This window comes from Pseudomonas sp. 102515, assembly GCF_031085165.1.
Lineage (GTDB): Bacteria > Pseudomonadota > Gammaproteobacteria > Pseudomonadales > Pseudomonadaceae > Chryseomonas.
This window is the reverse complement of record NZ_JAVHTY010000004.1, coordinates 223,218-278,517: the sequence shown is the minus strand read 5'-3', so window position 1 is coordinate 278,517 and position 55,300 is coordinate 223,218. Positions and strand designations below refer to the sequence as shown.

Annotated in this window: 52 protein-coding genes and 1 pseudogene (2 of these 53 only partly in view); 22 read left to right on the top strand and 31 right to left on the bottom strand. The window is 67.0% G+C overall.

Annotated features, from left to right (window positions below):
- The 9 genes from RCF34_RS16915 to rutA all read right to left on the bottom strand — a co-directional run.
- Nucleotides 1-1,233 carry the 5' portion of an ABC transporter ATP-binding protein gene (locus RCF34_RS16915; RefSeq protein WP_308709209.1) on the bottom strand. 282 nt of this gene lie to the left of the window's left edge, so 1,233 of the gene's 1,515 nt are visible here — the first part of the coding sequence; it begins with the start codon at nt 1,231-1,233; its stop codon lies off the left edge, out of view.
- A gap of 50 nt (nt 1,234-1,283) precedes the next feature.
- A complete protein-coding gene (locus RCF34_RS16910; RefSeq protein WP_374941201.1) occupies nt 1,284-2,375 on the bottom strand; it encodes a BMP family ABC transporter substrate-binding protein in 1,092 nt (363 codons plus the stop codon).
- 20 nt (nt 2,376-2,395) lie between these two features.
- Complete coding sequence (locus tag RCF34_RS16905; RefSeq protein ID WP_308709208.1) at nt 2,396-2,782, bottom strand: VOC family protein; 387 nt, start codon at nt 2,780-2,782, stop codon at nt 2,396-2,398.
- Nucleotides 2,782-3,801 (bottom strand): 2-oxoglutarate and iron-dependent oxygenase domain-containing protein, encoded by a 1,020-nt coding sequence (locus RCF34_RS16900; RefSeq protein ID WP_308709207.1) that lies wholly within the window; start codon nt 3,799-3,801, stop codon nt 2,782-2,784. The genes RCF34_RS16905 and RCF34_RS16900 overlap by 1 nt, the downstream gene beginning before the upstream one ends.
- 352 nt (nt 3,802-4,153) lie before the next feature.
- Nucleotides 4,154-4,678 carry a flavin reductase gene (locus tag RCF34_RS16895; RefSeq protein WP_308709206.1) on the bottom strand — a complete coding sequence of 175 codons (525 nt, stop codon included), beginning with the start codon at nt 4,676-4,678 and terminating at the stop codon, nt 4,154-4,156.
- A 4-nt stretch (nt 4,679-4,682) separates the two neighbouring features.
- Nucleotides 4,683-5,468 (bottom strand): pyrimidine utilization protein D, encoded by a 786-nt coding sequence (rutD, locus tag RCF34_RS16890; RefSeq protein WP_308709205.1) that lies wholly within the window; start codon nt 5,466-5,468, stop codon nt 4,683-4,685.
- 102 nt (nt 5,469-5,570) lie between these two features.
- Nucleotides 5,571-5,954: a pyrimidine utilization protein C gene (gene rutC / locus RCF34_RS16885; RefSeq protein WP_027600052.1), complete on the bottom strand. Its 384-nt coding sequence runs from the start codon at nt 5,952-5,954 to the stop codon at nt 5,571-5,573.
- 6 nt (nt 5,955-5,960) lie between these two features.
- A complete protein-coding gene (gene rutB, locus RCF34_RS16880; protein ID WP_308709204.1) occupies nt 5,961-6,689 on the bottom strand; it encodes a pyrimidine utilization protein B in 729 nt (242 codons plus the stop codon).
- Entirely contained in the window at nt 6,689-7,777 is a 1,089-nt protein-coding gene (gene rutA, locus RCF34_RS16875) for a pyrimidine utilization protein A (RefSeq protein ID WP_308709203.1), read from the bottom strand. The genes rutB and rutA overlap by 1 nt, the downstream gene beginning before the upstream one ends.
- A 367-nt stretch (nt 7,778-8,144) precedes the next feature.
- Between rutA and rutR the strand changes: the two genes are divergently transcribed.
- A complete protein-coding gene (gene rutR / locus RCF34_RS16870) occupies nt 8,145-8,831 on the top strand; it encodes an HTH-type transcriptional regulator RutR (RefSeq protein ID WP_308709202.1) in 687 nt (228 codons plus the stop codon).
- Here rutR and RCF34_RS16865 read toward each other — a convergent pair.
- A complete protein-coding gene (locus tag RCF34_RS16865) occupies nt 8,828-9,733 on the bottom strand; it encodes an alpha/beta fold hydrolase (protein WP_308709201.1) in 906 nt (301 codons plus the stop codon). The two genes, rutR and RCF34_RS16865, sit on opposite strands and share 4 nt — an antisense overlap.
- A gap of 110 nt (nt 9,734-9,843) precedes the next feature.
- On the opposite strand from RCF34_RS16865, the gene RCF34_RS16860 reads away from it, so the two are divergent.
- Nucleotides 9,844-10,302, top strand: coding sequence for a GNAT family N-acetyltransferase (locus RCF34_RS16860; protein ID WP_308709200.1), 459 nt, complete (start codon nt 9,844-9,846; stop codon nt 10,300-10,302).
- On the opposite strand, the gene RCF34_RS23155 is transcribed toward RCF34_RS16860, so the two are convergent.
- From RCF34_RS23155 to eat, 5 genes and pseudogenes are all read right to left on the bottom strand, one after another.
- The gene (locus RCF34_RS23155; protein WP_374941209.1) at nt 10,283-10,888 is read right to left on the bottom strand and encodes a methyl-accepting chemotaxis protein; all 606 of its coding nucleotides are present in this window, start codon (nt 10,886-10,888) and stop codon (nt 10,283-10,285) included. The two genes, RCF34_RS16860 and RCF34_RS23155, sit on opposite strands and share 20 nt — an antisense overlap.
- Nucleotides 10,889-11,401: 513 nt before the next feature.
- Nucleotides 11,402-12,187: pseudogene (locus tag RCF34_RS23150) on the bottom strand (cache domain-containing protein); the annotation flags it as partial.
- A gap of 201 nt (nt 12,188-12,388) precedes the next feature.
- On the bottom strand, nt 12,389-13,204 hold the full coding sequence (eutC, locus tag RCF34_RS16850; protein ID WP_308709198.1) for an ethanolamine ammonia-lyase subunit EutC: 816 nt from the start codon (nt 13,202-13,204) through the stop codon (nt 12,389-12,391).
- A gap of 183 nt (nt 13,205-13,387) precedes the next feature.
- A complete protein-coding gene (locus RCF34_RS16845) occupies nt 13,388-14,779 on the bottom strand; it encodes an ethanolamine ammonia-lyase subunit EutB (protein WP_308709197.1) in 1,392 nt (463 codons plus the stop codon).
- 23 nt (nt 14,780-14,802) lie between these two features.
- Nucleotides 14,803-16,167 carry an ethanolamine permease gene (gene eat / locus RCF34_RS16840; RefSeq protein WP_308709196.1) on the bottom strand — a complete coding sequence of 455 codons (1,365 nt, stop codon included), beginning with the start codon at nt 16,165-16,167 and terminating at the stop codon, nt 14,803-14,805.
- A gap of 339 nt (nt 16,168-16,506) precedes the next feature.
- Between eat and RCF34_RS16835 the strand changes: the two genes are divergently transcribed.
- The 6 genes from RCF34_RS16835 (at nt 16,507) to ureC (ending at nt 21,851) form a co-directional block, all read left to right on the top strand.
- Nucleotides 16,507-17,550 (top strand): AraC family transcriptional regulator, encoded by a 1,044-nt coding sequence (locus RCF34_RS16835; protein WP_308709195.1) that lies wholly within the window; start codon nt 16,507-16,509, stop codon nt 17,548-17,550.
- Between the two features lie 390 nt (nt 17,551-17,940).
- Complete coding sequence (locus tag RCF34_RS16830) at nt 17,941-18,780, top strand: urease accessory protein UreD (protein WP_308709194.1); 840 nt, start codon at nt 17,941-17,943, stop codon at nt 18,778-18,780.
- An 81-nt stretch (nt 18,781-18,861) separates the two neighbouring features.
- A complete protein-coding gene (gene ureA, locus RCF34_RS16825; protein WP_007162996.1) occupies nt 18,862-19,164 on the top strand; it encodes an urease subunit gamma in 303 nt (100 codons plus the stop codon).
- Nucleotides 19,165-19,174: 10 nt separating this feature from the next.
- Nucleotides 19,175-19,684 carry an N-acetyltransferase family protein gene (locus tag RCF34_RS16820; protein WP_308709193.1) on the top strand — a complete coding sequence of 170 codons (510 nt, stop codon included), beginning with the start codon at nt 19,175-19,177 and terminating at the stop codon, nt 19,682-19,684.
- Nucleotides 19,681-19,986 (top strand): urease subunit beta, encoded by a 306-nt coding sequence (locus RCF34_RS16815; protein ID WP_308709191.1) that lies wholly within the window; start codon nt 19,681-19,683, stop codon nt 19,984-19,986. The genes RCF34_RS16820 and RCF34_RS16815 overlap by 4 nt, the downstream gene beginning before the upstream one ends.
- Before the next feature lie 164 nt (nt 19,987-20,150).
- Entirely contained in the window at nt 20,151-21,851 is a 1,701-nt protein-coding gene (gene ureC / locus RCF34_RS16810; RefSeq protein ID WP_308709190.1) for an urease subunit alpha, read from the top strand.
- 147 nt (nt 21,852-21,998) lie between these two features.
- Here the strand turns inward: ureC and RCF34_RS16805 are convergent, their stop codons facing one another.
- Nucleotides 21,999-22,529 (bottom strand): transposase, encoded by a 531-nt coding sequence (locus RCF34_RS16805; protein WP_308709500.1) that lies wholly within the window; start codon nt 22,527-22,529, stop codon nt 21,999-22,001.
- A 117-nt stretch (nt 22,530-22,646) separates the two neighbouring features.
- The gene (locus tag RCF34_RS16800; RefSeq protein WP_308709189.1) at nt 22,647-24,053 is read right to left on the bottom strand and encodes an L-cystine transporter; all 1,407 of its coding nucleotides are present in this window, start codon (nt 24,051-24,053) and stop codon (nt 22,647-22,649) included.
- 232 nt (nt 24,054-24,285) lie between these two features.
- Between RCF34_RS16800 and RCF34_RS16795 the strand changes: the two genes are divergently transcribed.
- Together RCF34_RS16795 and RCF34_RS16790 are read left to right on the top strand one after the other, a co-directional pair.
- Entirely contained in the window at nt 24,286-24,615 is a 330-nt protein-coding gene (locus RCF34_RS16795) for a hypothetical protein (RefSeq protein WP_007163001.1), read from the top strand.
- Nucleotides 24,616-24,696: 81 nt separating this feature from the next.
- Nucleotides 24,697-25,245 carry a glutathione peroxidase gene (locus tag RCF34_RS16790; RefSeq protein WP_308709188.1) on the top strand — a complete coding sequence of 183 codons (549 nt, stop codon included), beginning with the start codon at nt 24,697-24,699 and terminating at the stop codon, nt 25,243-25,245.
- Nucleotides 25,246-26,122: 877 nt separating this feature from the next.
- Here RCF34_RS16790 and azu read toward each other — a convergent pair.
- Nucleotides 26,123-26,572 (bottom strand): azurin, encoded by a 450-nt coding sequence (gene azu / locus RCF34_RS16785; RefSeq protein ID WP_308709187.1) that lies wholly within the window; start codon nt 26,570-26,572, stop codon nt 26,123-26,125.
- 330 nt (nt 26,573-26,902) lie between these two features.
- Between azu and RCF34_RS16780 the strand changes: the two genes are divergently transcribed.
- The 3 genes from RCF34_RS16780 (at nt 26,903) to RCF34_RS16770 (ending at nt 29,365) form a co-directional block, all read left to right on the top strand.
- A complete protein-coding gene (locus tag RCF34_RS16780; RefSeq protein WP_308709186.1) occupies nt 26,903-27,490 on the top strand; it encodes a TIGR00730 family Rossman fold protein in 588 nt (195 codons plus the stop codon).
- 97 nt (nt 27,491-27,587) lie between these two features.
- A complete protein-coding gene (locus RCF34_RS16775) occupies nt 27,588-28,445 on the top strand; it encodes an SDR family oxidoreductase (RefSeq protein WP_308709185.1) in 858 nt (285 codons plus the stop codon).
- Nucleotides 28,446-28,507: 62 nt separating this feature from the next.
- The gene (locus RCF34_RS16770) at nt 28,508-29,365 is read left to right on the top strand and encodes a glucose 1-dehydrogenase (protein ID WP_308709184.1); all 858 of its coding nucleotides are present in this window, start codon (nt 28,508-28,510) and stop codon (nt 29,363-29,365) included.
- 261 nt (nt 29,366-29,626) lie between these two features.
- Here the strand turns inward: RCF34_RS16770 and RCF34_RS16765 are convergent, their stop codons facing one another.
- Both RCF34_RS16765 and quiC read right to left on the bottom strand, forming a co-directional pair.
- Entirely contained in the window at nt 29,627-30,283 is a 657-nt protein-coding gene (locus tag RCF34_RS16765; protein ID WP_308709183.1) for a TetR/AcrR family transcriptional regulator, read from the bottom strand.
- 54 nt (nt 30,284-30,337) lie between these two features.
- Entirely contained in the window at nt 30,338-32,239 is a 1,902-nt protein-coding gene (gene quiC, locus RCF34_RS16760; protein ID WP_308709182.1) for a 3-dehydroshikimate dehydratase QuiC, read from the bottom strand.
- Between the two features lie 447 nt (nt 32,240-32,686).
- Between quiC and RCF34_RS16755 the strand changes: the two genes are divergently transcribed.
- The 4 genes from RCF34_RS16755 (at nt 32,687) to RCF34_RS16740 (ending at nt 38,780) form a co-directional block, all read left to right on the top strand.
- Nucleotides 32,687-34,084, top strand: a complete 1,398-nt coding sequence (locus RCF34_RS16755) for an MFS transporter (RefSeq protein ID WP_308709181.1) — start codon at nt 32,687-32,689, stop codon at nt 34,082-34,084.
- Between the two features lie 254 nt (nt 34,085-34,338).
- Nucleotides 34,339-35,604 (top strand): OprD family porin, encoded by a 1,266-nt coding sequence (locus RCF34_RS16750; protein ID WP_308709180.1) that lies wholly within the window; start codon nt 34,339-34,341, stop codon nt 35,602-35,604.
- Between the two features lie 116 nt (nt 35,605-35,720).
- Complete coding sequence (locus RCF34_RS16745; RefSeq protein WP_308709179.1) at nt 35,721-36,785, top strand: PA0069 family radical SAM protein; 1,065 nt, start codon at nt 35,721-35,723, stop codon at nt 36,783-36,785.
- Nucleotides 36,786-36,962: 177 nt separating this feature from the next.
- Nucleotides 36,963-38,780 (top strand): S9 family peptidase, encoded by a 1,818-nt coding sequence (locus tag RCF34_RS16740; RefSeq protein WP_308709177.1) that lies wholly within the window; start codon nt 36,963-36,965, stop codon nt 38,778-38,780.
- Here the strand turns inward: RCF34_RS16740 and aroD are convergent.
- Complete coding sequence (gene aroD / locus RCF34_RS16735; protein ID WP_308709176.1) at nt 38,775-39,638, bottom strand: type I 3-dehydroquinate dehydratase; 864 nt, start codon at nt 39,636-39,638, stop codon at nt 38,775-38,777. The genes RCF34_RS16740 and aroD overlap by 6 nt on opposite strands.
- 133 nt (nt 39,639-39,771) lie before the next feature.
- Between aroD and RCF34_RS16730 the strand changes: the two genes are divergently transcribed.
- A complete protein-coding gene (locus RCF34_RS16730) occupies nt 39,772-40,506 on the top strand; it encodes a DUF502 domain-containing protein (RefSeq protein ID WP_308709175.1) in 735 nt (244 codons plus the stop codon).
- 199 nt (nt 40,507-40,705) lie between these two features.
- Here the strand turns inward: RCF34_RS16730 and RCF34_RS16725 are convergent, their stop codons facing one another.
- Nucleotides 40,706-41,503 carry an SDR family oxidoreductase gene (locus tag RCF34_RS16725; RefSeq protein ID WP_308709174.1) on the bottom strand — a complete coding sequence of 266 codons (798 nt, stop codon included), beginning with the start codon at nt 41,501-41,503 and terminating at the stop codon, nt 40,706-40,708.
- A 153-nt stretch (nt 41,504-41,656) separates the two neighbouring features.
- Between RCF34_RS16725 and RCF34_RS16720 the strand changes: the two genes are divergently transcribed.
- A complete protein-coding gene (locus tag RCF34_RS16720; protein WP_308709173.1) occupies nt 41,657-42,100 on the top strand; it encodes a DUF393 domain-containing protein in 444 nt (147 codons plus the stop codon).
- Between the two features lie 129 nt (nt 42,101-42,229).
- Nucleotides 42,230-43,495, top strand: a complete 1,266-nt coding sequence (locus RCF34_RS16715) for an Hsp70 family protein (RefSeq protein WP_308709172.1) — start codon at nt 42,230-42,232, stop codon at nt 43,493-43,495.
- Between the two features lie 48 nt (nt 43,496-43,543).
- Here RCF34_RS16715 and RCF34_RS16710 read toward each other — a convergent pair whose 3' ends face one another.
- The 4 genes from RCF34_RS16710 to RCF34_RS16695 form a co-directional block, all read right to left on the bottom strand.
- On the bottom strand, nt 43,544-44,119 hold the full coding sequence (locus RCF34_RS16710; protein ID WP_308709171.1) for a DUF308 domain-containing protein: 576 nt from the start codon (nt 44,117-44,119) through the stop codon (nt 43,544-43,546).
- Between the two features lie 197 nt (nt 44,120-44,316).
- A complete protein-coding gene (locus tag RCF34_RS16705) occupies nt 44,317-45,147 on the bottom strand; it encodes an oxidoreductase (RefSeq protein ID WP_308709170.1) in 831 nt (276 codons plus the stop codon).
- A 31-nt stretch (nt 45,148-45,178) separates the two neighbouring features.
- A complete protein-coding gene (locus RCF34_RS16700) occupies nt 45,179-46,603 on the bottom strand; it encodes an MFS transporter (RefSeq protein ID WP_308709169.1) in 1,425 nt (474 codons plus the stop codon).
- Between the two features lie 188 nt (nt 46,604-46,791).
- A complete protein-coding gene (locus RCF34_RS16695; protein ID WP_308709168.1) occupies nt 46,792-47,538 on the bottom strand; it encodes a glucose 1-dehydrogenase in 747 nt (248 codons plus the stop codon).
- Nucleotides 47,539-47,661: 123 nt separating this feature from the next.
- Here RCF34_RS16695 and RCF34_RS16690 point away from each other — a divergent pair, with 123 nt between their 5' ends.
- Nucleotides 47,662-48,546: a LysR family transcriptional regulator gene (locus tag RCF34_RS16690; protein WP_308709167.1), complete on the top strand. Its 885-nt coding sequence runs from the start codon at nt 47,662-47,664 to the stop codon at nt 48,544-48,546.
- A 70-nt stretch (nt 48,547-48,616) separates the two neighbouring features.
- Here RCF34_RS16690 and bdcA read toward each other — a convergent pair whose 3' ends face one another.
- The gene (bdcA, locus tag RCF34_RS16685; RefSeq protein ID WP_308709166.1) at nt 48,617-49,330 is read right to left on the bottom strand and encodes an SDR family oxidoreductase; all 714 of its coding nucleotides are present in this window, start codon (nt 49,328-49,330) and stop codon (nt 48,617-48,619) included.
- 72 nt (nt 49,331-49,402) lie between these two features.
- Here bdcA and RCF34_RS16680 point away from each other — a divergent pair, with 72 nt between their 5' ends.
- Nucleotides 49,403-50,002, top strand: a complete 600-nt coding sequence (locus tag RCF34_RS16680) for a TetR/AcrR family transcriptional regulator (RefSeq protein ID WP_308709165.1) — start codon at nt 49,403-49,405, stop codon at nt 50,000-50,002.
- Between the two features lie 15 nt (nt 50,003-50,017).
- On the opposite strand, the gene fdhE is transcribed toward RCF34_RS16680, so the two are convergent.
- The 4 genes in view from fdhE to fdnG are tightly spaced (at most 10 nt apart) and all read right to left on the bottom strand, a layout consistent with a single transcriptional unit that may run on beyond the window.
- On the bottom strand, nt 50,018-50,941 hold the full coding sequence (gene fdhE / locus RCF34_RS16675; protein WP_308709164.1) for a formate dehydrogenase accessory protein FdhE: 924 nt from the start codon (nt 50,939-50,941) through the stop codon (nt 50,018-50,020).
- The gene (locus RCF34_RS16670; protein ID WP_308709163.1) at nt 50,941-51,648 is read right to left on the bottom strand and encodes a formate dehydrogenase subunit gamma; all 708 of its coding nucleotides are present in this window, start codon (nt 51,646-51,648) and stop codon (nt 50,941-50,943) included. Before RCF34_RS16670 ends, fdhE begins: the two co-directional genes overlap by 1 nt.
- A complete protein-coding gene (gene fdxH / locus RCF34_RS16665; RefSeq protein WP_308709162.1) occupies nt 51,645-52,565 on the bottom strand; it encodes a formate dehydrogenase subunit beta in 921 nt (306 codons plus the stop codon). The genes RCF34_RS16670 and fdxH overlap by 4 nt, the downstream gene beginning before the upstream one ends.
- Before the next feature lie 10 nt (nt 52,566-52,575).
- Nucleotides 52,576-55,300, bottom strand: the 3' portion of a protein-coding gene (gene fdnG / locus RCF34_RS16660; protein ID WP_308709499.1) for a formate dehydrogenase-N subunit alpha. The gene runs 341 nt beyond the window's last position; only the last 2,725 of its 3,066 coding nucleotides appear in the window; its start codon lies beyond the right edge, outside the window; it ends in the stop codon at nt 52,576-52,578.

Sequence of the window (55,300 nt, the reverse complement as noted above, 5' to 3'; positions counted from 1 at the left end):
GGCATTGCCGCCGGAGAGCAGCGCCGCCTTCTGCCGTACCGAGCGCACGCCCTGGACATCGAATTGCGCCACCGCCGCCTGGGTGGCCTCTGCTTGAGCGCGGCGATCCAGGCGGGCGAAGCCACCGAAGCGACCGGCATGCACCGCGCCGATGGCGAAGTTGTCGGCCACCGACAGGGACCCGGCCAGGGCGCTGCCATAGCGGTCGGCGGGAATGGCGGCGATGCGCAGGTCGCGGCGTCGGGCGCTGGCGGCCGCGGCCAGATTGCCGAAGCCTTCCAGCCGCACCTCGCCCTCGTAGGGCTGTGGCAGGCCCATCAGCACATCGGCCAGTTCGCCCTGGCCGTTGCCGCCGACCCCGGCGATGCCATAGATCTCGCCGGCACGCAGCTCCAGGTCGATGCCATCCAGCGCGCGGCGCCCGCCGCGTTCCGGGGTGCGCAGGCCGCGCACCGTCAACAGCGGTGCCCCGGCGGCACGTCGCGGGGTGTCGGCGAGCGGCTGGGCGTCACCCACGGTGAGGCGCACCAGTTCGTCCACCGCCACCTCGACGGGGTCCAGGCTGCGCAGGGTGCGGCCGCCGCGCATCACCGTGAGGCGGTCGGCGTAGGTCAGGGCATCCTGCATGCGGTGGGTCACCAGCACCACGGCCGCGCCCTCCGCTGCCAGGGCGCGCAGGGTCTGCAACAGGCGCTCGCCCTCCCCATCGGTGAGCACCGCGGTGGGCTCGTCGAGGATGAGGATGCGTGCGCCGGCCAGCAGCACCTTGAGAATCTCCACCCGCTGCTGCTCGGCGATGGACAACTCCGCCACCCGCTGCTCCGGGCGGATGGCAAAACCCAGGGCGGCCGCCTGCTGGCGGATACGCTCGCTGACCTCGGCCAGGCGTCTTCGATGACTGCCCGCGCCCGCCGGCAGGCCGAGCAACACGTTCTCGGCGACGCTGAAGGGCCGCACCAGCTTGAAGTGCTGGTGGACCATGCCGATGCGCAGTCGGGCGGCGTCCGCCGGACCGCGCAGCCGCACCGGGTTGTCGTCCACCAGCAACTCGCCGGTCTCCGGCGCATAGAGGCCGGCGGCGATGTTCATCAGCGTCGACTTGCCCGCGCCGTTCTCGCCGAGCAGCGCGTGCACCTCGCCCCAGCGCACCAGGAAATCCGCTCCCTGCAAGGCCTGGAAGCCATCGAAGGTCTTGCCGACGCCGCGCAGTTGCAGGGCGTTGTGTCTTTTCATGGGCAAAGGCTCCCCTCGCCCCCGCCGCAAGGTCGGGGGACGACCCGGACTCATTTCTGGGTGGTCACGCCCTGGACGAACCAGTCCATCTGCCACAGCGCCGGATCGGACAGCACCTGGCCGGCGGCGACCCGTTCCTTGCCGTCGCGATCGCTCAAGGGACCGGCGTAGATCTGCTTGCCCTTGAGCAGGGCCTCGCGCTCGGCGAGGATCTTGTCCTGGGCCGCCTTGGGCACGGCATCGCCGATCCCGGCGATATCGGTGCCGCCGTCGGCCATGGAGACCAGGGCACCGTTGGGCGCGGGTTTCCAATGGCCGGCGATGACCTTCTTGAGCTCCGGCACCAGGAAGCGATCCCAGACCCACACCGAGGAACAGAGGGTGGCCTTGGGCGCGAACTGGCGCATGTCGCGATGGTGGCCGGTGCCATGGACGCCGCGCTCCTGGGCGACGATCTGCGGCGTCGGCGTATCCACGTGCTGGCCGATGACGTCGGCGCCCTGGTCGATCAGGGCCGCGGCGGCGGCGCGCTCCTTGACCGGATCGTTCCAGCTGCCGGTGTAGATCACCGTGAGGGTGGCATTGGGATTCATCTGCCGGGCGCCCAGCTCGTAGGCGTTGATGGTCCAGTTCACCACGCCGAAGGGATTGGCGGCGACGAAACCCAGCTTGCCGGTCTTGGACGCCGCGCCCGCGGCCATACCGCAGAGGTACTGGCTTTCGTAGGTGCGGCCGTAGAAGGATTCCAGGTTACGGCCATTGGTGGTGCCCGAGGCGTTGAGGAAGGCCACGTCGGGGTACTGCTCGGCCAGTTGCTTGAAGGTGTCGGAGTAGCCGAAGGCGGTGCCGATGACGATGTTGGCGCCGCGCTTGATGAAGCGCTCGGCCGCCGGGCGGATGGCCGAGGCGGTTTCCGGTACGTTCTCCACGAACTGGATCTTCAGGCCCAGTTCCTTCTCGATCTTCACCCGCGCCTCGTCCATGGCCTGCGTCCAGCCGCCGTCGTTCTTGGCGGTGAAATACAGCATGGCGATCTTCGGCTCGCCCTTGAGGGTGAAGCCCTCGTCGTCCGCCCGCGCCATGGCGCCCAGCCCCAGCAGTACCAGCGCGCACGCCACTCTTCCCAGCCATCTGCTCAGCATCGTCTCGTCCTTAGCCTTGTCTACAGCATGTGATTGATACGGAACACGTTGCCTTCCGGGTCCAGCAGCACCGCCTGGTACCAGTGGTAGTAGGTTTCGTAGGGCGCCTTCAGCAGGCGGGCACCGGCGGCCTCGGCCACCGGCACCAGTCGGTCCACCTCGGCGCGGCTGTCCACCTCCAGGTTGAGCAGGAAGCGGCAACCCTGGCTGCCGGCGAATTCGCCCAGCCCCAAGAGCTCATAGGCCTCCGGCGCGTTGAAGCCGATGGCGGTCTTGCCGGTGTCCAGGCCACGGAAGATCGGCGAGCGGATCGCCGCGATCTCGGGAAAGCCGAACACCCGCTGATAGAAGCCGCTCAGGGCCACCACGTCATGGGCGAAGACGTTGACGTAGGAAAGACTCGGCATCAGGCCACCCGCACGCCGGACTGGGTACCGCCGAAGGTGGTCTGCTTGACGAACTTGGATCTCAGGTGGTCGCCCGAGGTGATGGGTGCATGGCGCGGCGACGTGCCGGGCGTGGCGCAACCGGGCAGGCATTGGATGAGGGTGTCGTAGTTGGGCTGGTGGAAGAACACCAGGGACTGGCGGCGGGTGTCGCCACCGGCATCCGCCGGTGGATTCACCACCCGGTGCAGGGTCGAGACCCAGCGGTCGTTGGTCCACTGCATCATCAGGTCGCCGATGTTGACCACGAAGCTGCCCGGCACCTTGGGCACGTCCACCCACTCGCCGTCGGCATTGCGCACCTGCAGGCCGCCAGGGGCGTCGTCGGGACGGACGATGGTCAGACTGCCGTAGTCGGTATGGGCGCCGGCGCGCAACTGGCCGGGCAGCGCCGCTTCCCGCTGATGGGGATAGCAGAGGGTGCGGAACATGCTGATGTGGCGGTCGATGCGGCTGTCGAAGTAGGTCTCCGGCAATTCCAGCCCCAGGGCGAAGAGGCGCATCAGGGTGCGCGCCAGGTCGCTCATGGCGGCGAAGTACTCGGCATAGGCCTGGCGAAAGCCGGGAATGGCCGAGGGCCAGACATTGGGCGCGAAGTGCGGCCCGGCTTCGGGACCGCGGTAGTAGGCCGTCTCCGGGACATCCAGCGGCCCGATGGAAAAGGACTCCTTGAGATCCCCCGGCGCCGCCTCCTCCAGGCTGTAGGAAAGGCTTTCCTCGGCCACCGCACTGTAGCCGCGCACCTGATCCGGGCGCGGTCGATCAGCCTTGCGTTTCTCGCCCAGCGGCAGGTCGAAGAAGGCCCGCGACAGGCGCGAGACACGCTCGACCAGTTCTTCGGGCACCTGATGGTGGGTGACGACCAGAAAGCCGATGTCGCGGCAGGCCTGGTCGACGGCCTTGGCCACCGCCTGCTTGCCGGCGGTCGAGCCGTCGAAATAGGGGGCCAGATCGATGATGGGAACACTGGACAGCGGCATGACGGACCTCACGAGTGGGACGAAAGGAGACAGCGCGACGCACGTTCACCGGGCAGGACGGCAGCAAGGAAAGTGCAACCGTTGTGCCATCTTTGGACCATTTGGTAAAAACCATAAAAACCAATCAAAACAACAGCTTGATGGGAGATACCCAGGATCTTTCGGCGGCGCGCTGCACCTCGAACGGTCAGCGTGCACCGGGGTGGCGCCCAGGGTACGCTCGGCGCCGGCAGGCAAGGGGTTGGTGTGCTGGATCAACTTGGCGAGGTTGGGCTTCGCGGAGCTCAGCCCAAGCTACAATCGGCATAGGTCGGGTTGAGACGGCCTTGTCGTCGAAGCCCGACAGCGCCAATTAACCCAGCTCGTGATAACGCCGGTCGAAGTACAGCAATCCGCCTTCGCCACCCGGCTCGGCCACCCCCAGCACCTCGCAGAGCAGCAGGTCGTGGCTGCCCACCGACTGCACCCCGGCGATGCGGCAATCGCAGGCCACCAGGGCGCCGTCCAGCACCGGCGCACCGGTGGCGAGGCGGGTCCAGCTCGCCGCAGCGAAGCGTTCGGCCATGGCGGTCTTGCCCCCGAAGAGGTTGGCCAGCGCCTGCTGGCCGGCGGCCAGGACGTTGACGCAGAGAACACCATTGGCGCTGAAGGCCGGATGCACTGAGGCGCCCCGGTTGAGGCAGACCAGCAGGGTCGCCGGGGTGTCGCTGACGCTGCACACGGCGGTGGCGGTGAAGCCGGCCAGGCCGGCCGGACCATCGGTGGTGACCAGATTGACCGCGGCGCCTAGGCGCGCCATGGCCCCACGGAAGAGATCGCGTTCGACCGGGGCGGCGGGGCTAGCGGCGGACAGGGGCAAGGCATGGGCAACGGACATGGCGTTACGCCTCCAAGGCTTGGCTGAGATAGTCGAGTACCACCTGGTCGAAGGTGGCGGGGTCGGTGACGCTGGAGGCATGGCCGCCCCACTCCAGCAACTGGAAGCTGGCCTGGGGCAGGCCCGCGGCCAGGCGCTGGGACGAGGTCCAGGGCACCAGCACATCGTCGCGGTTGGCCAACACCAGGGTCGGCACCTCGATCCGCGCCAGTTCGGCGTCCACGTCGAAGGCCAGCAGGGCGCCGATGCGCCGCAGGACATTGGCCTCACAGGGGAAGTGCGCCAGGGCGTGGGCTTCGTCGGCGGCCAGGCGCTCGCCGTGCTCGGCGATCCAGGTGGCCGGATAGAGAAAGATCGCCTGGGCCTGGACATAGGCCGCGGCGCCGCTGTCGCGCAGCAGCCGTTGACGCAGGGCGAAGCAGCGCGCGGTGTGCGGATTGGGTCGGCTCCAGGCATTGACCAGCACCTGGCGGCGGATCAATCCCGGACGCAGCAGGTTGGCCTGCAGTCCGACCAGGCCACCCAGGGCATGGCCCATGAACAGGCAGCTGTCGAGTTCCAGGCGATCGGCCAGGGCCAGCAGGTCCTCGGCCATATGCTGGATGCGGTAGTCCGCCGGCAGCTCGGCCGGACGCTTGCCGGTGCCGGCTTGGTCGTAGACCACCACCCGGAAGCGTTCGCCGAGGGCCGCCAGCTGCGGCGCCCAGAAGGCCCCGGCGCCGCCCAGCCCGGAGCTGAGCAGCAGGGTCTCGGCCGCCGGATCCTGGCGGCCATGGAGTTCGAAGTGCATGGGCGGTCCTTGAAGGTTTGGTGGGTCGAGGCGGCCCTCATTCCAACCCTCTCCGAGGGGATAGGGGGTGATACGGAGTGGGGGCGGAGTCAGGAGCGCGGCCTAGCCGACATGGGCGATGCTGGCGATCTCGATCAGGGCGTCGGGCTTCACCAGGCCGCACTGGATGCAATAGCGCGCCGGCTTCTCGCCGGGAAAGAATTCGGCGTACACCGCGTTGATGGCGGCGTAGTTCGCCCAGTCGGTGAGCATGATCATGTTGAAGGTGACGTCGGCCATGGTGCCGCCAGCCGCCTCCACCACGCCCTGGATGGTGGTGAGCACATGGCGTGCCTGGGCCGCGGCGTCGCCGACATGGACCACGTTGTTCTGGGCATCGAACGGCAAGGTGCCGGAGACATAGAGCACGCCATCGGCCAGGCTGCCGGGCACGAAGGGGGCGATGGGGGTACCGGTACCGGCGGGGATCACGGCTTGCTTGGGCATGGTGGCTCAGTCCTTGGCGAAGGTGGTGTGGAAATCGGCGCAGCTGGCGACCCAGCCGAAGAAGGTCTCGATGTTGAACAGCGCGGCCTCGTGGGCCGAACGGGGCCCGGCCTGGTGGCAGGCGTCGTGCAGGCAGACGCCGAAGTATTCGAGGAAGAAGCCGTCCCTCAGGGTCGATTCCACGCAGACGTTGGTGGCGACGCCGACGAACACCAGGTTGCGGATGCCGCGGGCACGCAGCAGGCTGTCCAGGTGGGTGTTGTAGAAGCCGCTGTAGCGGGTCTTGGGCACCACCAGGTCCTCGGCCGCCGGCTGCAGCCGGTCCACCAGGGCATAGTCCCAGCCACCCTTGGCCAGCAGCTGGCCCTGCAATTCGGGTCGCTTGCGCATGGTCTTGAGGGCGTTGGACTTGTGCCAGTTCGGCGAACCCGGCCCGCCCGCCTCGCGATACTGCGGGTCCCAGCCATTCTGGAACCAGACCACCTGGATGCCCGCGCCGCGGGCGGTCTCCACCACCGCGGCGACGTTCTCGATCACCGGGCCGGTGGCCGAGACATCGAAGCCGGCCAGATCCAGATAGCCGCCCTTGCTGGCATAGGCGTTCTGCATGTCCACCACGATCAGGGCGGTCTCGCTGGCCTTGAGCCGCAGCGGTTCGGGACGCGCCGGCAGGGTCAGGGCCTCGGCATCGCCGGCAGGCAGGGCATAGCCCGCCAGGGTTTCCACAGCGTTCATCAGGCACTCTCCTTGAGCAGGTCGATATGACGGCGGCTCTGCATCAGCGGCTGGATGCGCTCGCCGAAGTCGGTCACGCCCTGGACGAAGTCGTCGAAGGTCAGCAGCACCCCGCTGGCCCCGGGCACCTCGGCGATCTCGTCGAGCATCCGCGCCACGCTGGCGAAGGAACCCACCAGGGTGCCCATGTTGATGTTCACCGCCGAGGTCGGATCGGCCATCTGCCGCACGTTGGTGTCGCTGCCGGACTTGGTGTCGACGGCGGCCTGGGCGCCCAGCCAGGCGATGGCTTCCTCGTCGGCACCGGCCTTGTAGTGCTCCCACCTGGCCCGGGCGGCCTCGTCGGTCTCGGCAGCGATGATCATGAACAGGGCGATGGAGGAGACCTCGCGCCCGGTCTTGCCGGTGGCCACCTGCAGTCGCTCCACCGCCGGGGCGAAGGCCTTGGGCGTGTTGACGCCCTTGCCGAAGACGAAGCTGTAGTCGGCGTGTTCGGCGGCGAACGCCAGGCCCGCATCGCTCGCCCCGGCACAGACGATCTCCATGGGCGCCTGGGGCTGCGGACTCACCCGGCAGTCCTCCATCCGGAAGTGCGCGCCCTGGAAGTCCGACTGGCCGGTGCCCCAGAGGTCGCGTAGCACCTGGGCGTATTCACCGAGGTATTGATAGCGGCTGGCGAAGAACTCATCACCCGGCCAGAGCCCCATCTGGCTGTATTCGGGTTTCTGCCAGCCGGTGACCAGATTGACGCCGAAGCGTCCGCCGGAAATGCAGTCGATGGTGGCGGCCATGCGCGCGACGATGGCCGGCGGCAGGGTCAGGGTCGCGGCGGTGGCGAACAGCTTGATGCGCGAGGTCACCGCCGCCAGCCCGGCCATGAGGGTGAAGGACTCCAGGTTGTGGTCCCAGAATTCGGTCTTACCGCCGAAGCCGCGCAGCTTGATCATCGACAGGGCGAAGTCGAAGCCATAGTGCTCGGCGCGCTGCACGATCTCGCGATTCAGCTCGAAGGTGGGCCGGTACTGGGGCGCGTTTTCCGACAGCAGCCAGCCGTTGTTGCCGATAGGAATGAAGACACCGATATTCATCGCTCGCACTCTCCCGCAGTCAGGAATCGAAGCGCATCGAGATGCGCCGTGGCGGCAGGATCGGAGCAGAAAGCTTGCCAAGTCTTGAAATTTCAAGCCAATCAGGCACTTGGATAAAATTCCGGAATATCTCCGGACCATTTGGTCCAGATCAGAGCACCCAGTTTGTGCAAGGTGCCCGAATCCGGGGCATGCACGATGTCCGGCCATGCTAGAGTTTGGAGACCGGCGCGCGACCCTCTGGCGTCCGCCGACGATTCGTCACCAGGAAGGTGGGAATCTCAACGACCGCACCTGAAGCCGGCCCTTCCCGCTCGTCCAGCGGTCGGTCCGCGTCAGATGTCCATGAAGGCCCAAGGAGCAGTTCGTGAGTCAGGCCAGTGATTCTCCGCCACGCAAGCCGCGTCAACCCAGCCCTGCCGCCCAGCAACGCCGGCAGCGCCAGATAGAGGCCAAGCGCGCTCAGATCCTCAGCGCTGCGCTCGATATCTTTTCGCGCTTCAGCTTGCACGGCGCCAGCCTGGATCAGGTGGCCCTGCAGGCAGACGTCTCCAAGACCAACCTGCTCTACTACTTCAGCAGCAAGGAAGACCTTTATGTCGCCGTGCTGCGCCAGCTGCTGGCGACCTGGCTGAATCCCCTGCGCACCTTCAGCGAAGACCAGGAACCCCTCGACGCCCTACGCGGCTATCTGCGCCAGAAGCTGGAGATGTCGCGTGACTATCCCGCCGAATCCCGGTTGTTCTGCCTGGAGATGGTCCAGGGCGCGCCGCTGCTGTTGCCGGAATTGCAGGGCAGCCTGCATGACCTGATGGACGAGAAGGCCCGGGTGATCCGCGCCTGGATCGCCGCCGGCAAGCTGGCCCCGGTGGATCCGCACCACCTGATCTTCAGCATCTGGGCCATCACCCAGCACTACGCGGACTTCCGCGTGCAGGTGCAGACCCTGTGCGGCCGTACGCTGAAGGATCCGCTGTTCTTCGACGAGGTCCTGCAGGGCCTGGAGACGCTGATCATCGATGGGCTCAGGCCCCGCACCGGTTGCCTGGCCTAGGCCGCCAGGAAAAACTCGGCGAACAACGCGCTCAGCCTCGGCCAGAGCGGCGCCGGCAGGTCATGGGCCATGTCCGGTATCAGCTCGAAGCGGGCGCCGGGAATGGCCCGCGCCACGGCGCGACCACAGGCCGGACGCAGCAGCGGATCCCGCGCGCCATGCACCACCAGGGTCGGCGCCTGGATACGGCGGGCGAAGGGGCGCAGGTCACCGCTGCCGAGCAGGGCGAACAGCTGCCGCTGCACCCCCTCCACATCCACGCCGCGCGCCAGGATGCGCTGCACCAGCCGTTCGAGATCGGCCTCGCTCTGCCGATAACGCGGGCTCTCGATGCCACGGAGCAGGGCCTTCTGCCGGGCGAGCGCCGCCTCCGCCGGCAGATCGGCCGGCGGACGCAACAGCAGGCTGCCAAGCAGCTTGAACGAGGGCGGCGGCAACAGCGGTTGATTGGTGGAAGAGAACAGGATGCCCAGCCGCTTTACCCGCTGCGGCCAGTCGGCGGCGAGGATCTGGGCGATCATGCCGCCCATGGAGCCGCCCAGCACGAAGGCGCGGTCGATGCCCAGGTGATCGAGCAGGCCGACGGCGTCGGCGGCCATGGCCTCCAGGCGATAGGGCACTGGACTGGTCTTGCCCAACTGGGCCCGCCCGAGCACCGGCCACAACGAAGGCGGCCGACCACCCGGCCAGCCCAGCCGCGAGGACTGGCCGATGTCGCGGTTATCGAAGCGGATCACCCGCAGGCCGCGCTGCACCAGAGCCTCGCAGAAGCCCTCCGGCCACAGCAGCAACTGGGCACCGAAGCCCATGATCAACAGCAGCGCCGGATCGGCGGGATCGCCCCAATCCTCGTAGGCCAGCTCCAGCGTGCCGACCCGGGCACGACCTTCACGTATGTCCATGGCTCACCGCGAATGCAGAAAAGGCTAGGCTACTCCAAAGCCGCGCCGGGGACAGAAGCAGAACCCTCGGGTCACGCGCCCCTTCTTCCCGCCTCTTGGAGTTCATCGCCATGACCGCGTCGCCCCTGGAATTCCAGCTCACCGACGAAGCACGGGAAGACCTGCGCCAGGCCATCGCCGTGCCGCTACGGCGATACAACGAAGCCCAGGCCGGACCGAGCGGTTATCGTCCCCTGGTCATCAGCCTGACCCGTGGCGGCGAATCCCTGGGCGGACTCTGGGGCTATACCGGCTATGGCTGGCTGACCGTGCAGTTGCTGGCGGTGGGCGAAGCCGTCCGCGGCCAGGGCGCCGGTCGCGAGCTGCTGCGGCGCGCCGAGGCCGAAGCCCTGGCCCGTGGTTGCCACGGCGCCTGGCTGGATACCCACGAATTCCAGGCCCGCGGCTTCTACGAGCGCCTTGGCTACGAGCGCTTCGGCGAGCTGGCGGACTATCCGCTGGGCTTCGCGCGGTATTTTTTGCGCAAGACGCTCACCGCCACGCCGGCGGCTAGCGCCCACCCTGGCTGAGGGCGCTCAGGCTGGTCGACAACCCTTGCATTTCCTGCCCCAGCTGACGCAGGGTGCCGGCATCGCGGGCACTCTCCTCGCTCGCGGCGTGGATGCGTACCGCCAGTTCGCTGATTTCCTGGGTCACATGACTCTGCTCCTGGGCAGCCACGGCGATCTGCTGGGCGCGCTGGACGATGCCGTCGAAGCTGTCCACGGTGCCTTTCAGGGTCTCGGCCACGGCCGTGGCTTCGTGCACCACGCCCCCGGTGCGCTGCACGCCGGCCTGCATGGTCGTCACCGCCGTGCTGGAGGCCTGGCGCAAGCCGGCGATCATTTCCTGGATCTCGTTGGCGGATGCCTGAGTGCGTCCGGCCAGAGTGCGGACCTCATCGGCGACCACGGCGAAGCCACGCCCCTGCTCACCGGCCCGGGCGGCCTCGATGGCGGCATTGAGCGCCAGCAAGTTGGTCTGTTCGGAAATCGACTTGATCACGTCCAGCACGCCGCCCACTCGCTCGATGTCCTCGCCCAGCCGGGTGATGGCCTGGGCGGCACCGCCGATGTCGTCCGCCAGGCCCCGCATGGACTGAGTATTGCGCGCCATCTGGCTCTGCCCGGTTTGCACCGTGACCAGGGAATCCCGCGCCACATCGGAGCAATCCGTGGTGTTGCGCGCCACCTCGCCGGCACTGGCCGACATTTCGGTGATGGCCGTGGCCAGCAGGGTATTGTCTTCGCGCTGCTGTTCCGCCCGGTCGGCCAGGCCGTTGGAGAGTTGGGCCAGCTCGGTCGCCTGCCCTTGCAGCTGCGAAGCATCGGCGGCGATCCGGCGCAGCATCTCGCGCAGCGAGCCCGCGTAACGATTGACCGCTCCGCGCAGGCGGCCGATTTCATCGGCGCGGCTGATCTCCAACTCGGCAGCGTTGGCGCCCTCCTGGCCAAGCCGCTCGATCTGCAGCGTGGTCTCTTCCAACTGCGCCAGCAGCCGGCGGCCGGCGAACCAGGCCAGACCGAGCAGCACCGCCAGGAGCGGCAACAGCAACAGCAGCATCTGGCTGGTCAGGCGCGTGGCGAGTCCGGTGACCTGAGCTTCGGGCGTGACCAACCCAACCTGCCAACCGGTGGCGCCCATCGGCACCAGAGCGACGTAGGCGGCGCTGTTCAACCGGGGGTCGTGGGCGAGGCGCAAGGTCCGCTTACCGGACGGGTTGAGGGCGTCCGCCACTGCCTTGAACGGCGCGTCGCTGGCGACCACGTCAGCCAGTGTCGGTAGCCCTTCGGCCGCTTTGGCGCCGGGGAAATATAACAGGTTGCCGACGCGGTCGATGGCGAAGGCATAGCCCCCGGTGACACCGCCCTGCTTCTGCAGGAAGGCGGCGAGGCCGTCGAGCTTGAGGTCGATGGTCGCCACCCCGGCGAAGCGCCCCAACTGCTGGTAGGGCACACTGCAGGTGGTCATGGCGACCTTGCTCACCGGGTCCTGGTAGGCATCGGACCAGACACAACGGCCCGCCGGCGCCGCCCGGGCGCTGCTGTACCAAGCTTCCTGCTGGTAAGGCGCCGCCTGGGTGGCGTTGTAGTCGTCGGAGTAGTCCAGGCCGCCCGCGGCATTGCGTGCCCAGAAGAAGCTGCGCCGTGCCACGCCAGGAGTGAAGGCGTTGGGTTCGGGCCAGAGACCGCCGCCGGCGATGGCCGGATTGCCGCTGTCATCGATCACCCGGGGCAGGCTGGCCTGCACCAAGACCGCGTCGTGCGGCAGGGTCTCTGCGAGGCCGGCCATGGCGTCGACGGTGCCTTCGATGCGCGCGAGCTGCAGGGCCAGTTGGCGGGCGATGGCCGTGGCGGACTGCTCGGCCGCGGCGGTCCCGGCGGCGACCAGCTGCGGCTTGCCACCCAGTGCCATGACGGCATAGACGGCCAGCGCGGTGAGCCCCAGCAGAAAGAGCGCACCTACCGTCATACGAGCAGCGATGCGAGTCGGTAACAGGGTCATAGAGCGGCTCCTGAAGCGCAATGAACCAGTTTAGCGGCCGCAACGGGTAATCATTGAGAGCGAAGATCGCTTGAAACCACTGTACTAGACGAGTTTTCTAAAAAAGCGATGCTAAGGCGCGGTGAGGAAATTGCCGATTCGCGCGTTCTCCTGCCCACCCTCCAACAGCGGCACCTCGGCTTCGTCCTTGAGTTGCACGCCAGAGAGCCTGCGGCGATCCGCCTCGCGCATCAGATAGAGCAGCTTGTGCGCCGCCAGGCCATAGGCCAGCCCTTCCAGGCGCACGTTGGAGATGCAGTTGCGATAGGCGTCGTTTAGCCCTGGGCGCGGACCGTAGGTGAAGTAGAGCCCGAGGCTGTCGGGCGAACTCAGGCCCGGGCGCTCGCCGATCAGCATCACCAGCAGGCGCGCCTTGAGCAGCCCGCCGATTTCATCGCCCACCGCCACCCGCCCCTGCTCCACCAGCGTCACCGGCGCCCACCGCCAGCCGTCGGCCTGGGCCTGGTCGGCCAGCCGCTCCAGGAAAGGTAGCGCATGGCGATGCACCGCCAGGGCCGAGAGGCCGTCAGCGATGACCACGGCGACGTCGAAGCCCTCGGGATGCTCGGCGGCATAGGCCGCGAGTTCGCGGGCGGACTCCTCCGACAGCCTGCGCCCCAGGTCCGGCCGCTGCAGATAGGTATGGCGATCCGGCGCGGCGCTCTTGAGCACCAGGGTCTCGCGCCCCTGGGCAGCCAGGCCGTCACGCAAGGCCGGGTGGTCGAACGCCAGGTGCACCGCATCGCGGGCCTGGGCATGGGCAGCCTGGAAATCAAGCTGCGCAGCAGTCGGCAGGCTGGTGCCCGCGCGGCCCAGGGCGATGCGTGCCGGGGTGAGGCGACGCAATTCGGCCCAGGGGTCGGGACGGGCGGTGTCGGAGTCTTTCAAGGCAACCTCCTCGGTAGGTTGGGTTGAGACGGCTTCATCGTCGAAGCCCGACAAGCAAGGGTTGGGTCTGGTACTCGGCCCTTTCGTAGGTTGGGTCGAGACAGCACCACCGTCGAAGCCCAACAGGCCCGAGCCGGGCCGGTTGGGCTTCGCTAACGCTCAGCCCAACCGGCGAAAAACCATTCAAACCTGCGCCAACGCCCGCTGGAACGGCGCCGGCAGGCCCTCGCCAAGGCGGAAGCGGCCATCCTCCAGGCGCAGGATGCCCAGGCGGTCGAGCCAGGCGGCGAATTCCGGCGCCGGTTGCAGGCCCAGTACCTGGCGGGCGTAGAGGGCGTCGTGGAAGGAGGTGGTCTGGTAGTTGAGCATCACGTCGTCCGACCCAGGGATGCCCATGATGAAGTTGATGCCCGCTGCGCCCAGCAGGGTCAGCAGCATGTCCATGTCGTCCTGGTCGGCCTCGGCATGGTTGGTGTAGCAGATGTCGCACCCCATGGGCACGCCGAGCAGCTTGCCGCAGAAGTGATCCTCCAGCCCGGCGCGGATGATCTGCTTGCCGTTGTAGAGGTACTCCGGGCCGATGAAGCCGACCACGGTGTTGACCAGCAGCGGCTTGAATTTCCGCGCCACGGCGTAGGCGCGCACCTCGCAGGTCTGCTGGTCGACGCCATGGTGGGCCCCTGCGGAGAGGGCACTGCCCTGCCCCGTCTCGAAATACATGAGGTTGTCGCCCAGGGTGCCACGGCGTTGCGACAGCCCGGCTTCGTAGCCTTCCTGCAGCAGCGCCAGGCTGATGCCGAAGCTCTCGTTGGCGCCCTGGGTGCCGGCGATGGACTGGAACACCAGGTCCACCGGCGCACCACGCTCGATGGCGGCGATGCTGGTGGTGACGTGGGTCAGTACGCAGGACTGGGTGGGAATCTCGTAGCGCTGGATCACGGCGTCGAGCATCTTCAGCAGTTCGCAGATGCCGCTGGTGCTGTCGGTGGCCGGGTTGATGCCGATCACCGCATCGCCATTGCCATAGAGCAGGCCGTCGAGGACGCTGGCGGCGATGCCGGCCGGATCGTCGGTGGGGTGATTGGGCTGCAGCCGGGTCGACAGCCGTCCACGCAGGCCGATGGTGTTGCGAAAGCGGGTCACCACGCGGACCTTCTGCGCCACCAGGATCAGGTCCTGGATACGCATGATCTTGGACACCGCGGCGACCATCTCCGGGGTCAGCCCCGGCGCCAGGGCGGCAAGACTGGTCTCGTCGGCCGCCGGACCCAGCAGCCAGTCGCGGAAGCCGCCCACGGTGAGATGGGCGACCGGGGCGAAGGCCTGGGCATCGTGACTGTCCAGGATCAGCCGGGTGACCTCGTCGGCTTCGTAGGGGATCACCACCTCGCTGAGGAAGTGCTTGAGCGGCACCTCGGCCAGCGCCATCTGCGCCGCCACCCGCTCGACGTCGCTGCCGGCGGCGACCCCGGCCAGGACATCCCCGGAACGCGCCGGGGTGGCCTTGGCCAGCAGTTCCTTGAGATCGGCGAAACGCCAGGTCTGGCCGCCCACGCTGTGCTCAAAACCGCTCATGCTACCTCCTCGGGTTGCGCTGCTCAGGCCTCGCCGAAGGCGGCGTCGGGAGCGATGTCGCCCTGTCTACGGCTGAGACCGCAGACCAGCGCGCCTATCACCATCAGCACCACGAAGACACTGGCGATCACCGGGTTGTACCAGACCATGGCGATCAGGCAGACCACCGCCAGCACCAGGGCGATGGCCGGCACCACCGGATAGCCGGGGGCGCGGAAGGTGCGCTCCAGGTTCGGCTCGCTGCGCCGCAGCTTGAACAGACTGAGCATGCTCATGATGTACATGACGATGGCGCCGAACACGCTCATGGTGATCATGGCGGCGGTCAGGGTCAGGCCCTGCAGGCTGATAACGCCGTCGCTGAAGATGGCGGCGATGCCCACCACGCCACCCGCCAGCACCGCCCGGTGCGGGGTCTGGAAGCGCGACAGCTTGGCCAGGCCGCGGGGCAGGAAGCCGGCGCGAGCCAGGGCGAAGAACTGCCGGGAATAGCCGAGGATGATGCCGTGGAAGCTGGCCACCAGACCGAACAGGCCGATGCCCACCAGCAGGTGCAGCCACACCGAACCCTCGCCCACCACGCCCTTCATGGCCTGCGGCAGCGGGTCGTTGATGTTGGACAGGGCGCGCCAGTCACCCACCCCGCCGGCGAAGATCATCACGCCGATGGCCAGGGTCACCAGGGTGAGGATGCCGGCGATGTAGGCCTTGGGTATGGTCCGCTTGGGGTCCTTGGCTTCCTCGGCGGCCATGGCCGCGCCCTCGATGGCGAGAAAGAACCAGATGGCGAAGGGAATGGCGGCGAACATGCCGCCCACCGCGGCCAGGGAGAACTGGTCCTGGCCAGCCCAGCCGCCGCTGGTGAAGTTGGTCAGGCTGAAGCCCGGCGCCACCACCCCCATGAAGATCAGGAGCTCGATCACCGCCAGCACCGTGACCACCAGTTCGAAGGTGGCGGCGATGCTCACCCCGAGGATGTTCAGGGTCATGAAGATGAAATAGGCCGCCACCGCGCAGAGCTTGGGATCGAGGGTGGGAAACTGCACGTTGAGGTAGGCGCCGATGGCCATGGCGATGGCCGGCGGCGCGAAGACGAATTCGATCAGGGTGGCGATGCCGGCGATGGTGCCACCCGTGGGACCGAAGGCCCGCCGGCTGTAGGCGAAGGGCCCGCCGGCGTGGGGAATGGCGGTGGTCAGTTCGGTGAAGCTGAAGATGAAGCAGGTGTACATCACCGCCACCACCAGCGCGGTGATCAGGAAGCCCAGGGTGCCGGCGACGCCCCAGCCGTAGCTCCAGCCGAAGTATTCCCCGGAGATCACCAGCCCCACGGCGATGCCCCAGAGGTGCAGGGTGCCGAGGGTCGGCTTGAGTTTCTCGTTGGTCATGACAGGCCACTCCCCGTGTAGCGACGTGATCCGAATGGGTCACCGCGATCCCGCGATGCCCGGCCTTTTCGAGCTTAAACAGCTCAGGGCCGCGCCGACTTGACCGCTCGGCACGGTCGCCGTGACCGCGGGTCAAGTCGGCGTTACCCCTCTTCCCAGGGTGCTACCCGAGACCGCACCACCCTGGTGCGGCACCCGACCGCCCGCCCCGCGATGAAGCACGCCAAGGCACCCAATAGCGTGAAGCCTTCGGTATTTCGACCCTGGTGGAGGACGGCTTTCCACCCCAGGGCACAGCCTTTGCTTCATTCGTGCCGATCCCCTCCCTGGACCCGCACCATGCCCCTGGCCGCCTCCGGCTTCGCCGCCCTGACCTCACCGTCGCGCAACCTCGGCGTGCTCTCCGCCGCCGCCAGTGGCCTGGACGCCGTCATCACCAGCCACGGCGGCGACGTCGATCGCATTTTCGGCACCGCCGGCATCGACCCCGAACAGCTGCAGCACCCCACGCTGAGCCTGGGCCTGGGCAATTACTGCCGGGTCCTGGAAGAGGCCGCCGCCCAGTCCGGCTGCGACAATTTCGGTCTGCACTACGGCGGGCAATTCAAGCCGCAGAGGCTCGGCCTGCTGGGCTACGTGGGGCTCTGCTCGCCGACCGCCGAGGCGGCCCTGCAGAACTTCGCCGCCGCCTTTCCCTTCCATCAGCACAGCACCCTGATCCAGCTGGTGGACGCCGGTGACTGCTGGCGCTTCGACTACCAGGTGCGCCACGGCGCCATCGTCGCCCGCCGCCAGGACGCCGAGCTGACCCTGGGCATGCTGCTCAACCTGTTGCGCCATGTGCTCGGCCCCACCTGGGCGCCGCGCGCGGTGCAATTCGAACATCCGCGCCCCGAGGGCTGGCACGAACACCGGCGGCTGTTCGATGCCCCGGTCAGCTTCGGCCAGCCCTGCAACGCCATGCTGGTGCCCAAGGCCGACCTGCGCGGCCGCGCCATGCCCGACCACGATCCGCTGCTCCTGCTGGTGGTGCAGGACGCCATCCGCCAACTCGGCCAGCGCCTGCCGCAGATGGAACTGCTCGAAGAAGTCCGCGCCTCGGTGCGCCTGGCGCTGCCCCTGGGCGAGCCCAGCCTGGAGTCCATCGCCCAGCGCCTGGACCTGTCCACCAGCCAGCTGCAACGGCGCCTGCGCGACCAGGGCGCGAGCTTCTCGGCGCTGGTCGAGGGCGTTCGCCGCGACCTGGCGCAGCACTACCTGCGGCAGCGGCTGCCAGTCACCGACCTGGCGCCGCTGCTGGGCTATTCGGAAACGAGCGCCTTTTCGCGGGCGTTTCGGCGGTGGTTCCAGGTGAGTCCGCGGCAGTGGCGGGAAATTTCGTAAAACGGATTGGGGAAGCGCACCCCGAACGCCGGCTGACGTAGGTTGGCGCTGAGCGTAGCGAAGCCCAACACTTGGAGTTTTGGCTTATCACTGCACTGGCTGATTATCGAGTGCTTTGATGGTTCTTATTTCGCCGACCTGGGCGAAACAAAACCATCAACAGACCTCGATAAGTAGCTAGAGCACTGAAAAACCAAGGTATATAGGCCAACCTCCGCCCCGGTGGGCTTCGCTACGCTCAGCGCCAACCTACCCAACTGGCAAAAGTAAGACGCTGGTCAGGCGAAACAGGGTCTCTAGAGCGCCCCCGCCTCACAGATACCACCCACCCGGTCAGATTCTTGCAAGGGCCTCCCCAAACAGCCCCAACCAGAACAACGACCACCCCCGATGACCTCCGCCCTGCCCCCCGCCCTCTTCACTCCCGCCTGGCTGGCGCGCCTGGAGCTGGCCTATGCCCGCCAGGGCGACTGGAGCCGGCCGACCACCCGCCGCCATCTCGGTCCGTTACGGGTGCAGAAACACCTCCACGCCGAAGGCCCCGAGGTCTGCCAGCACATCATCGTCCATCCACCAGGTGGCATCGCCGGGGGCGATCGGCTGGACATCGACGTCAGCGTCGGCGAAAACGCCTGGGCCCAGCTCACCAGCCCCGGGGCGGCCAAGTGGTACCGCGCCGACAGCGCGGCGCACCAGCAGATCGAGCTGGGCGTGGCCGCTGGCGCCACCCTGGAGTGGCTGCCCCAGGAGACCATCGTCTTCTCCGGCGCCCAGGCCCATCTGGCCACCCGCATCGACCTGGCAGGCGATGCCCGCCTCTGCTACTGGGACATCGTCGCCCTGGGCCGCCCGGCCAGTGCCGAGCGCTTCACCGAAGGCCTGTTCCAGGCGCACCTGGACATCCGTCGCGACGGCACGCCACTGTGGCACGAGCGCCAGCGCCTGGTCGGCGCGGATCGCTTGCTGGACTCGCCCATCGGCCTCGCCGGTCAGCCGGTGTTCGCCACCCTGCTGATCACCGGCACCCTGGACGCCGACACCCTGGCGCGTTGCCGCGAACTCGACCTGCCGGTCCGCGGCGACCTGACCCAGCTGCCCGGCCTGGTGGTCGCCCGCTGCCTGGCCGCCGAATCGCTGCAGGCGCGCGCCTGGCTGATCGAGGTCTGGCGCCTGCTGCGCCCGGCCCTGCTCGGCCGTGCCGCCGTGCCACCGCGGATCTGGAGCACCTGAGGCCGCGACACACTCTTGTAGGCGCGGCCCACGACCGCGATGATCGACCTTCCTTGACCGAACCTGCCAACCGGAACACCCATGGACCTGACGCCCCGCGAAAAAGACAAGCTGCTCATCTTCACCGCCGGCCTGGTGGCCGAACGCCGCCTGGCGCGTGGGGTGAAGCTCAACTACCCGGAAGCCATGGCGCTGATCTCCGCCGCCCTGCTCGAAGGCGCCCGTGACGGTCGCACCGTCGCCGAGCTGATGCACTACGGCACCACCCTGCTGACCCGCGACCAGGTGATGGAAGGCGTCCCGGAGATGATCCCGGAGATCCAGGTGGAAGCCACCTTCCCCGACGGGACCAAGCTCGTCACCGTCCACCAGCCGATCGCCTAGGGAGGCCGCCATGAGCCTGATCGTCCGCGACGCCATCCCTGCCGACCTGCCGGCCGTGCTGCACATCTACAACGACGCCGTCAGCAACACCACGGCGATCTGGAACGAGACCCCCGTGGACCTGGCCAACCGCCAGGCCTGGTTCGACCTGCGTGCTACCCAGGGCTACCCGATCCTGGTCGCCGAAAATGCCATAGGCACGGTGGTGGGCTACGCCTCCTTCGGCGACTGGCGGCCCTTCGAGGGCTTTCGCCACACCGTCGAGCACTCGGTCTATATCCACCCCGACCAGCGCGGCCAGGGCATCGGCCCGCGGCTGATGACGGTGCTCATCGAACGCGCCCGCGCCTGCGACAAGCACGTGATGGTGGCCGCCATCGAAAGTGGCAACCAGGCCTCCATCCGCCTGCACGAACGACTGGGCTTCATCACCACCGGGCAGATGCCCCAGGTCGGCATCAAGTTCGGTCGCTGGCTGGACCTCACCTTCATGCAACTGATGCTGGAGCAGCGCCCATGATCCCCGGCGAATACCAGATCCAGGACGGCGACATCGAACTCAATGCCGGCCGCCGCACCTTGAGCCTGACCGTCGCCAACAGCGGCGACCGGCCGATCCAGGTGGGCTCCCACTACCATTTCCACGAGACCAACGACGCCCTGCTGTTCGACCGTGCACTGGCCCGCGGCATGCGCCTGAACATCGCCGCCGGCACCGCCGTGCGCTTCGAACCAGGGCAGAGTCGCGAGGTGGAACTGGTCGAGCTGGCTGGCCTGCGCACCGTCTACGGCTTCGCCGGGCGGGTGATGGGCAGGTTGTAGGGGCACTCGGGCTCTTCGCCTTTTACGCGCGCCCTCACCCAACCCCCTCCCAAGGGGAGAGGGGGTCAAGAACAGACACCCTGCCACCCGCTCTTCCCCCTCTCCCTCCGCAAGAGGGTCGGAGTGAGGGCAAACCGGACCATCTCCATTCGGGATTCACACCTATGAAAATCTCCCGCCAAGCCTATGCCGACATGTTCGGCCCCACCACCGGCGACCGGGTGCGCCTGGCCGATACCGATCTCTGGATCGAGGTCGAGCAGGACCACACCGTCTACGGCGAAGAAGTGAAATTCGGGGGCGGCAAGGTCATCCGCGACGGCATGGGCCAGAGCCAGCTGCTGGCGGCCGAGGTGGTCGACACCGTCATCACCAATGCGCTGATCGTCGACCACTGGGGCATCGTCAAGGCCGATGTCGGCCTCAAGCAGGGCCGCATCCACGCCATCGGCAAGGCCGGCAACCCGGACATCCAGCCCGACGTCAGCGTACCCATCGGCGCCGCCACCGAGGTCATCGCCGGCGAGGGCATGATCCTCACCGCCGGTGGCATCGACTCCCACATCCACTTCATCTGCCCGCAGCAGATCGAAGAGGCGCTGATGAGCGGCACCACCACCATGATCGGCGGCGGCACCGGCCCGGCCACCGGCACCTATGCCACCACCGTGACCCCGGGTCCCTGGCACATGGCGCAGATGCTCAAGGCGGCCGACGCCTTTCCCATGAACATCGGCTTCACCGGCAAGGGCAACGCCAGCCTGCCCGGGCCGCTGGAAGAGCAGGTACGCGCCGGCGCCATCGGCTTGAAACTCCACGAGGACTGGGGCACCACCCCCGCCGCCATCGACAACTGCCTGGCGGTGGCCGATCGCTTCGACATCCAGGTGGCCATCCACACCGACACCCTCAACGAATCCGGCTTCGTCGAGACCACCCTGGGCGCCTTCAAGGGTCGCACCATCCACACCTACCACACCGAGGGCGCCGGGGGCGGCCACGCGCCGGACATCATCAAGGCCTGCGGCTTCCCCAACGTGCTGCCCAGCTCCACCAACCCGACGCGGCCCTTCACCAAGAACACCATCGACGAGCACCTGGACATGCTCATGGTCTGCCACCACCTGGACCCGAGCATCGCCGAGGACGTGGCCTTCGCCGAGAGTCGCATTCGCCGCGAGACCATCGCCGCCGAGGACATCCTCCACGACCTCGGCGCCTTCGCCATGATCAGCTCCGACAGCCAGGCCATGGGCCGTGTCGGCGAGGTCATCACCCGCACCTGGCAGACCGCCGACAAGATGAAGAAGCAACGCGGCCCGCTGCCCGAGGACGGCGCCGGCAACGACAACTTCCGGGTCAAGCGCTACATCGCCAAGTACACCATCAACCCGGCCATCACCCATGGCATCAGCCATGAGGTGGGCTCTATCGAGGTGGGCAAGTTCGCCGACCTGGTGCTCTGGCGTCCGGCCTTCTTCGGCGTCAAGCCGACCCTGATCCTCAAGGGCGGCGCCATCGCCGCCAGTCTGATGGGTGACGCCAACGCCTCCATCCCCACCCCGCAACCGGTGCACTACCGCCCCATGTTCGGCAGCTACGCCGGCATGCTCCACGACACCAGCCTGACCTTCATCAGCCAGGCCGCCTTCGAGGCGGGGGTGCCCGAACAACTGGGGCTGAAGAAGCGTATCGGGGTGGTGAAAGGCTGCCGCACCGCACAGAAGAGCGACCTCATCCACAACGACTATCTGCCGACCATCGAGGTCGATCCGCAGAACTACCAGGTCAGGGCCGACGGCCAGCTGCTCTGGTGCGAACCGGCCGAGGTGCTGCCGATGGCGCAGCGGTATTTCCTTTTCTAGCGGGCCTGTTCTGACGAGGCACAGGGAATGTTGGGCTGCGCTACGCTCGACCCCACCTACGGGTGCCCGACGTTGCTTGGGCACGGCGTGGAGGGTTGCACCGCGTAGGTTGGCGCTGAGCGCAGCGAAGTCCAACACGACCAACCCTCACCGCTCGCCCACCGCCCACTCCTCATCGCGCTGTCCTGCCCAATCGGCCGGCAGGACGCCCGCTCGCACATAGCGATGGATGGACGAATAGGGCCACTCCACCGCCCTACGCGCATGGCCGTGCCTCACCGGGTTGAAGTGGATGTAATCGAAATGTCGCTGCAGATCCCGCTCGTCGCGGATCCGGTGCTCCCAATAGCGTCCTTGCCAAACGCCGCGTTCGCGTTTCAGTCGCCGCGACAGATTCACCGTCTGCAACGGCGGTAACTGACGGGAGAAGCCTGCCTTGATCAGGCTCCAACGCAGCGGATAGTCACCATCGTCGTCCGGCAGGCGCCAGAGCGCGTGCAGGTGATCGGGGAGGACCACCATGGCGAGGATATCGAAGGGATGCCGGACCTTCACCTCGCGCATGGCCTGCCTGAGCGATCCGATATGGTCGACGAGCAGGGTGGCCGAGCGGTCGTTGAGATTGAGCGTGAAAAAGAAGATGCCGCCCGCGGCGCGGCTGCGTCGATCGTCCAAGATCACCGTCCTTGGTGAAGGAAAAGGCGCATTCTAGAGCCTTTTCTGGTGCCTTTGGATAGATCGTGCCTGTTGGGCTTCGCTTTCGCTCGACCCAACCTACGCAAAGCCCTCCGCCGCTCAGCCGCGACTGATCGGTGCGGCCGGGGCTTCGGCGCGGTCGTTGCGGTCGTAGGTGGCCTTGTCCAGCTGGCCCATCCAGCGCGCGGTCAGGGTGCCGGCGGTCATGGAGCCGTTGACGTTGAGGGCGGTACGGCCCATGTCGATCAGCGGCTCGATGGACACCAGCAGCGCCACCAGGGTGACCGGCAGGCCGAGGGCCGGCAGCACGATCAGGGCGGCGAAGGTGGCGCCGCCGCCCACACCGGCGACACCCGCCGAACTCAGGGTGACGATGCCGACCAGGGTGGCGATCCACAGAGGATCGAAGGGATCGATGCCCAGGGTCGGGGCGACCATCACCGCCAGCATGGCCGGATAGAGCCCGGCGCAGCCGTTCTGGCCGATGGTGGCACCGAAGGAGGCGGCGAAGCTGGCGATGGCCGGCGGCACGCCGAGGCGCTCGGTCTGGGCCTCGATGCTCAGCGGGATGGTCGCCGCGCTGGAGCGGCTGGTGAAGGCGAAGCTCAGCACCGGCCAGACCTTGGGAAAGAAGCGCGCTGGCGACAGGCCGCTCAGGGTCAGCAGCAGCGCGTGCACGCCGAAGAGGATGCCCAGGCCCAGGTAGGAGGCGATCAGGAAGGTGCCCAGCTTGAGCACGTCCTGGGGGCTGGCGGTGGCCACCATCTTGGTCATCAGCGCCAGCACGCCATAGGGGGTGAGTTGCAGCAGCAGGCGCACCAGCTTCATCACCCAGGCCTGGAGCACGTCGATGCCGGCCAGCACCTTCTCGCCGCGAACCGGATCGTCACGCTGCAGGCGCAAGGCGGCGACGCCGAGGAAGGCGGCGAAGATCACCACGCTGATGATGGAGGTGGGATTGGCGCCGGCAAGATCGGCGAAGGGATTCTTCGGAATGAAGGACAGCAGCAGCTGCGGCACCGACAGGTCCGCCACCTTGCCGACATAGCTGTTCTGCAGGGCGGTCAGGCGCGCGGTTTCCTGGGCGCCTTGCACCAGGTCTTCGGCGCTCAGGCCGAACAGCCAGGTGACCAGCACCCCGACCAGGGCGGCGATGGCGGTGGTGAACAACAGGGTGCCCAGCGTCAGCAGGCTGATGCGTCCCATGGAGGACGCTTCGCGCAGCCGCGCCACGGCCGCCAGGATGGAGGCGAACACCAGCGGCATGATGCTCATCTGCAGCAGTTGCACATAGCCGTTGCCGACCAGGTTGAACCAGCCAATGGAGGTCTTGAGCACCGGGGCGTCATGCCCGTAGAGGAGTTGCAGCACCAGGCCGAAGGCCACGCCCAGGGCGAGGCCGATGAAGACGCGCACGGCCAGGCTCCAGCCGGTGTTGCGGGTTCGCGCCAGCAGGCCGAGCAGCACGGCGAAGGCGACGAGGTTCAGGACGAGAGGCAGATTCACACGAGGTCTCCAAAACGGCGCCCGGCGCGGCCGCCGGGCGAGAGGCGGGCGATGGTAGCAGCTCGCAGCGCCCGGGCTTAGATCGAGGCGCTATCACCTGATAACCCTGGGACCTTGGGAGGAGCGGTCCTATCGCCGGGGCGAACGGTATTTCCCTGGCGCCTTGCGCTGCTAGAGTGCGCCCCGTCGGGAAACGATGCCCGACGCTGCCCACCAGAAAAGGAGTCACCCCATGCAACGTTTCGCCAAGCTCGCCGCCTCTTTCGCCCTCGCCGCCGCCGTCGCCGGCTGCACCGGCACCGCGATGAAGACGCAGAACCTGGATCCGTCGCAGTACACCGTCGTCGGTCATGGCGAAGGCAAGGCCACCGGCCTCATGATCCTAGGCTTCATCCCGGTCCAGCAGAACGACCGCTTCGTGCGCGCCCAGCAGGCCGCCATCAAATCCCGTGGCGGCGATGCCCTGATCAACGCCCAGGTGCAGGAAAACTGGTTCTGGGCCTATGTCCTGAACGGCTACACCACCACCGTTTCCGGCGACGTGGTCAAGCTCAAGCGCTGAGTCCCGCTCGACCGACAGGCGCCGCCCACCCGGGCGGCGTTTTTGCGCTAGGCTGGCACCTTCTCCCCGAGGAAGCCGACCATGACCGCGACCCTGATGAAACTCCCGCTGCAATCCATCGACGGCGAAACCCTGACCCTGGAGCGCTACCTGGGCAAGGTGCTGCTGGTGGTGAACGTCGCCTCCAAGTGCGGCCTCACCAGCCAGTACGAGGGCCTGGAACGCCTCTACGAGGCCCAGCGCGAGCGCGGCCTGGAAGTGCTCGGCTTTCCCGCCAACGACTTCAAGCAGCAGGAGCCCGGCAGCGATGCCGAGATCAAGGAATTCTGCACCCTCACCTATGGCGTGCAATTCCCGCTGTTCGCCAAGCTCAGCGTGGTGGGTGAAGACCAGCATCCGCTCTATGCGGAACTGACCCAGGCGCAGCCCGAGGCCACCGGCGACGGCCCCTTCCGCGAGCGCATGCTGAGCCGCGGCGGCAGCCCCAATCCCAAGCCCGAGGTGCTGTGGAACTTCGAGAAATTCCTGATCGGACGCAATGGCGAGGTGGTGGGGCGCTTCGCGCCGGATGTGACGGCGGATGATCCGCGGCTGGTGGCGGCCATCGAGAAGGAATTGGCGAAGGGTTGAGGACTGGCATCGGTAGGTTGGGTTGAGCGGGAGCGAAGCCCAACGGTGTTAGGGTTGATCTTCATATCGGTGCCCAGCTTCTTATCGAATGCCCTGATGATTTTGGTTTCGCCCAGCCAGGCGAGTCACTTTTGCCAGTCGCGGCAAAAGTAACCAAAAACGCTTGCCCCACCATACGGCCCTACGCTTCGCTCCGGGTTCGCTCACGCCAGCACCGCTCCGGGGTCGGCCTACACGGGCCGTCCATGGCCCGTTAGGCCTCTCGCCGCATCCATGCGGCTCGACCCACTCCACGACACTGGCGTTCGCCCTCCTGAACGGGGCGATTCGCCAGCCTGAAAGTGTTGGTTGAAGAAGTACGAAGAGTTCGTAATCCGTAGCGTGGACAACGGCGAAGCCTTGTCCACAAGGATCGGCGTTACGCACCAGCGGAAAACGCTGCGCGGTTTTCCACGCTACGAATATCCAAACACTACAGCTTCAGGCTGGCACCTCGTCCCCGTCAGTGAGGCCGAGTTTCGGTGTCGTGGCGGGGGTTGCAAGGCAGGACGCCGAGCAAGGCACGAGGGTCAGGAAGCCCCTTCGTGCCGTGCCCCCGCCACGGCGCCGGAGCGAGGGCACCCGGAGCGCAGCGGAGGGCCGAAACGTGGGGTGTGCTTTCTTTTGCTTACTTTTCTTTGCACCGGGCGGCGATCCGCAAGCAAAGAAAAGTGAGTCGCCGGCCAGGCGAAATAGGGGCAGCAGCAATGCCGGTAAACAGCTAGGGCAACCAACTTCAAAGCCGTTGAGCTTCGCTAACGCTCAACCCAACCTACAGGCGTCTCCTGCTCAAGAGGTCGGATTGCGACGGTCGATCGCCACAACCCAACCTTCCCCCTCAACCCCGCTGCAACACGCCCCGCATGGAGCCGAAATGGCCTGGGAAGGAACAGAAGAAGCTGTATTCCTTGCCCGCTTCCAGGGCCCCGGTATCGAAGGTCACGGAGTCCTTCTCGCCACCACCCAGCATGCGGGTATGGGCGATGATGCGTTCGTCGCCCTCGGGCAGGTAGCCCTTGTCTTCGCCCGCATCCATGCCGGCGGCGTCGACGGCCGAGGCATCGGTGGAACGGGTCAGCACCCAGTTGTGGCCCATGACGTTCTTGGGCAGGCTGCCGTTGTGGATCAGTTCGACGGTAAAGGTCTTGCACGAGGCCGGGACCTGGATCGAGGCGCGGCTGTAGGTCATCTGGTCGCCGGCTTCGATCTGGGTGGTACAGCGGTCGGCGGCCCAGGCGCCGGTACTTCCCAGGGCGAACAGTGCGGCGGCAAAAAGCGTGGATTTCATGAACCCTCCGGATGCGTGAAAGTCGCCAGTCAGACCGATGCGAGGGTGGCGGGTTCCAGCGGCCATGGCAAGGGAACGGCTTCGCTCTATCGCCTCCATCGAAACCTTTGCCAGGTCGCCGGGCCTTACCTCTGGGTACTATCCCTCCATCATCCGCCAGCCAAGGACGCCCGCCATGACCCTTACCGCCCTGCTGCACGAGTTGTTCGCCAACTATGCCCAGGCCGCCAGTGGCAATGCGCCGGAAGCGGCTTCCCTCGCGCGATGAGGGTGCTTTGCTCCGGCGGAGCGGGCGGCTAGGCTAGGCGCTTTGCCTGCCTAGGAGTCCCCATGTCGCTGAAAACCGTCTGTGTCTTCTGTGGCGCCAAGCCCGGTGCCTCGCCTGTCTTCGCCGAAGCGGCCGCGCACCTCGGGCGTACCCTCGCCGAGCGCGGCCTCACCCTGGTCTATGGGGGCGGCAAGGTCGGCCTGATGGGCGTGGTCGCCGATGCCGCCCTGGCCGCCGGTGGCGAAGTCATCGGCATCATTCCCCAGAGTCTCAAGACCGCCGAGCTGGGCCATACCGGCTGTACCCGGCTGGAAGTGGTCGACGGCATGCATGCGCGCAAGGCGCGGATGGCGGAGCTGGCCGATGCCTTCGTCGCCCTCCCCGGCGGCCTGGGCACCCTGGAGGAACTCTTCGAGGTCTGGACCTGGGGTCAGCTCGGCTATCACGCCAAGCCCATGGGCCTCCTGGAGGTCGATGGCTTCTATGCCCAACTGGAGGGCTTCCTCGATCACCTGGTCACCCAGGGCTTCGTCGCCGCGCCGCACCGCGCGATGCTGCAGGTGGAGGCTTCGCCAACCGCCCTGCTAGACGCCCTCGCCGCCTGGCAACCCACGGTGCCACCGCGCTGGGCCGAATCGGCACCCCGCTAGCGCCGGTACACCGCCCGTCCCGGGCCTCGAACCCTCGCCGCTTGTGGCCTGTCGGTACTGACAGGCCCGCAAAAGTTACCGCGACGAGGATTCTCCCATGACCGATTTCCCCAAAGCCCCGATGCCGGAACAGCAGCAGGAGGTTCCCGGCCTGCAATCACGCATGAATCCGGTGCCGGACTGCGGTGAACAGAGCTACAAGGGCTCTGGCCGCCTGACCGGCAAGAAGGCCCTGATCACCGGTGGTGACAGTGGCATCGGCCGCGCCGTGGCCATCGCCTTCGCCCGCGAGGGCGCCGATGTCGCCATCAGCTACCTGAACGAACACGAAGACGCCGAGGACACCGCCCGCCTGGTGCGCGAAGCCGGCCGCGAGGCCCTACTGCTGCCTGGCTGCCTGTCCAAGCGCGAGCAGTGCCTGGCGGTGGTGGACGAGACCGTGGCCGCCTTTGGCCGCATCGATGTGCTGGTCAACAACGCCGCCTTCCAGATGACCCACGAAACCCTCGAGGAGATTCCCGACGACGAGTGGGTCTACACCTTCGATGTGAACATCACCGCCATGTTTCGCATCACCCAGGCCGCGATAAAGCACATGGGCCAGGGTGCCTCCATCATCAACACCACCTCGGTGAACTCGGACATGCCGCGGCCGACGCTGCTGGCCTATGCCACCACCAAGGGGGCCATCGCCAACTTCACCGCGGGCCTGGCTCAGCTGCTCGGCGAGAAGGGTATCCGCGCCAACAGCGTGGCTCCCGGCCCCATCTGGACCCCCCTGATCCCCGCCACCATGCCGCCGGAGCAGGTCAAGGAATTCGGCGGCAATACCCCGCTGGGCCGTCCCGGCCAGCCGGTGGAGCTGGCGCCGGTCTACGTGATGCTAGCCTCGGATGAATCCAGCTACACCTCGGGCGCGCGCATCGCCGTCACCGGCGGCAAGCCGATCCTCTAAATGCCTCGCGCGCCCCGGCACGTGCCGGGGCGCCCTTCTTTTTCCGCATTCGGAGCCTTCTCGTGAGCGAACATCCCAAGCCCCCACTGAAACCCCAACCCCAGACGTTTCCCGGCTCCGAAGCACGCATGGAGCCCCAGCCCGACAGTGGCGCCGAGACCTACCGCGGCTCGGGTCGCCTGGCGGGCAAGAAGACCCTGATCACCGGCGCCGACAGCGGCATCGGTCGTGCCGTGGCCATCGCCTTCGCCCGGGAGGGCGCCGATGTCGCCATCGCCTACCTGGACGAGCACGAGGATGCGCAGGAGACCGCCCGCCTGGTCACCGAAGCCGGGCGCCAGGCCGTGCTGCTACCGGGCGATCTGGCCGAGCGCCAGACCTGTCTGGACGTGGTGCAGAAGACCATCGAAGCCTTTGGCCGCATCGACGTACTGGTCAACAACGCCGCCTTCCAGCAGGTACGCGACAGCCTCGACGAGATTCCCGACGAAGAATGGGTGCACACCTTCAACGTGAACATCCATGCCATGTTCCGCATCACCCAGGCAGCCCTGCAGCACATGCCACGCGGCGGCTCCATCATCAATACCGCCTCGATCAACGCCGACATCGCCCCGCCGACCCTGCTGGCCTACTCGGCCACCAAGGGTGCCATCGCCAACTTCACCGCAGGCCTGGCGCAGCTGCTCGGTGACAAGGGCATCCGCGCCAACAGCGTGGCCCCCGGCCCGATCTGGACGCCACTGATCGTCAGCACCATGAAGCCGGACGAGCCCGAGCAATTCGGTAGCAGCACGCCCTTGGGTCGCGCCGGCCAGCCGGTGGAGCTGGCGCCGGCCTATGTGCTGCTGGCGTCCGATGAGGCGAGCTATATCTCCGGCGCCATGTTGCCGGTGACAGGCGGGATGCCGGTGCTCTGAGGGTTTTGGTTGGAGTGCCTGGGTTCGCCCTCACCCCGGCCTTCTCCCCAAGGGAGAGGGGACGGTTGGGCGCGAACGGTCGATAGCTCCGTAGGTTGGGTTGAGCGCAGCGAAGCCCAACGCCGGACATCCAGCAGCGTTGGGCTTCGACGATGAAGCTGCCCCAACCCAACCTACGCGTTTTTCCATCCTACGAATCTATGCCGGCAACCGAAAGCATCGGTCAAACGCCCCTCCTGTTGGGAGAGGGTTGCAGACGCCCTACGGCTGCAGGTAGCGCACCATCGCATCGCTGATCATGGTCTTGTGCCGGCGCAGCACGGCCGGCTCTTCCATGTCGATGTCGTGGATGCGGCCGAAGGTGTGGCGGTTGGACACGCGGTAGAAGCAGAACGAGCACATCAGCAGGTGCACGTCCACCGCATCCAGCCCACTGCGGATCTCGCCGCTGGCTTCGCCGCGGGCGAGGATGCGGCGCAGGGCCTCCAACGCCGAGGAGTTGAGGCTGGAGATGGTCTCGGACTGGGCCAGGTGACGACCCCGGTGGATGTTCTCGATGCTCACCACGCGGATGAAATCATCGTGGCTGCGGTGATGCTCGAAGAGGAATTCCGCCAGGGTGCGGATCGCCTCCAGCGGCGGCAGGCGGTCCAGCGGCAATTCGGCCTCGTTGCCGCGCACGTCGCTGTAGAGCTTTTCCAGCACCGTCAGGTAGAGCTGCTCCTTGCTGCCAAAGTAGTAGTAAATCATCCGCTTGGAGGTGTGAGTGCGCTCGGCGATGGCGTCCACCCGCGCGCCGCTCAGGCCCAGGTCGGCGAACTCGGCCACGGCGGCGGCGAGGATGGCCTGGCGGGTCTTCTCGGGATTGTTCTTGCGCGGGGTACGGAGCGTGGGCGCGAGCGCCGGGGTGTCCTGCATCGGGCTGACTCTTGTCGGAGGAGAGGCGCGGGCACCCCTGGGTGCCCGCCTGGCTCAGAATTCCAGGGGCGCCGGGCGACCCTGGCGGGCCTGCAGCATGGCCGCCAGGCGGACCGGGCTGTTGGCGGCGCCGTAGCCACTGTAATCCTTGCGCTGGAGGATTTCGAAGAAGAAGCGGTCGGCGAAGGACTCGGTGTAGACGTGGAACAGCTCGCCGCCCTGGGCGTCACGGTCGTACAGCACGTTGTAGTAGGCCAGGCGACTGAGGAAGTCGTCGTCGAAATCGAAGCGCGCCCCCAGGTCGTCGTAGTAGTTCATCGGGATCTCCAGCAGGGGCACCCCGGCGGCCTTGGCCTGTTCCACCGCCAGGAAGATGTCCTGGCAGGCGAAGGCGATGTGGTGCACCCCCGAGCCGCGATAGCTGGACAGCGCCCGGGCGATGGCGGTATTGCGATTCTCCGAGATGTTCAGCGCCAGGCGCACGCTGCTCTCGCGATTCTTCAAGGCGCGACTCTTGACCAGGCCATAGGGGTCCGGGACCACCACCTCGTCGTCGGCGCTGAAATCGAACAGGCTCTTGTAGAACAGCACCCAGCTGTCCAGGGCATCGGCCGGCAGGGCGATGGCCACATGGTCGACGTGGGTCAGGCCGAGGCCCCCGCTGGCGCCGGCGCCGACATCGAAGTCGGTGTCATAGAGACTGCGGCCATCCACGCCGCGATCGGCGAGATAGATCAGGCTGCCATCGGGCGCCCGCACCGCCGGGATCTCCCGCTCGTTGGGGCCGACCAGACCGCGATAGGGTTGCGCCCGGTACTGCTGGGCGCGCTCCAGGGCGGCCTGGCTGTCCGGCACGCGCAGCGCCATGGCGCACAGCGAGGGGCCGTGGGCCTCGAAGAAGTTGTGGCCGAAGGAATAGGGTTCGGCGTTGAGCACCAGGTTGATCTCGCCCTGGCGCAGCAGGGTGACGTTCTTGGAGCGATGCCGGCCGGCCTGGGCGAAGCCCAGCTTGCCCAACCAGCGCGCCAGTTCGGCGCCATGGCCGTCGTCCACGGCGAATTCGAGGAACTCGGTACCTTCCAGGCGCGGTGCCTCGGGCGGGGCGAACAGCGGCGCCGCCACCGGGGTCTTCTCACGCTGTAGCCGCACCGCGGTCTGCTCCTCCAGGTAGAGCAGGGATCTCAGGCCATCGGCGGCGGTGGCGCGGGTCTGGGCGGCGCGGAAGCCGTCGTTGAAGATCTCCAGCGACAGCGGGCCCTGGTAGCCGGTCTGCAGGATAGGCGCGAGGAAACCGGCCAGGTCGAATTCGCCCTGCCCCGGGAAGCAGCGGAAATGCCGACTCCACTCCAGCACGTCCATCTGCAGCAGCGGCGCATCGGCCATCTGCACGAAAAAGATCTTTTCCCCCGGGATCTGCGCGATGCCCGCCGGATCGCCACCGATGGACAGGGTATGGAAGCTGTCGAGCAGCACGCCGAGATTGGGATGATCGACCGCCTTCACCAGGCGCCAGACCTGCTGCCAGGTGTTGACGTGGCGCCCCCAGGCGAGGGCTTCGTAGCCGATGCGCAGGTCGCGCCGGGCGGCGCGTTCGGCCAGCAGCTGCAGGTCGTCGGCGATCAGGCGCTCGTCGCCGAGGCTGTCGGCGGCGGTGTTGCTGCACACCAGGATGAGGTCGGTGCCCAGTTCCTGCATGAGGTCGAACTTGCGCTCGGCGCGGTCGAGATTGCGCTGCAGGCGCTCGCGGCGATTGCCCTCGAAGTCGCGGAACGGCTGGAACAGGGTGATCGCCAGCCCCAGGTCCTGGGCGCGCTGGCGGATCTCGCGCGGACTGGCGCCGGAATACAGCAGGTCGTTCTCGAAGATCTCCACACCGTCGAAGCCCGCCGCGGCGATGGCCTCGAGCTTTTCGGTCAGGGTGCCGCTGATGGATACGGTCGCGATGGAACGCTGCATGCCGGTGCTCCTGTGTTGAACGGCCACTCCGCGGGCTGCGCCGGGCGGGGTGACGCGGATCTGTAGGGTCTGGTGCCGATTATTCGTGGCGCCCGGCGACCCAACAATGGATTATGTACGAACCGGTTAGTTTCTGTTCGCTGATCGAACAGTTGGGCATCCGGCGAATTGACCAGCCCCAGTAGCGCCTCGCACTATGGATCGCAGAGCCCAGCGCTCGTCGCTTCCGCCGCGTCGACCATAACAAGACAAACAAGAGTGTGCGTCCATGCCCCAGCTATCCACGTTATCCTGCGCCCCCCGTCTCGTCTGCAGCCCCACCGCGTTCAGTCGGCGACGGCCAGGCTAGGTCCCCTGTCCTTCCGATCTTCGGCTCCCGCGGCCCGAGCGCGTTCGTGCGCGGCGCTGAAACCCTCCTGGCCTGACAATAAAATTCCGGAGACAACCATGGCCAATACCGCCTCCCCTACCCCCGGCTCCCAAGCCAAGAAAGCCACCGCCAGCGGCTGGATCGGCTCGGCACTGGAATACTACGACTTCTTCATCTATGCCCAGGCGGCGGCGCTGATCTTTCCGCAGATCTTCTTCCCCGCCACCGACCCCAAGATGGCCATCGTCGCCTCCCTCGCCACCTACGGCGTGGGCTATCTGGCGCGGCCGGTCGGCGCCTTCGTGCTCGGTCACTGGGGTGACACCCGCGGCCGCAAGAACGTCCTGCTGCTGTGCATGTTCCTCATGGGCATCGCGACCATGGCCGTTGGCCTGCTGCCCACCTACCACCAGATCGGCATCCTCGCACCCATCCTGCTGGTGGTGCTGCGCCTGATCCAGGGCTTCGCCGTGGCCGGCGAGATCTCCGGGGCCAGCTCCATGGTGCTCGAACACGCGCCCTTCGGGCGGCGTGGCTACTATGCGAGCTTTACCCTGCAGGGCGTCCAGGCCGGCCAGGTGCTGGCCGCGGCGATCTTCCTGCCGCTGGCCTACTTCATGCCCGCCGATGCCTTCAACAGCTGGGGCTGGCGCATCCCCTTCCTGCTCAGTGCCTTCGTCCTCCTGGCCGGTTTCATCATCCGCCGCGAAGTCCATGAGACGCCCGCCTTCGTCAAGGAAGAAGCCAAGACCGGCACCGCCACCGTGGCCAGACGCTCGCCCATCGGCGAAGCCCTGACCACCAGCTGGAAGGCCATGATCCTGGTCGCGCTGATGGCGCTGATGAACGTCATCCCGGTGGTCGCCACCATCTTCGGCGCCGCCTACGCGGTGCAGCCGGCCTACGGCATCGGCTTCGACAAGAGCGTCTACCTGTGGATACCGGTGGTGGGCAACATCGTCGCGGTGCTGGTGATCCCCTTCGTCGGTAACCTCTCCGACCGCATCGGGCGGCGGCCGACCATGATCGGCGGAGCCCTGGGTTCGGGCCTGCTGGCCTTCGGTTACCTCTATGCCATCAGCATCCACAACCTGCCGCTGGCCTTCCTCATGTCGCTGCTGATGTGGGGCGTGGTCTACCAGGGCTACAACGCGGTCTTCCCGAGCTTCTACCCGGAGCAGTTCCAGACCCGCTATCGCGTCTCGGCCATGGCCATCGCCCAGAACATCGGCACCATGTTCACCGCCATGCTGCCGGCGCTGTTCACCCTGGTCGCCCCGCCCGGTACCGACAACATCTGGCTGGTGGTCGGTGGCCTGGCCTTCGGCGTGACCTGCCTGTCGGCCCTGGCGGCCTACCTGTCGCCGGAAACCTACCGGGTGCCCATGAGCGACCTGGGCAAGCCGGGCGCCGTGCAGATGGACAAGGACTCCTACGACACGGCCCGTCAGGACAGCCTCAAGGCCAGCGTCTGACCTTCACGAGCCCTCGCCTGGCGAGGGCTCCACCTTGCGACCTTGGTAGCCTTGCCGTAAGACATACGTTGTCATATAACTACTCGGCCGAATGCTTCGCCCATAGCTTTCCGATAATTCAAATAAGAAAGGAATCCCTCATGTCGCCTGCACCCTCCTAGCCGTACGTACCCGCGCCACCGCCCTACCCGCCCTCGTCAGATGCCGCCCCCGTGCCGGCAGGGCACCCCTTACCTACAAGAACAAGGAACACCATGAGCACTCGACTCGCTTCCGGCCGGCTCGCCCGTGCCTGCGCCGCCTTCGCCGCCCTGGCCAGCACCACGCCGCTGTGGGCCGCGGACGGCTTCATCGAAGGCACCAAGGCCACTCTCAACCTGCGCAACTTCTACTTCAATCGCAACTTCGTCGATCCGGCCTATACCGCGCAGAACAAGGCCGAGGAATGGACCCAGAGCTTCATCTTCGGCCTGACCTCCGGCTACACCCAGGGGCCGGTGGGCTTCGGCATCGATGCCCTGGGCCTCTATTCGGTCAAGCTCGACGGTGGCGCCGGCACCTACGGCACCCAGCTGCTGCCGACCCATGCCGGCAACGAACCGGCCAAGGATTTCGGCCGCCTGGCGGTGGCCGCCAAGGCCAAGGTGTCCAAGACCGATATCAAGGTCGGCGAGTGGTTCGCCGTGCTGCCGATCCTCAGGTCCGACGACGGCCGCTCGCTGCCGCAGACCTTCCAGGGCGCGCAGATCCACTCCACCGAGATCCAGAACCTGGAACTCTGGGGCGGGCAGATGCGCCAGAACAGCCCGCGCAACGACGCCAGCATGGAAGACATGTTCATGCAGGGCCGCGCCAATGCCACCTCCGACCGCTTCAACTTCGTCGGCGGCGAATACAAGTTCAACGAGAAGCGCACCCAGATCGGCCTCTGGTACGCCCAGCTCGAAGACATCTACAACCAGAAGTTCATCAACCTGATCCACTACCAGCCGGTGGGCAGCTGGACCCTGGGCGCCAACCTCGGCTATTTCATCGGCGACGACGACGGCTCGGCCCGCGCCGGTGCCCTGGACAACCGCACCGCCTATGCGCTGCTCTCGGCCAAGCAGGGCGGCGGCACCTTCTATGTCGGCCTGCAGCGCGTCAGCGGCGACAGCGCCTGGATGAGGGTCAACGGCACCAGCGGCGGCACCCTGGCCAACGACAGCTACAACTCCAGCTACGACAACGCTCGGGAGCGCTCCTGGCAGGTGCGCTACGACCACAACTTCGCCGCCTTCGGCGTGCCGGGTCTGACCCTGATGAATCGCTATATCAGCGGCGACAACGTGCACACCGGCAGCATCACCGACGGCAAGGAATGGGGTCGTGAGTCCGAGGTGCAATACGAGGTGCAGAGCGGTCCGCTGAAGAAGCTGCTGATCCGCTGGCGCAACTCCAGCATGAGACGCGACTACAGCGCCAGTGGCTCCTTCGACGAGAACCGCATCATCCTCAACTATCCGATCTCGGTGTTGTAAGGCACAGGACCGGCGGCTGGGCCGGCGGATGATCCTGCCGCCCAGCCGACCGCCGTACCCTTGCCCGGATCGCCCAGGCCTTGTACTGTACAAAAACACAGTACGGAGGTCTCGACATGACCCAGCCCCAGCGCCCGCCACGGGGTCGTGGCACCGCCAGCAATCCGCACAATCGCTTCGCCGCGGCCCGCAGCGAGGCCGAGCACGATGGCTGGTACGAGGAAGCCACCCCGCTGACCTTCACCACCGCCGTACGCCAGGAAACGGCCAAGACCGTGATCAGCCGCAACCAGTCACCGGATGTCGGCTTCGATCGCTCGGTGAATCCCTATCGCGGCTGCGAGCATGGCTGCATCTACTGTTTCGCCCGCCCTTCCCACGCCTACTGGGACCTCTCGCCCGGTATCGACTTCGAGACCCAGCTGATCGCCAAGACCAACCTGGCCGAGCGGCTGGAAGCGGAGCTGAGCAAGCCGGGCTACCAGCCGCAGCCCATCGCCCTGGGCATCAATACCGACGGCTACCAACCCATCGAGCGCCAGTATCAGCTGACCCGCCAGGCGCTGGAGATCCTGCTGCGCTATCGCCATCCGGTGACCCTCATCACCAAGAGCGCGCTGATCCTGCGCGACCTGGATCTCCTGGTGCAGCTCGCCGAGCGCAATCTGGTGCGGGTCGCCTTCAGCCTCACCACGCTGGACGACGACCTCAAGCGCATCCTCGAACCCCGCACCGCAGCGCCCCAGGCCCGGCTGCGCGCCATGCGCACCCTGCACGAGCACGGGGTGCCGGTGAGTGCCCTGCTGGCGCCGATGATTCCCATGATCAATGACCATGAGCTCGAAGCCCTGCTGGAGGCGGCCCGCGACCACGGCGCCCGCTCGGCCGGCTATGCGCTGTTGCGGCTGCCGCTGGAGATCGCCGACCTGTTCGAGGAATGGCTGCGGACGCACTTCCCCGACCGCGCCGCCCATGTGATGAGCCTGATCAGGCAGTCGCGTGGCGGGAAGAACTACGACAGTCGCTTCGGTATCCGCATGAAGGGCGAAGGCCAGTTCGCCGAGCTACTGGCCCAGCGCTTTCGCCTGGCACGCCGGCGCTTCGGCCTGGAGCGCCGCGAGGGCGAAGGGCTGGATTGCAGCCAGTTCGCCCCGCCGGGGGAACAGCTGGGGCTATTTTAGGACAGGCGCCGAACGGGCTGCTCCCTCACCCCATCCCTCTCCCAGCGGGAGAAGGGGAAAAGCTTGGTACCCCTAGGTTGGGTTGAGCGCGGCGAAGCCCAACGGCGTGGCATCCCTCACCCAACCCTTTCCGCACAGCTGCTAGGCTAAACGGCTGTGTCCCTCTCTGGAGTCGCCATGACCGCCCCTACCCCGCTCACGCCGGCCCAGGCCGTTGCCGCCGGTATCGACTTCGCCGAGCTCAAGGTCGATGCCAGCGGCCTCTACTGGAGCCAATACGATCCCGCCGATGGCGCCACCCGCCTCTGGGTTCGCGAGGCCAGCGCCGTACCGCGCTGCCTCACGCCGGCGGGGTTCAGCCTGCGCAGCAAGGTCTACGAATACGGCGGCGGCGCCCTCTGCCTGGGCGACCAGGGACCGCTGTTCGTCAACGAAGCCGACCAGGCGGTCTATCGTCAGCCGCGAGATGGTGGCGCGCCCGAATGGCTGGCCGGGGGTGAGGCCTGGCGCTATGGCGATCTGCACTGGGATGGTGCCCGACAGCGGGTGCTGGCGGTCGAGGAAGACCGCCGCGAACAATCGCCGCGGCATCGCCTGGTCGCCTTGAGCTCGGACGGCGAGCGTCAGGTGCTTGCCGAGGGCGCGGATTTCTATGCGGCGCCGCGTACCAGCACCGACGGCCGTCGCCTGGCCTGGATCGAATGGGACCGGCCCCACCAGCCCTGGACCCGGACTCGCCTGCTGGCCGCGGTACTGGACGCTGAAGGACGCCCCAGCGCACCCAGGGTCGTTTCGGCCGATCCCGACGAATCGCTGCAACAGCCGCTCTTCGATAGTGAGCACCGGCTCTGGGCGCTGAGCGATCGCCAGGGCTGGTGGCAGCCCTGGTGCGAAACCGCGGAGGGCTTCGCGCCCCAGGAGGCTCCAGCGGCGGATCATGCCGGCGCGCCCTGGCAACTGGGTGGCGCCAGTTGGCTGCCAACGGCGCAAGGCTGGCTGGCGACCTGGCAGGAACAGGGCTTCGGCCTGCTCGGCGAGCGCCAGGCAGAGGGCGAGGCCCGCCGCCTGGCCCCGGAGTTCAGCCGTTTCCGTGGCCTGGCCCTGGACGAGGGTCACTGCTACTGCATCGCCGCATCGCCGACCCGGCCCTCGGCGGTGTTGGCCATCGACCGCCAGACCGGCGCGGTGGAGATCGTCACCGGTGGCGTGGCGCCCCTGGCGGACGCCGCCATCATCACGCCGTCGCCACTGAGCTATCCCAGCGGCGACGGCCAGGCCCAGGGCTTTCTCTATCTGCCGGAACGGCACGGCGAAGGTCCGCCACCGCTGCTGGTCAGCATCCACGGCGGCCCCACCTCCTGTACCTATCCGGTGTTCGATGCGCGCATCCAGTTCTGGGTGCGCCAGGGGTTCGCCGTGGCCGATCTCAACTATCGCGGCAGCAGCGGCCACGGCCGGGCCTACCGCCAGGCACTGCATCTGCGCTGGGGCGAGGTGGACGTCGAGGACGCCTGCGCGGTGGTCGACCACCTGGGCGCCCAGGGCCTGGTGGATCCGAGCCGCGCCTTCATCCGCGGCGGCAGCGCGGGGGGCTATACGGTGCTCTGCGCCCTGGCCTTCCGGGAGGTCTTTCGCGCGGGGGCCAGTCTCTATGGCGTCAGCGATCCCCTGGCGCTGGCCAAGGCCACCCACAAGTTCGAGGCCGACTACCTGGACTGGCTGATCGGCGATCCCGAAGCCGATCGCGTGCGCTACGAGGCCCGGACCCCGCTGCTGCATGCCGATGGCATCCAGGCGCCGGTGATCTTCCTGCAGGGTCTCAAGGATGCCGTGGTGGTCCCCGCCCAGACCGACGCCATGGCCGCGGCCCTGGAGGCACGCGGCATACCGGTGGTGGTCAGGCATTATCCCGACGAGGGCCACGGCTTTCGCCGGGCGGCCAACCAGGCGGACGCCCTGGAGCAGGAAGCGGCCTTCTACCATCGCTGGCTATGACGAGGAAGCGCGCGACCGGTGCAGCGCCTCCAGCGTCCGATGCAGAACGTCCGCCTCGATCTGGCCCGGCGCCGACGCCTGGCCCTGACTGCCAAAGGTGAGGGCGCTGCCAAAGGTCTCGCCCGCCAGGCGGGAGACCGCGCCGGTACCGCCCATGGCCATCATCAGCAGCGGTCGGGTACTGCGCTGGTGCTGGGTCCAGGTCACCTGTAGCAGGCGCACGACATCGCCGCCATCGCGGGGCATCACCGCCAGCTTGAGGATGTCCGCGCCCAGGGCCTTCTGGCGCTGCAGGCGCTTGAGCATCTCGGCATTGGTCGGGGTGCCCTGGAAATCGTGACTGGACAGGATCACCTTGGCGCCGGTCTTGTGCGCTTCGACCACCAGCGCCTTGACCCGGCGTTCGTCGCGGCGCATCTCCACGTCGATCAGATCGGCGAAGCCGGCCTGCAGCAGCTTGCCGTAGAGCGCCGCATAGGCCGCATCGTCCAGCTCGCCGGCTCCGCCCTCGCGCGTGGACCTGAAGGTCAGCAGCAAGGGTTTGCCGGCCAGCGCCTGCACCAGTTGGCGGCCCAGGGCGGCGACTTGATCGGCGTCCGTGGCGAAGGCCAGGAGATCCAGGCGCAGCTCCAGGATGTCGACCGCCGAGGAAGCGGCGGCGGTCCGGCCCTGTTCGAGCACCTGCTCCGCCGTCTTGCCGGAAGTGGACACGATGATCTTGGGCCGCCCTTCGCCGATCCGCAGATCCCGGACCTGTACCGGCTGGGTGGCCGCCTGCGCGGTCGAGGAAAGGGCCAGTCCGGTGTACAGGGCGAGGGGCAGCGCCGCGAGGAGCAGCGGACGAAGCTCGATAGGCATGACGGTACTCCAGAACGAAAGAAGACTGTCTTCAAGACCTGCGCTGCCGCCATCAAGTGCCCGCCGACCGGCGCTTGGCGGGCGCTGATCGCCCGGCTCGCGTAGACTGGCGCTTTAGCCATCGAGTCCCTGCATGCCCTTCGTTCGCCGCGGTATCGAAAGCATCGTCTCCACCTGGCTGGCCGGTCTGCTGCTGCTCCTGCCCCTGGTGCTGACCCTGGCGCTGATCGGCTGGATCGTCAGTTTCCTCAATGGCCTGATCGGACCCAACACCACGCTTGGTGGACTGTTCGTGGCGGTCGGTCATCCCTTCGTCGGCAATTCCCTGGCGGCCTATGGCCTCGGCACCCTGCTGCTCTTGGTGCTGCTCTATCCGCTGGGCCTGGCGGTCAAGCTGGGCCTGCGCCGTCCGCTGGGCTGGTTCGCCGACGTGACCTTCCGCCGCATTCCGGTGGTGGGCAAGCTCTATGGCCTGGCCGAGCGCTTCGTCGAGTTGCTCGATCGCAAGGAAGGCGGGGCGGACATCCGCGCCATGAGTCCGGTGTGGTGCTTCTTCGGTGGTCAGGGCGTGGCGGTGCTGGCACTGCTGCCCAATCCGGCGGTGATCGATATCGAGGGTCGCCACTATCACGCCGTGCTGGTGCCTTCGGCGCCGGTACCCGTGGGTGGCGGGCTGCTCTATGTGCCGGTGGACTGGGTGAAACCGGCGGACATGGGCATCGACATGTTCACCAGCATCTATGTCTCCATGGGCATCACCCTGCCGCCGGTGGTCAAGGATCGCCAGGTGGAATTCATTCCCCTGGAAGAAGCCGTGCGCCGCCAGCAGGAAAACGGGACGGCCGAGGAGCCGCCCCGCCCGTCTTAGAATCTGTTCACGGTCTCGCGAGCTAGAGACAAACAAGGCCTAGGCGGCCCCGCGAAAAGGGCTGAGGAAGCAGATCGGACTCGCGCTCGAGTTTACAACCGGTAAATGAGCATTGCGACGGGGCTGCCCAGGCCGGGCTGGCGACCCAGGCCCCTTTCAACGCAGTTTGGCCGACGCGCAGCAGACCGCGAATGGATTCTTAGTTCTGCACCGCCTGGACCGAGCCGCCATCCACGCGCAGGTTGCTGCCGTTGATGAAGGAGGCGCGCTCGGACACCAGCAGGGCGATGGCCGCGGCCACCTCTTCCACCTTGCCGCGGCGCTGCTGCACGATGCCGGGCCGCTCTTCGTCGAGGAAGCTTGCGATGGCTTCTTCGAAGGAGACACCCTTTTCCTTGGCGCGCTTTTCCATCATGCCGTCGGTCATGCCGGTCTCGATGAAGGCCGGCGACACGGTATTGCACAGTACGCCGTGGGCCGCTTCCTTGTACGACAGGTTCTTGATGAAGGCGGCGAGAGCGGCCTTGGCCACGTTGTAGACGGCCTCTTCCCAATAGGGCTGGACGGCGTTTTCCGAGGTGATGCAGACGAAGCGACCCCAGCCGCGCTTGCGCATGCGTGGGATGGCGGCGCGGCCGACGCGCACGGCGGAAAAGAAGTCGGTGGCCCAGGCTTCCTCGTAATCGGCATCGGCCAGTTCCAGGGGATCGCCCTTGGCGCCGGTGACACCGGCGGTGTGCACCACGATGTCGATCTGGCCGAAGCGGGCCTCGCCCTGCTCCACCAGTCGGTCCACCGCGGCCTGGTCGGTCATGTCGGCGGCGATCAGCAGCGTATCGCCCGGCAGGCCCTTGGCCGCCTCTTCCAGCTTGCCCTGCTCCAGGTCGGAAAGCACCAGCTTGACGCCCTCCTCGGCCAGCAGTTTCGCCGTGGCCAGACCCATGCCACCGCTGGCACCCGTGATGAGGGCGACGCGCCCCTTGATTCCCAGATCCATACCGACCTCGCTTTCAGATTGCTTACCATGCCGTGATCCGGCGCCTCTGATTCCGACTCGCCACGAGGCGCCGTTGCGCTTACCGTTCGGCGGAAAGCGCAACGGCAGCCCCGCCTACCGGTCCAGATAGGCAAGCCCCCTGGGAAGTCCATGATGCACGTACCTCGCCTGCCCCTGACCCTCTTTCACGACGGCGCCTGTCCGCTGTGCGCCCGCGAGATCGCCTGGCTGCGCCGCCATGCCGACCCCAGCCGGCTGCAGCTGGTAAACCTGGCCGCACCGGACTATCCCACGCAGGCGCCGGCCGATGCCCCGCCGCGCCAGGCCATGCTCGACCTGCTGCACGCCCGGGATGCCGATGGCCGCTGGTTCAAGGGCCTGGACGCCACCTACTGGAGCTGGCGCACCGCCGGCCTCGGCCACTGGGCCCGGCCGCTGGCCTGGCGGCCATTGCGACCCCTGCTGGAACTGGGCTATCGCCTGTTCCTCAAGCTGCGCCCGGGCCTGACCTGGCTGCCCCACCCGGAGGGCAGTCGGCGCTGCCAGGATGATGTCTGCGCGCTGGAAGAGCCGCGCGACCGCTCGCGCAAGGGCTGACGCCACCGCTCGCCCGCACCCGCCATGGTCCCGGAGAAACGCGGGCCAAGCCTGCTGGCATCCGGCCAGGGTTCGCCTGCAGGCTCGTCTCGGCTAAACTGCGCGGCTGCTCGCGTTACGGATCCTGACATGTCTGCTGCTCTACCCGCCCGCGCCCTGGGCCTCGACTTCGGTACCTCCAACTCCACCGCCGGCTGGCTGCGGCCCTCGGGCGAGGTCCTGCTGCCCCTCGAAGAAGGCAAGGCCACCCTGCCCTCGGTGATCTTCTTCAACGCCGAAGAGCGCCGCCCGGCCTATGGCCGCCAGGCGCTGCACGAATACCTGGAAGGCTACGAGGGGCGTCTGCTGCGCTCGCTCAAGAGCCTGCTCGGTTCCAACCTGCTCAAGGGCGAGACCAGCATCCTCGGCAGCGCCCTGCCCTTCACCGAGGTGCTCGGCCTGTTCCTCGGCACCCTCAAGCAGCGCGCCGAACAACAGGCCGATCGCCCCTTCGACGCCGTGGTGCTGGGCCGTCCGGTGCATTTCGTCGATGACGACCCGGTCGCCGACCAGGAAGCCGAGGACACCCTGGCCGCCGTGGCGCGCCAGGTGGGCTTCAGCGACATCTCCTTCCAGTTCGAGCCGCTCGCCGCCGCCTTCGACTACGAGCGCAGTATCGAACGCGAAGAACTGGTGCTGATCGTCGACATCGGCGGTGGTACCTCGGACTTCTCCCTGGTGCGCCTGGCGCCGGAGCGCCGTGCCCTGGCCGATCGCGCCGGCGACATCCTCGCCACCGGCGGCGTACACATCGGCGGTACCGACTTCGACCGCCAGCTGAGTCTGGAAGGGGTCATGCCGCTGCTGGGCTACGGCAGCGCCATGAAGAGCGGCGCCACCATGCCCACCAGCCATTACATCAACCTGGCGACCTGGCACACCATCAACGCCGTCTACGCCAAGAAGAGCGTGCTGGCCCTGCGCGACATGAGATACGACGCCCAGGACACCCGCTGCCTGGATCGGCTGTTCAGGCTCATCGAACAGCGCGCAGGCCACTGGCTGGCGATCCAGGTGGAAGACGCCAAGATCGCCCTGACCGACGACTGGCGCCGCACCCTGCGCCTGGATCGCATCGAGACCGGCCTGGCCGCGGATCTGGAGCGACCGCTGTTCGACGCCGCCATCGCCCTGCAACTGGAACGCCTGAGCCGCGGCGTGGACGACCTGCTGGCACGCGCCGACCTCGATCCGGCGCGGGTCGACAGCCTGTTCTTCACCGGCGGCTCCAGCGGCATTCCGGCGCTGCGCCAGGCCCTGGCCAGGCGCTTCCCCGGCGCCCGCCTGGTGGACGGCGACCGCTTCGGCAACATCGGCAACGGCCTGGCCATCGAGGCGTTCAAGCGCTACGGCTGAGTCCTTCGCCACCGCCTGGAGCGGCGCCCACAGGGGCGTCGCTCCACCTCAGGCTTGCTTGCCGACCGCGCTCCGCCATCTCGCTACCGCGAGCCAAGTCGCCGAGACCACGAAGTAGCAGGCACCGAAAGCCACATAAGGCGTCACGCTGGAAACCTCCAGCGGGACTCCTTCAGTCGCCTGCTTCACGAAGAAGCCACCCGCCAGGGCGGACTGGGCGCCACTCAAGGTCATCGCCCACTGGCCAGCGGATGTCCGCCAGCGCCGTACCGCCACGACCAGCTGGAAAAGCCCAGCGGCCATGGCCCAGACCCCGAACACCCCGATCGCGGCGCCTAGGCCGAACGTCAGTGCCAGCCCTATCGCCACCGCGACGCCCAGACTGACGACGGCGTTGAGCCGCTGCCCAGCGTTGTGCCGCAGCCCGCCGCTCTGGCGGGCATCCAGAACGTTCGCCAGGGCATCCCACGCCGGGTAGAGCACGAGCAATAGCGGCCCCGCCCAACCCTGCTCGTGGCCGATGGCGAGGGCCAGCGCGATCCACAGCAGCGAAACCGCGGCCCTGATGAAATAGTAGCGTTGCAGCCAGTGGCTGGCAGTCGAATCCCGGAAGGTATGACTCATGGAGCACTCCAACGATGTTCATCCATGGAACGGCAAGGATGCTTGCCGAGAAAATAATCCACTCACCAGGCGAAAGGCCCTGGCACCCCACGGCGACGAGGGTGCCGCTCAAGCGGGTCGGGCATAGGGATCGAGATGATCCGCGAGGTGGGTGGAACGTTAGGGGCCACGGGCACCGCAGCCCCCGCCTGGATCGATCAGTCGAAGTCGGTCTGCAGGGCGATGTCGCGCCAGGCCGCCATATCAGCGCGCAGCGCCTGCGACTTGCGTTCCGCGATGTCGTAGGCGACCGGTCCAAGCGGCAGATGCAAGGGCGGCTCGGTCGCCATGACGGCCTGCACTATCACCGCGGCAGCCTTTCGCGGATCTCCCGCCTGTTTGCCGTCGTTGCTGTCCCGGTAGGCACGCCGTCGCCCCGCCGTGTCGGCATAGGCCGGGATCACCTGGTTCGCCATGGCGATGGAGCGCCCGAGAAAATCGGTGCGAAACGGCCCGGGCTCGACGATGGTCACGCGGATTCCGAGGGGTTCCACTTCCCTGGCCAGCGACTCGGAAAATCCCTCGACCGCGAACTTGCTCGCGCTGTAGTAGCCGGAACCCGGTCCTCCCGAGAGCCCTGCCCCGGATGACAGGTTGACGATACGGCCGCCGCGGCGCCGACGCAGGACAGGCAATGCCAGGCGGGTCGTTTCGATCAGACCGAATACATTCACCTCGAACACCGGCCGGTATTCGCTGGGCTCTGCCTCCTCCACGGCGCCAATGAAGCCTATCCCGGCGTTGTTCACCAGGACATCGAGACCACCGAACTCCCGCTCTGCAAAGGCAATCGCGGCAGCCACCGAGGCGGGGTCGGTGACATCCAGCTGCACGGCCCTCAGGTTCTCCGGGAATTGCCGAGCCAAGGGTCGCAGTACGGCGGGATCGCGAGCCGTTGCCACGATGCTGTCGCCACGCGCAGCGGCCGTTGCGGCGATATGGCTGCCAAGACCGCTCGAGCAGCCGGTAATGAGCCAGGTCTTTCTCATGCTGTTCTCCTCGCGCCTTGAAAAGCGCTGTTCACTCTGCGTTACAGGCCTCGCACGAGGCGGTCGTCGGGGCGCTAGGCCAGCTCAAAACGGCCGCTAGCGCCAAGGCACCGCCCATCGTCAGGGCGGCAACGGAAAAGGCGACCTGCACCTCTCTCCCGCCAGCGCCATCGGGGGCGAGGGCGAAAAACAGGCCACCGATGAGCGCTACCCCCAGGGCGGCGCTGATCTGCAAGGTGGCATTCATCAAGCCGGCGGCGAGTCCGGCCAGGCTCGGTGCCACCTGATCCGCGTTCACTCTCACCAGGGCCGGAAGCGCTATGCCCTGCCCCAGGCCGATCAACAGCAGCGGCACCGGCAGCCAGGTGGGCCAGCCCGCCAGCGCGGCCGCCAACAACAGGCCCATGACCTCCAGGGCCATGCCAAAGGCGGCGGTGCGTGCGCCCAACCGTTGGGCAAGATGCGGACTGCACAGGGGCCCGCAGAGGAATCCGATCCCCAGGGGCAGGATCGCCCACCCCGCCGCCAGGGCTCCGTGACCCAGACCGGCCTGCTGGTAGACGGCGAAGACGAGAAAGAAAGGCGCCAGGGCATAGAACAGAAAGGTCGCCAGGAGGCTGCGTCTGAGCCGGGAGGCGGTGAGCAAGGAAGGCAGAACCAGGGGCGTCTCGCCGGCCGCTTCCTTGCGTTGTTCGTAGCGCCAGAAGGTGATCAGCAACCCGCCACTGACGATGAGCAGGGGCAGCGACCACCAGGGCCAATGCAGTCGTGGTCCCTCGACCAGGGGTACGACCAGCGCCAACAGCCCAGCCGCGAGCAGGCCGGCACCGATGACGTCCAGCCGGCCCGGTTGCGTGGCCCGGCTCTCGCGCAGCACGACCAGCGCGGCCGGCAGGGCGCAGAGAACGACCGGAAGATTGATGAGGAAGATGCTGCGCCAGCCCAATCCGAAGGGATTGGCCTCTATCAGCACCCCACTCAAGACCTGGCCCAGCACAGCGGCGAGTCCGAAGGTCGCGCCGTACAGGCCGAGCGCCCGATTCTTCTCTTCCGCGGGAAAGGTCGCGTGGATCAGGGCCATGGACTGTGGCGCCATGATGGCAGCCGCTACGCCCTGCAGCAGCCGCCCGGCAATCAGCATGGCTGGCGTTGGCGCGACCCCGCATAGCGCGGAGGCGATACCGAAGCCCAGCATGCCGCCCAGATAGACGCGCTTGCGGCCGAACATGTCACCCAGACGACCGCCCAGGATCAGGGTGACCGCATAAGCCGTCGCATAGACAGACACCACCAGCTGGGCCAGATCCGAGGAGGTAGCGAAGTCACGACGGATCACCGGCAGCGCCACATTGACGATGAAGAAGTCGAGCGGTGGCAGTAGCGTACCGACCAGCAGCACGCCCAGCGCGAACCAGCGACGGCTGTCGGGCTGGGCCATGGGAAGGGATGAGTTCATGGACTTTACCTTTAATCGGGCTGCATCCTGATCCGCGCAGGCGTTGCCGGCCCGCGGCAGGTGGATGCAGCGATTTCTCGAAAAGCGAGACAACAGCCGGCAGGAGCGTGCCCGCGGGCGGTCATAGCGACAGCGAGCGGCGCGTGGCTTGCCGACCGCTGTAGGCGCGGCGAAGGCAACCGCCTGGTCTAGCGCATGCCGCCGGAGCCGAAGATGAATTCGCCGGTCACCCAGCCGGCAGCGTCGGACGCCAGAAAGGCGACGATGGGGGCGATATCCCGTACCTGGCCGATACGACCGAGTGGGGTGCGGGCCTCGTTCCAGGCCTGAAATTCCGCGCCCAGGGCGCCGGCGGTCTGGGTGCCCTCGGTTTCGATGAGGCCGGGATTGACGGCATTCACGCGGATACCACGAGGGCCCAGCTCGCGGGCGAGCACCCCCGTGATCGCATCGAGCGCGCCCTTGGTGCCGCTGTAGACGGCGCTTTCCGCCGGTAGGACGCTGGTGACATTCGAGCTGATGTTGATGATGCTGCTGCCGGCGCCCAGATAGGGACTGGCGGCGCCTATGAGCTGCAAGGGCCCGAGCACATTGATGTCGAATTGCAGCCGATACAGGTCTACCGTGGTGTCTTCGATCCTGGCGAATTGATAGACGCCGGAATTGTTCACCAGGATATCCAGGCGACCGAAGTGTTCGAGGGCCGCCTTCACCAAGGCCTCCATATCGGCCCGCTGGCGGACGTCGGCACGTAGCGCGATGGCCATACCCCCTGCAGTCTCGATGTCCGCCAAGACGGCGTCCGCCCCGTCCTTGCTGGACGCATAGCTGATGACGACCTTGGCGCCGTCCGCCGCCAATTGCCGGGCAATACCCGCGCCGATGCCTTTGGAGGCACCCGTTACAATCGCAACCCTATCCTGCAACCTGCTCATATCTGTTCACCTACACAGAGCCAGTTCGAACATCCCTGGCTGAAGCCAACGGATCTACGTCGATGTGAGCCGCCATGGTCGCCCCTACGATATTGTTTGGGGACTACCTTTCCTGCATATTGAATGTTCATTTTTGAACGTAGGTTCGCCATGGAATGGAGCGATGTACGGATCTTTCTGGCGGTCGCCCGAGGCGGATCCTATGGCGCGGCCGCGCGAGCCTTGGGCATCAGCCACCCAACGGTAGGTCGACGGATCAAGACGCTCGAGGATGAAGCCGGACAGGCGCTGCTAAGGCGCACCCGCGAGGGCCTGATCCTCACCAATTCGGGAGATGCCGTGTTCGCGCTGGCCGAGTCCATGGAGGCCTCGGCCCTGGCCATGGAGCGGCGTCTGACAGGTAACCACCAGCGCCTGGAGGGAATCCTGCGAATCTCTTCGGCGGATTGGTTTGCCGGCTATGTTCTGGCGCCGGTCCTGGCCGACCTCACCCGGCGGCACCCTGCCGTGGTACCCGAGGTCATTGCCAGCTACCGGCTGCTGGATCTCTCCCGACGCGATGCGGACGTGGCCTTTCGCCTGGTGCCCTTCAGCGAACCGGATATCGTGCAGCGCCGTTTCCTGAGGATGCCCTACGGCCTCTATGGCTCCGCCGAGACGGCGCTGGCCGTGCAGGAGGATACGGCTGCGGTCGGGCTGATCCTCATGAACAGCGCGCAATCGCATTTTCCCGATGTCGCCTGGTTGCTCGACCGGCTGCCAGGGTCGCAACGCGCCTTCACCAGTACCAGTCGAACCGTTCAGGCGCAGATGTGCCGACGTGGACTGGGGGTTGCCGTCCTGCCCCGCCCGCTCGGCGACGCGACGGCAGGACTGCAGCTCATCGAGAGCTTCGGCAATCCGCCATCAAGGGATATCTGGGTGGGCTATCACCAGGACCTGCGCCACATGGACAGGCTACGGGCGCTGCTGGATATCGCCGAAGAGGTATTGGGGCCGGCGCACTAGGCTTGCCTGCCGGACAGCCGGCTATCGCTCCTATCGCCTGAGCCTTGGGCGATAGGAGCGCGTGCCGCGATCAGGCGCCGAAGGCGCCGTCGATGGTGTGCATGGCGCCGGTGACGAAGCCGGCCTCGGGGCCAGCCAGCCAGGCGACCATGCCGGCCACCTCCTCGGCACTGCCGTGGCGCTTGATCGCCAGGAAGCTGTGCATCAACTCCTTCATGGGGCCATCGGCCGGATTCATCTCGGTATCGATGGGGCCCGGCTGCACCACGTTGACGGTGATGCCGCGCGGTCCGAAATCTCGCGCCAGGCCGCGGGCCAGCCCCTGCAGGGCGGATTTGCTCACGGCATAGGCGGCCAGGCCGGGGACCGGCATGCGATCGCCGTTCACCGAGCCGATCACGATGATCCGCCCGCCCGCCGGCATCTGCCGCGCGGCCTCCACGGCCGCGTGATAGGGCGCCTGCACATTGATGCTGAACAGGCGATCGACGGCGTCCGGATCCTGTTCCAGGGCATCGCCGAACAGCGCCACGCCGGAATTCACCACCAGCACGTCCAGCGGACCACTGGCGCGCACCCGGGCGATCACCGCGTCGCGGTCGGCGCTGTCGGTCATGTCGGCGGTGCTACCGGTTTCCGCGGCCAGGGCCTGGGCGGCGTCCCTGGAACTGGCATAGGTAAAGGTCACCCGGGCGCCTTCGGCGGCGAAGCGCCGCACGATGGCGGCGCCTATGCCGCGACTGCCACCCAGCACCAACACCTGCTTGCCTGCGAAATTGCTCATGAGTCAGCCTCCTGATTAATGTAGTGAGTGCTACAATAAACCTCACTCGGTCCCTGTCAAAGTATTTTTGTAATGAACACTACAAATAAACCTGGTACCCGTGGCCGCCCGCGCCGCTTCGATCCGGACGCGGCAGTGGTCCAGACGCAGCGCCTGTTCCATGAAAAGGGCTACGACGGGGTGAGCGTCGCCGACCTGACCCAGGCACTCGGGATCAAGCCACCCAGCTTCTATGCGGCTTTCGGCAGCAAGGTCGAGTTGTACCGCAAGGTGCTGGAGCGCTATGTCTCGAACGGTGCCCTGCTGCTGCGGCAGATCCTGGAGACCGACCAGCCACTGGCCATGGCCCTGACCCAGGTCCTGGAAGCGGCGGCGCGCAACTACGCGGCCGATCCGCGGGCCGCCGGTTGCCTGGTGCTGGAAGGTACCCATTGCGACGATCCCCAGGCCCGCGCCGCGGCGGACGGTTACCACCAGGCGGCCCAGGCACTCATCCACGCCCACATCGCCATACGCCAGCCACAGCAGGCGCAGGAGCTGGCCGATTTCGTCGTCACCACCATGGCCGGGCTCTCCGCCAGCGCGCGGCATGGTCAGAGCCTGGAACGCCTGCTGGCCAGCGCACGCCTGGCGGGCCTGGCGCTGCACCAGGCACTCCGCCCAGACCCGTAAAGCGGATCTGGCGCCCTACTCCCCCGCGATGAACAGCGGATTGAAGCCGCTGCGGGCATAGCGTCCCTCTTCCGCCAGGGCGAAGTCCAGCGGCAGGCTGGCGAGGTCGTCGGCCAGGGGATCGGCGCCCAGGTTGAAGCTCTTGCTGACCAGCTTGAGGTAGCTGTCGCAGCTGTCGCAGGTCTCGGCCTGGGCGGCCAGGGGCGTCTTGCCGGCGTCGTCCTCCAGGGCCAGGTAGCGCACCTGGGCACTGGTGTTGCAGCAGCTGCACTTGCTGCGCTCCAGGTGCCATTCGGTGGCGCAGAGACTGCAGTGCAAGTAGCGCACGTTGTCACGATCGCGGTCGGCGTGGACGATGCTGGCCAGCGGCGGCGCGGCGCAGGTCGGGCACAGCACCCGGCTGGCGTCGCCATGGCGCTGGGGTGGCTGGGGCAGGCTCAGCGCCAGGCGCACCCAGGCTACCTGCAGGGCAGCGCCTACCAGCGGTAGCAGCGCCCGGACCTCCGGGGCGCCAGGCTCCTGGGCCAGCAGCTGCTCGGCGAGCTGCTGGCGCGCGGCGGCCGGCAAGGCAGCCAGCTGTTCGAGCACCGGCCGCTGACGTACGCCGATGCGCAACTCCAGGTTGGCCAGCAGCGACTCCAGATCGCCCTGCCAGTCCAGATCCCGCAGCAGGGCCTGGCCCTGCAGCGGCGGCATGCCGTGCTCCAAAGCCAGGTCGAAGGCATCCGGCGCCGGTTGCCAGCGGGGCTGACGTTCCTGCAGGACGGCCTCCTGCGCCTGGACCAGCAGGGCCATGAAGCCGAGGAAGTCGCCCAGCACGGCGCTGCGTTCGGCCAGTTCGCGCAAACGCCGCGCGCGGCGGGCGAACAGCTGGCGATCGGGCAGGACCACCGGCGGCGGATTGAGGATGCCGGTGGGCGAGGTGCCGTACTGATGCATCAGGGAGTCCCCTTGTCGGGCATGCGGTGTTCATCCAGGGGGCGCTCGCCCCGCTCGCCACCTGCGCGGCGCTCCTGTTCGACGATCTCGTCGTACCACAGCCGATGATGGTGCTTGGCCCAGGCGCGGCTGACGCGGCCCTGGGTCATGGCGCGGAAGGAGCCCTTCACCCAGATCGCCGAGTAGACATGGATGATCAGGGTGACGATGGCGATGAAGGCGACATAGGCGTGCACCAGGCTGGAAAAGCGCAGCCAGCCGCGCGGCAGGATGTCGGCGAAATATGGCCGCCAGATGAAGAAGCCGCTGAGCAGCAGCGCCGGCACCGACAGCAACATCACCCAGTACACCAGCTTCTGCCCGGGGTTGTTGGCGCCGATGGGCGGCGCCAACTCGTCGCGGTTGGCGAGGACATCGCCGATGCGCCGCACCCAGGCCACGTCGTGGCGCTTGAACAGGTTGACCTTGAAGAAGCGCACCGCCATGACCACGAAGCCCAGGCTCATGGCCACCCCGATGAAGGGGTGCAGGATGCGCGTCATGGTCGGCCCGCCGAACAGCGCCGTGAGGTCGAAGAAGAATGGGTGAAAGAAGGCCAGGCCGCTCAGGGTCAGGCAGACGAAGGTGAAGGCGATGAACCAGTGGTTCAGCCGGCTGAAGGTGGTGTAGCGCAGGATGCCGTGCTTGTTGTCCGATGGCGTGGTCATGGCCGATCCTCCTCGCGCGCGGCCTGGCGCTCTGCCTCGTCCGGGGATTCCTCGGGTTCTTCCTTGGGCCCCTTGGTCAGGTAGTGGGCGATGCCGGCGATGGCGGTGACGCCCAGCAGCGCCGACATGATCGGCTTGGTCACGCCCTTCCACAGGCTGACCATGGGGCTGATCTGCGGATTGGCCGGCAGGTGGGTGTAGAGTTCCGGCTTGTCGGCATGCTGCAGCACGTACATCACATGGGTGCCGCCCACCCCGGCCGGGTCGTAGATACCGGCACCGGGAAAACCGCGATCATTGAGCTGGCCGACACGCATCTGGGCGTGCTCGGTCATGTCCTCCTTGGTACCGAACATGATCGCCCCGGTTGGGCAGGACTTGACGCAGGCCGGCTCCAGGCCGTGGTAGACCCGGTCGGAGCAAAGGGTGCACTTGTAGGCCTTCTGGTCCTTCTTGGAGATGCGCGGCACGTCGAAGGGGCAGCCCGAGACGCAATAGCCGCAGCCGATGCAGTGCTCGGAATTGAAGTCGACGATGCCGTTGGCGTACTGCACGATGGCCCCCGGCGCCGGGCAGGCCTTGAGGCAGCCCGGGTCGGCGCAATGCATGCAGTTGTCCTTGCGGATCAGCCACTCCAGGTTGCCCTTCTCGTTGACGTATTCGTCGAATCTCATCACCTGGAAGGTCTCCGGGGTGAGGTCCGGCGGGTTGTTGTAGGTGCCGTTGCAGTGACCGACCTCGTCGCGCAGGTCGTTCCATTCCGAGCAGGCCACCTGGCAGGCCTTGCAGCCGATGCAGCGCGACACGTCGATCAGCTTGGCCACCGCCTCCACCCCGCCGATGCGGGTGTGGGGCGACGCTTCGGAGGTGGCCGAACGCGCGACGATGTTCTGGAAGTTGACTTGATCGCCTCTCATAGAACCTCCCTCAGACCTTTTCCACGTTCACCAGGAACGACTTGAATTCCGGTGTCTGGGTGTTGGCGTCGCCCACGAAGGGGGTCAGGGTGTTGGTGAGGAATCCGGGGCGGGTGACGCCCTTGAAGCCCCAGTGGATGGGGATGCCGATGTGGTGCACGGTGCGCCCTTCCACCTGCAGCCCGTGCATGCGCTTGGTCACCACCGCCACCGCCTTGATGTAGCCGCGCTTGGAGCTGACCTTGACCCAGTCGCCGGCCTTGATGCCGAGTTCGCTCGCCAGGTCCTCGCCGATCTCGACGAACTTCTCCGGCTGGGCGATGGCGTTGAGCCGCGCATGGGTGGTCCAGAAGTGGAAGTGCTCGGTCAGGCGGTAGGTGGTGGCCGCATAGGGGAATTCCTCGCGGGTGCCCAGCCGGGCCCGGTCGCCCGGGAAGATCCGCGCCGCCGGGTTGTTCTTGGCCCGTGGGTTGTCCGGGTGCAGCGGATTGTGATCCAGCGGCGATTCGAAGGGCTCGTAGTGCTCCGGGAAGGGCCCCTCGGCCAGCAGGCTGCCGCCGAAGAAGTGCGCGACGCCCTCCTGGTTGAGGATGAAGGGCCCGGCCTTGGCCGAAGGCGGCGAGGTCCAGGGGAAGTCGGGGATGTCGGCCCCGGCCCAGCGTTCGCCGTTCCACCAGATCAGCCGCTTTTCCGGTGCCCAGGAGGTCCCGTCGGGCCGGGCGCCGGCGCGGTTGTAAAGGATGCGGCGATTGAGCGGCCAGGCCCAGGCCCAGCCCAGGGTCATGCCGATGTTGTAGGGATCGGCGTTGTCGCGCCGGTCCATGTTGTTGCCCTGGCGGTTGTAGGAGCCCGAATAGATCCAGCAGCCGCAGGTGGTGCTGCCGTCGTCGGCCAGGAAGCCGAAGTCGTCGAGCAGTTCGCCACGCTTGTGGGAAATGGTCCCGTTCGGCCCGGGCAGGTCGGCCAGGGCGCGACCGTTGTATTCCTGGGCGATGTCCTCGGGATTGGGCTCCTCCGGATTGCTGTAGGGCCAGGTGAGGTTGAGGATGGGATCGGGGAAGGCGCCGCCCTCGTCGCGATACATCCCCTGCAGGCGATGGAACAGCCCGGCGAGGATGGCCACGTCCGGCCGCGACTCGCCCGGCGGCGGCGCGGCGCGCCAGTGCCACTGCAGCCAGCGCGAGCTGTTGACGATGGCGCCGTTCTCCTCGGCGAAGCAGGTGGTGGGCAGGCGGAACACCTCGGTCTGGATCTGGCTCGGGTCCACGTCATTGAGTTCGCCGTGGTTCTGCCAGAACTCGGCGGTCTCGATGGCCAGCGGATCCATCACCACCAGGTACTTGAGCTTGCCGAGCGCCTGGCTGACCTTGTTCTTGTCCGGAAAGGAGGCCAGCGGGTTGAAGCCCTGGCAGAAATAGCCGGTGATCTCGCCGTGGTGCATGCGCTCGAAGGTGTGCAGGACGTCGTAGAGCGGCTCGCTGAGCTTGGGCAGCCAGTCGTAGCACCAGTCGTTGTCCTTGGTCGCCGCCTCGGAGAACCAGGCCTTCATCAGGCTGACGTGGAAGCGCTCGTAGTACTTCCAGTAGGAGACCTCGCCCTCGCGCAGGGGCTGCTTGGCGCGGCGCTTGATGTAGTCGCGGTATTCCTGTTCCTCGTGGGAGGCCAGGTAGAGATAGCCCGGCAGCTGGTTGGACAGCAGGCCCAGGTCGGTCAGCCCCTGGATGTTGGAGTGACCGCGCAGGGCGTTGACCCCGCCACCGAGCATGCCGATGTTGCCCAGCAGCAGCTGCACCATGGAGGCGGTACGGATGATCTGGGCGCCGACGGAATGCTGGGTCCAGCCCAGGGCATAGAGGATGCTCATGGTGCGCTCGGGGCGCGCCGTCTCGGCGATCATGTCCCAGGTGGTCTGGATCTGCTCGCGCGGCATGCCGCAGACGCGCTCCACCAGGTCGATGGTGTAGCGGCTGTAGTGCGCCTTCATCAGCTGGTAGACGCAGCGCGGGTGCTGCAGGGTCGGGTCTTCCTTCACCATGCCCCGCTCGTCGAACTCGTAGCTCCAGCTGGATTTTTCGTAGGCGCGGCGCTTGTCCTCGCCAAAGCCGGAAAAGAGGCCGTCGTGGAAGCCGAAGTCTTCCTTCACGATGAGGGCGACGTCGGTGTAGGCCCTTACGTACTCATGCTGGATCTGGTCCGTGGTGAGCAGGAAGTTGATCAGCCCGCCCAGGTAGACGATGTCGGTTCCGGTGCGGATATAGGCGTGGTAGTCCGCCACCGCCGAGGTCCGGGTGAAGCGCGGATCTATGGTGATCAGCTTGGCGTTGTTCTTTTCCTTGGCCTCCACCATCCAGCGAAAACCCACCGGGTGCGCCTCGGCCGAGTTGCCGCCCATGGACAGGATGAGATTGGCGTTGCGGATGTCGACCCAGTGATTGGTCATGGCACCGCGGCCGAACGAAGGGGCAAGACCTGCCACCGTCGGTCCGTGTCACACGCGCGCCTGGTTGTCGATCGCCAGCATGCCGAGGCTGCGAATCACCTTCTGGGTGAGGTACGCGGTCTCGTTGGAACAGGCCGACGCCGCCAGGAAGCCGGTGGTGATCCAGTGATTGACCAGATGGCCATCGGCGTCATGGGTGACGAAGTTCTTGTCCCTGTCCTCCTTCATGTAGCGGGCGATGCGGTCCAGCGCCTCGTTCCAGCTGATGCGCTTCCACTCGTTGCTGCCCGGCTCG

Excerpts from the sequence above, each read along its gene's own strand:
- RCF34_RS16910 (WP_374941201.1), bottom strand. The coding sequence starts at position 2,375 with ATGCTGAGCAGATGGCTGGGAAGAGTGGCGTGCGCGCTGGTACTGCTG.
- RCF34_RS16905 (WP_308709208.1), bottom strand. The coding sequence starts at position 2,782 with ATGCCGAGTCTTTCCTACGTCAACGTCTTCGCCCATGACGTGGTGGCC.
- RCF34_RS16900 (WP_308709207.1), bottom strand. The coding sequence starts at position 3,801 with ATGCCGCTGTCCAGTGTTCCCATCATCGATCTGGCCCCCTATTTCGAC.
- RCF34_RS16895 (WP_308709206.1), bottom strand. The coding sequence starts at position 4,678 with ATGTCCGTTGCCCATGCCTTGCCCCTGTCCGCCGCTAGCCCCGCCGCC.
- rutD (WP_308709205.1), bottom strand. The coding sequence starts at position 5,468 with ATGCACTTCGAACTCCATGGCCGCCAGGATCCGGCGGCCGAGACCCTG.
- rutC (WP_027600052.1), bottom strand. The coding sequence starts at position 5,954 with ATGCCCAAGCAAGCCGTGATCCCCGCCGGTACCGGTACCCCCATCGCC.
- rutB (WP_308709204.1), bottom strand. The coding sequence starts at position 6,689 with ATGAACGCTGTGGAAACCCTGGCGGGCTATGCCCTGCCTGCCGGCGAT.
- rutA (WP_308709203.1), bottom strand. The coding sequence starts at position 7,777 with ATGAATATCGGTGTCTTCATTCCTATCGGCAACAACGGCTGGCTGCTG.
- RCF34_RS16865 (WP_308709201.1), bottom strand. The coding sequence starts at position 9,733 with ATGGACATACGTGAAGGTCGTGCCCGGGTCGGCACGCTGGAGCTGGCC.
- RCF34_RS16860 (WP_308709200.1), top strand. The coding sequence starts at position 9,844 with ATGACCGCGTCGCCCCTGGAATTCCAGCTCACCGACGAAGCACGGGAA.
- RCF34_RS23155 (WP_374941209.1), bottom strand. The coding sequence starts at position 10,888 with ATGGCGCGCAATACTCAGTCCATGCGGGGCCTGGCGGACGACATCGGC.
- RCF34_RS16845 (WP_308709197.1), bottom strand. The coding sequence starts at position 14,779 with ATGAGCGGTTTTGAGCACAGCGTGGGCGGCCAGACCTGGCGTTTCGCC.
- eat (WP_308709196.1), bottom strand. The coding sequence starts at position 16,167 with ATGACCAACGAGAAACTCAAGCCGACCCTCGGCACCCTGCACCTCTGG.
- RCF34_RS16835 (WP_308709195.1), top strand. The coding sequence starts at position 16,507 with ATGCCCCTGGCCGCCTCCGGCTTCGCCGCCCTGACCTCACCGTCGCGC.
- RCF34_RS16830 (WP_308709194.1), top strand. The coding sequence starts at position 17,941 with ATGACCTCCGCCCTGCCCCCCGCCCTCTTCACTCCCGCCTGGCTGGCG.
- ureA (WP_007162996.1), top strand. The coding sequence starts at position 18,862 with ATGGACCTGACGCCCCGCGAAAAAGACAAGCTGCTCATCTTCACCGCC.
- RCF34_RS16820 (WP_308709193.1), top strand. The coding sequence starts at position 19,175 with ATGAGCCTGATCGTCCGCGACGCCATCCCTGCCGACCTGCCGGCCGTG.
- RCF34_RS16815 (WP_308709191.1), top strand. The coding sequence starts at position 19,681 with ATGATCCCCGGCGAATACCAGATCCAGGACGGCGACATCGAACTCAAT.
- ureC (WP_308709190.1), top strand. The coding sequence starts at position 20,151 with ATGAAAATCTCCCGCCAAGCCTATGCCGACATGTTCGGCCCCACCACC.
- RCF34_RS16795 (WP_007163001.1), top strand. The coding sequence starts at position 24,286 with ATGCAACGTTTCGCCAAGCTCGCCGCCTCTTTCGCCCTCGCCGCCGCC.
- RCF34_RS16790 (WP_308709188.1), top strand. The coding sequence starts at position 24,697 with ATGACCGCGACCCTGATGAAACTCCCGCTGCAATCCATCGACGGCGAA.
- azu (WP_308709187.1), bottom strand. The coding sequence starts at position 26,572 with ATGAAATCCACGCTTTTTGCCGCCGCACTGTTCGCCCTGGGAAGTACC.
- RCF34_RS16780 (WP_308709186.1), top strand. The coding sequence starts at position 26,903 with ATGTCGCTGAAAACCGTCTGTGTCTTCTGTGGCGCCAAGCCCGGTGCC.
- RCF34_RS16775 (WP_308709185.1), top strand. The coding sequence starts at position 27,588 with ATGACCGATTTCCCCAAAGCCCCGATGCCGGAACAGCAGCAGGAGGTT.
- RCF34_RS16765 (WP_308709183.1), bottom strand. The coding sequence starts at position 30,283 with ATGCAGGACACCCCGGCGCTCGCGCCCACGCTCCGTACCCCGCGCAAG.
- quiC (WP_308709182.1), bottom strand. The coding sequence starts at position 32,239 with ATGCAGCGTTCCATCGCGACCGTATCCATCAGCGGCACCCTGACCGAA.
- RCF34_RS16755 (WP_308709181.1), top strand. The coding sequence starts at position 32,687 with ATGGCCAATACCGCCTCCCCTACCCCCGGCTCCCAAGCCAAGAAAGCC.
- RCF34_RS16750 (WP_308709180.1), top strand. The coding sequence starts at position 34,339 with ATGAGCACTCGACTCGCTTCCGGCCGGCTCGCCCGTGCCTGCGCCGCC.
- RCF34_RS16745 (WP_308709179.1), top strand. The coding sequence starts at position 35,721 with ATGACCCAGCCCCAGCGCCCGCCACGGGGTCGTGGCACCGCCAGCAAT.
- RCF34_RS16740 (WP_308709177.1), top strand. The coding sequence starts at position 36,963 with ATGACCGCCCCTACCCCGCTCACGCCGGCCCAGGCCGTTGCCGCCGGT.
- aroD (WP_308709176.1), bottom strand. The coding sequence starts at position 39,638 with ATGCCTATCGAGCTTCGTCCGCTGCTCCTCGCGGCGCTGCCCCTCGCC.
- RCF34_RS16730 (WP_308709175.1), top strand. The coding sequence starts at position 39,772 with ATGCCCTTCGTTCGCCGCGGTATCGAAAGCATCGTCTCCACCTGGCTG.
- RCF34_RS16725 (WP_308709174.1), bottom strand. The coding sequence starts at position 41,503 with ATGGATCTGGGAATCAAGGGGCGCGTCGCCCTCATCACGGGTGCCAGC.
- RCF34_RS16720 (WP_308709173.1), top strand. The coding sequence starts at position 41,657 with ATGCACGTACCTCGCCTGCCCCTGACCCTCTTTCACGACGGCGCCTGT.
- RCF34_RS16715 (WP_308709172.1), top strand. The coding sequence starts at position 42,230 with ATGTCTGCTGCTCTACCCGCCCGCGCCCTGGGCCTCGACTTCGGTACC.
- RCF34_RS16710 (WP_308709171.1), bottom strand. The coding sequence starts at position 44,119 with ATGAGTCATACCTTCCGGGATTCGACTGCCAGCCACTGGCTGCAACGC.
- RCF34_RS16705 (WP_308709170.1), bottom strand. The coding sequence starts at position 45,147 with ATGAGAAAGACCTGGCTCATTACCGGCTGCTCGAGCGGTCTTGGCAGC.
- RCF34_RS16700 (WP_308709169.1), bottom strand. The coding sequence starts at position 46,603 with ATGAACTCATCCCTTCCCATGGCCCAGCCCGACAGCCGTCGCTGGTTC.
- RCF34_RS16695 (WP_308709168.1), bottom strand. The coding sequence starts at position 47,538 with ATGAGCAGGTTGCAGGATAGGGTTGCGATTGTAACGGGTGCCTCCAAA.
- RCF34_RS16690 (WP_308709167.1), top strand. The coding sequence starts at position 47,662 with ATGTTCATTTTTGAACGTAGGTTCGCCATGGAATGGAGCGATGTACGG.
- bdcA (WP_308709166.1), bottom strand. The coding sequence starts at position 49,330 with ATGAGCAATTTCGCAGGCAAGCAGGTGTTGGTGCTGGGTGGCAGTCGC.
- RCF34_RS16680 (WP_308709165.1), top strand. The coding sequence starts at position 49,403 with ATGAACACTACAAATAAACCTGGTACCCGTGGCCGCCCGCGCCGCTTC.
- fdhE (WP_308709164.1), bottom strand. The coding sequence starts at position 50,941 with ATGCATCAGTACGGCACCTCGCCCACCGGCATCCTCAATCCGCCGCCG.
- RCF34_RS16670 (WP_308709163.1), bottom strand. The coding sequence starts at position 51,648 with ATGACCACGCCATCGGACAACAAGCACGGCATCCTGCGCTACACCACC.
- fdxH (WP_308709162.1), bottom strand. The coding sequence starts at position 52,565 with ATGAGAGGCGATCAAGTCAACTTCCAGAACATCGTCGCGCGTTCGGCC.